The 56465-nt window shown below is 73.8% G+C and carries 57 protein-coding genes (1 of these 57 running past the window's edge); 44 read left to right on the top strand and 13 right to left on the bottom strand.

The window, feature by feature from the left end:
- The first annotated feature begins 102 nt into the window (after positions 1 to 102).
- From M8316_RS02355 to M8316_RS02450, 20 genes are all read left to right on the top strand, one after another.
- Positions 103 to 1110 carry an ABC transporter permease gene (locus M8316_RS02355; protein WP_250051669.1) on the top strand — a complete coding sequence of 336 codons (1008 nt, stop codon included), beginning with the start codon at positions 103 to 105 and terminating at the stop codon, positions 1108 to 1110.
- Entirely contained in the window at positions 1107 to 2210 is a 1104-nt protein-coding gene (locus tag M8316_RS02360) for an ABC transporter ATP-binding protein (protein WP_372490541.1), read from the top strand. The genes M8316_RS02355 and M8316_RS02360 overlap by 4 nt, the downstream gene beginning before the upstream one ends.
- Positions 2211 to 2338: 128 nt before the next feature.
- On the top strand, positions 2339 to 3448 hold the full coding sequence (locus M8316_RS02365) for an ABC transporter ATP-binding protein (RefSeq protein WP_250052342.1): 1110 nt from the start codon (positions 2339 to 2341) through the stop codon (positions 3446 to 3448).
- Positions 3449 to 3459: 11 nt separating this feature from the next.
- On the top strand, positions 3460 to 4830 hold the full coding sequence (locus tag M8316_RS02370) for a replication-associated recombination protein A (protein ID WP_250051673.1): 1371 nt from the start codon (positions 3460 to 3462) through the stop codon (positions 4828 to 4830).
- An 873-nt stretch (positions 4831 to 5703) separates the two neighbouring features.
- Positions 5704 to 6183 carry a hypothetical protein gene (locus M8316_RS02375; RefSeq protein ID WP_250051675.1) on the top strand — a complete coding sequence of 160 codons (480 nt, stop codon included), beginning with the start codon at positions 5704 to 5706 and terminating at the stop codon, positions 6181 to 6183.
- The gene (locus M8316_RS02380) at positions 6180 to 6506 is read left to right on the top strand and encodes a DUF6167 family protein (protein ID WP_250051677.1); all 327 of its coding nucleotides are present in this window, start codon (positions 6180 to 6182) and stop codon (positions 6504 to 6506) included. Before M8316_RS02375 ends, M8316_RS02380 begins: the two co-directional genes overlap by 4 nt.
- Positions 6506 to 9181 carry an alanine--tRNA ligase gene (alaS, locus tag M8316_RS02385; RefSeq protein WP_250051679.1) on the top strand — a complete coding sequence of 892 codons (2676 nt, stop codon included), beginning with the start codon at positions 6506 to 6508 and terminating at the stop codon, positions 9179 to 9181. The genes M8316_RS02380 and alaS overlap by 1 nt, the downstream gene beginning before the upstream one ends.
- Before the next feature lie 14 nt (positions 9182 to 9195).
- Positions 9196 to 9669, top strand: a complete 474-nt coding sequence (ruvX, locus tag M8316_RS02390; protein ID WP_250051681.1) for a Holliday junction resolvase RuvX — start codon at positions 9196 to 9198, stop codon at positions 9667 to 9669.
- Entirely contained in the window at positions 9666 to 10922 is a 1257-nt protein-coding gene (gene mltG, locus M8316_RS02395; RefSeq protein WP_250051683.1) for an endolytic transglycosylase MltG, read from the top strand. The genes ruvX and mltG overlap by 4 nt, the downstream gene beginning before the upstream one ends.
- Positions 10916 to 11776, top strand: coding sequence for a shikimate dehydrogenase (locus M8316_RS02400; protein WP_250051685.1), 861 nt, complete (start codon positions 10916 to 10918; stop codon positions 11774 to 11776). Before mltG ends, M8316_RS02400 begins: the two co-directional genes overlap by 7 nt.
- 19 nt (positions 11777 to 11795) lie before the next feature.
- Entirely contained in the window at positions 11796 to 12500 is a 705-nt protein-coding gene (locus tag M8316_RS20940) for a prepilin peptidase (RefSeq protein WP_250051687.1), read from the top strand.
- 66 nt (positions 12501 to 12566) lie between these two features.
- On the top strand, positions 12567 to 13754 hold the full coding sequence (gene aroC / locus M8316_RS02410; protein ID WP_250051689.1) for a chorismate synthase: 1188 nt from the start codon (positions 12567 to 12569) through the stop codon (positions 13752 to 13754).
- A 14-nt stretch (positions 13755 to 13768) separates the two neighbouring features.
- Positions 13769 to 14296, top strand: a complete 528-nt coding sequence (locus tag M8316_RS02415; RefSeq protein ID WP_250051691.1) for a shikimate kinase — start codon at positions 13769 to 13771, stop codon at positions 14294 to 14296.
- Complete coding sequence (gene aroB / locus M8316_RS02420; RefSeq protein ID WP_250051692.1) at positions 14293 to 15414, top strand: 3-dehydroquinate synthase; 1122 nt, start codon at positions 14293 to 14295, stop codon at positions 15412 to 15414. The genes M8316_RS02415 and aroB overlap by 4 nt, the downstream gene beginning before the upstream one ends.
- A complete protein-coding gene (locus M8316_RS02425; protein ID WP_250051693.1) occupies positions 15411 to 15875 on the top strand; it encodes a type II 3-dehydroquinate dehydratase in 465 nt (154 codons plus the stop codon). The genes aroB and M8316_RS02425 overlap by 4 nt, the downstream gene beginning before the upstream one ends.
- A gap of 106 nt (positions 15876 to 15981) precedes the next feature.
- Complete coding sequence (gene efp, locus M8316_RS02430; protein WP_250051694.1) at positions 15982 to 16545, top strand: elongation factor P; 564 nt, start codon at positions 15982 to 15984, stop codon at positions 16543 to 16545.
- A gap of 11 nt (positions 16546 to 16556) precedes the next feature.
- The gene (nusB, locus tag M8316_RS02435; protein WP_250051695.1) at positions 16557 to 16961 is read left to right on the top strand and encodes a transcription antitermination factor NusB; all 405 of its coding nucleotides are present in this window, start codon (positions 16557 to 16559) and stop codon (positions 16959 to 16961) included.
- Between the two features lie 95 nt (positions 16962 to 17056).
- Complete coding sequence (locus M8316_RS02440) at positions 17057 to 18469, top strand: dihydrolipoyl dehydrogenase family protein (protein ID WP_250051696.1); 1413 nt, start codon at positions 17057 to 17059, stop codon at positions 18467 to 18469.
- Positions 18470 to 18519: 50 nt separating this feature from the next.
- Positions 18520 to 19371 (top strand): DUF1206 domain-containing protein, encoded by an 852-nt coding sequence (locus M8316_RS02445; RefSeq protein WP_250051697.1) that lies wholly within the window; start codon positions 18520 to 18522, stop codon positions 19369 to 19371.
- Between the two features lie 19 nt (positions 19372 to 19390).
- Positions 19391 to 20893: a dihydrolipoyl dehydrogenase family protein gene (locus tag M8316_RS02450; RefSeq protein WP_250051698.1), complete on the top strand. Its 1503-nt coding sequence runs from the start codon at positions 19391 to 19393 to the stop codon at positions 20891 to 20893.
- Positions 20894 to 20906: 13 nt separating this feature from the next.
- Here M8316_RS02450 and M8316_RS02455 read toward each other — a convergent pair whose 3' ends face one another.
- Complete coding sequence (locus M8316_RS02455) at positions 20907 to 21110, bottom strand: hypothetical protein (protein WP_250051700.1); 204 nt, start codon at positions 21108 to 21110, stop codon at positions 20907 to 20909.
- Positions 21111 to 21297: 187 nt separating this feature from the next.
- Here M8316_RS02455 and M8316_RS02460 point away from each other — a divergent pair, with 187 nt between their 5' ends.
- The 3 genes from M8316_RS02460 (at position 21298) to M8316_RS02470 (ending at position 23971) form a co-directional block, all read left to right on the top strand.
- Positions 21298 to 22308 (top strand): MinD/ParA family ATP-binding protein, encoded by a 1011-nt coding sequence (locus M8316_RS02460; RefSeq protein ID WP_250051702.1) that lies wholly within the window; start codon positions 21298 to 21300, stop codon positions 22306 to 22308.
- Positions 22309 to 22404: 96 nt separating this feature from the next.
- Positions 22405 to 22872: a hypothetical protein gene (locus M8316_RS02465; protein ID WP_250051704.1), complete on the top strand. Its 468-nt coding sequence runs from the start codon at positions 22405 to 22407 to the stop codon at positions 22870 to 22872.
- Between the two features lie 79 nt (positions 22873 to 22951).
- A complete protein-coding gene (locus M8316_RS02470; RefSeq protein ID WP_250051706.1) occupies positions 22952 to 23971 on the top strand; it encodes an NADPH:quinone reductase in 1020 nt (339 codons plus the stop codon).
- Positions 23972 to 23993: 22 nt separating this feature from the next.
- Here the strand turns inward: M8316_RS02470 and M8316_RS02475 are convergent, their stop codons facing one another.
- Positions 23994 to 24419: a TIGR03618 family F420-dependent PPOX class oxidoreductase gene (locus tag M8316_RS02475; RefSeq protein ID WP_250051708.1), complete on the bottom strand. Its 426-nt coding sequence runs from the start codon at positions 24417 to 24419 to the stop codon at positions 23994 to 23996.
- Between the two features lie 66 nt (positions 24420 to 24485).
- Between M8316_RS02475 and M8316_RS02480 the strand changes: the two genes are divergently transcribed.
- The 6 genes from M8316_RS02480 to M8316_RS02505 all read left to right on the top strand — a co-directional run bounded on the left by M8316_RS02480 (position 24486) and on the right by M8316_RS02505 (position 30902).
- Positions 24486 to 24923: a hypothetical protein gene (locus M8316_RS02480; protein ID WP_250051710.1), complete on the top strand. Its 438-nt coding sequence runs from the start codon at positions 24486 to 24488 to the stop codon at positions 24921 to 24923.
- A gap of 81 nt (positions 24924 to 25004) precedes the next feature.
- A complete protein-coding gene (pyrR, locus tag M8316_RS02485) occupies positions 25005 to 25640 on the top strand; it encodes a bifunctional pyr operon transcriptional regulator/uracil phosphoribosyltransferase PyrR (protein WP_443689934.1) in 636 nt (211 codons plus the stop codon).
- Positions 25637 to 26587, top strand: coding sequence for an aspartate carbamoyltransferase catalytic subunit (locus M8316_RS02490; protein WP_250051712.1), 951 nt, complete (start codon positions 25637 to 25639; stop codon positions 26585 to 26587). The genes pyrR and M8316_RS02490 overlap by 4 nt, the downstream gene beginning before the upstream one ends.
- Positions 26584 to 27873, top strand: a complete 1290-nt coding sequence (locus tag M8316_RS02495) for a dihydroorotase (protein WP_250051715.1) — start codon at positions 26584 to 26586, stop codon at positions 27871 to 27873. Before M8316_RS02490 ends, M8316_RS02495 begins: the two co-directional genes overlap by 4 nt.
- Before the next feature lie 11 nt (positions 27874 to 27884).
- Positions 27885 to 30353 (top strand): ATP-dependent helicase HrpB, encoded by a 2469-nt coding sequence (gene hrpB, locus M8316_RS02500; protein WP_250051717.1) that lies wholly within the window; start codon positions 27885 to 27887, stop codon positions 30351 to 30353.
- 63 nt (positions 30354 to 30416) lie between these two features.
- Positions 30417 to 30902, top strand: coding sequence for a hypothetical protein (locus M8316_RS02505; protein ID WP_250051719.1), 486 nt, complete (start codon positions 30417 to 30419; stop codon positions 30900 to 30902).
- A 10-nt stretch (positions 30903 to 30912) separates the two neighbouring features.
- Here M8316_RS02505 and M8316_RS02510 read toward each other — a convergent pair whose 3' ends face one another.
- From M8316_RS02510 to M8316_RS02545, 8 genes are all read right to left on the bottom strand, one after another.
- Positions 30913 to 31092, bottom strand: a complete 180-nt coding sequence (locus M8316_RS02510; RefSeq protein ID WP_250051721.1) for a hypothetical protein — start codon at positions 31090 to 31092, stop codon at positions 30913 to 30915.
- A 45-nt stretch (positions 31093 to 31137) separates the two neighbouring features.
- Positions 31138 to 31557, bottom strand: coding sequence for an aromatic ring-opening dioxygenase LigA (locus M8316_RS02515; RefSeq protein WP_250051723.1), 420 nt, complete (start codon positions 31555 to 31557; stop codon positions 31138 to 31140).
- Positions 31558 to 31704: 147 nt separating this feature from the next.
- Positions 31705 to 32622, bottom strand: a complete 918-nt coding sequence (locus tag M8316_RS02520) for a sugar phosphate isomerase/epimerase family protein (protein WP_250051725.1) — start codon at positions 32620 to 32622, stop codon at positions 31705 to 31707.
- Positions 32619 to 33821, bottom strand: a complete 1203-nt coding sequence (locus M8316_RS02525) for a phytanoyl-CoA dioxygenase family protein (RefSeq protein ID WP_250051727.1) — start codon at positions 33819 to 33821, stop codon at positions 32619 to 32621. Before M8316_RS02525 ends, M8316_RS02520 begins: the two co-directional genes overlap by 4 nt.
- 100 nt (positions 33822 to 33921) lie before the next feature.
- Complete coding sequence (locus tag M8316_RS02530; RefSeq protein WP_250051729.1) at positions 33922 to 35010, bottom strand: Gfo/Idh/MocA family protein; 1089 nt, start codon at positions 35008 to 35010, stop codon at positions 33922 to 33924.
- Positions 35011 to 35020: 10 nt separating this feature from the next.
- Entirely contained in the window at positions 35021 to 35899 is an 879-nt protein-coding gene (locus tag M8316_RS02535; RefSeq protein ID WP_250051731.1) for a sugar phosphate isomerase/epimerase family protein, read from the bottom strand.
- Positions 35899 to 36900: a Gfo/Idh/MocA family protein gene (locus tag M8316_RS02540; RefSeq protein ID WP_250051733.1), complete on the bottom strand. Its 1002-nt coding sequence runs from the start codon at positions 36898 to 36900 to the stop codon at positions 35899 to 35901. The genes M8316_RS02535 and M8316_RS02540 overlap by 1 nt, the downstream gene beginning before the upstream one ends.
- Positions 36901 to 36986: 86 nt before the next feature.
- Positions 36987 to 37799 (bottom strand): SDR family oxidoreductase, encoded by an 813-nt coding sequence (locus M8316_RS02545; RefSeq protein WP_250051735.1) that lies wholly within the window; start codon positions 37797 to 37799, stop codon positions 36987 to 36989.
- 104 nt (positions 37800 to 37903) lie between these two features.
- Here M8316_RS02545 and M8316_RS02550 point away from each other — a divergent pair, with 104 nt between their 5' ends.
- Positions 37904 to 38932, top strand: a complete 1029-nt coding sequence (locus M8316_RS02550; protein WP_250051736.1) for a LacI family DNA-binding transcriptional regulator — start codon at positions 37904 to 37906, stop codon at positions 38930 to 38932.
- A 28-nt stretch (positions 38933 to 38960) separates the two neighbouring features.
- Here M8316_RS02550 and M8316_RS02555 read toward each other — a convergent pair whose 3' ends face one another.
- Both M8316_RS02555 and M8316_RS02560 read right to left on the bottom strand, forming a co-directional pair.
- A complete protein-coding gene (locus M8316_RS02555; protein ID WP_250051738.1) occupies positions 38961 to 39485 on the bottom strand; it encodes a hypothetical protein in 525 nt (174 codons plus the stop codon).
- 32 nt (positions 39486 to 39517) lie between these two features.
- Positions 39518 to 40012, bottom strand: a complete 495-nt coding sequence (locus tag M8316_RS02560) for a hypothetical protein (RefSeq protein WP_250051740.1) — start codon at positions 40010 to 40012, stop codon at positions 39518 to 39520.
- Between the two features lie 228 nt (positions 40013 to 40240).
- Between M8316_RS02560 and carA the strand changes: the two genes are divergently transcribed.
- From carA to M8316_RS02625, 13 genes are all read left to right on the top strand, one after another.
- The gene (gene carA / locus M8316_RS02565) at positions 40241 to 41461 is read left to right on the top strand and encodes a glutamine-hydrolyzing carbamoyl-phosphate synthase small subunit (RefSeq protein WP_250051742.1); all 1221 of its coding nucleotides are present in this window, start codon (positions 40241 to 40243) and stop codon (positions 41459 to 41461) included.
- 3 nt (positions 41462 to 41464) lie between these two features.
- On the top strand, positions 41465 to 44860 hold the full coding sequence (gene carB, locus M8316_RS02570) for a carbamoyl-phosphate synthase large subunit (RefSeq protein ID WP_250051743.1): 3396 nt from the start codon (positions 41465 to 41467) through the stop codon (positions 44858 to 44860).
- Between the two features lie 25 nt (positions 44861 to 44885).
- Entirely contained in the window at positions 44886 to 45998 is a 1113-nt protein-coding gene (locus tag M8316_RS02575) for a quinone-dependent dihydroorotate dehydrogenase (protein WP_250051745.1), read from the top strand.
- A gap of 18 nt (positions 45999 to 46016) precedes the next feature.
- Positions 46017 to 46931, top strand: a complete 915-nt coding sequence (locus M8316_RS20945; protein ID WP_308195944.1) for an iron-sulfur cluster-binding protein — start codon at positions 46017 to 46019, stop codon at positions 46929 to 46931.
- Complete coding sequence (locus M8316_RS02585) at positions 46928 to 47800, top strand: beta/alpha barrel domain-containing protein (RefSeq protein ID WP_250051747.1); 873 nt, start codon at positions 46928 to 46930, stop codon at positions 47798 to 47800. The genes M8316_RS20945 and M8316_RS02585 overlap by 4 nt, the downstream gene beginning before the upstream one ends.
- Positions 47801 to 47879: 79 nt before the next feature.
- Positions 47880 to 48761 (top strand): orotidine-5'-phosphate decarboxylase, encoded by an 882-nt coding sequence (pyrF, locus tag M8316_RS02590; RefSeq protein WP_250051749.1) that lies wholly within the window; start codon positions 47880 to 47882, stop codon positions 48759 to 48761.
- Positions 48758 to 49246, top strand: a complete 489-nt coding sequence (locus M8316_RS02595) for a hypothetical protein (RefSeq protein ID WP_250051752.1) — start codon at positions 48758 to 48760, stop codon at positions 49244 to 49246. Before pyrF ends, M8316_RS02595 begins: the two co-directional genes overlap by 4 nt.
- Positions 49247 to 49465: 219 nt before the next feature.
- Positions 49466 to 49792, top strand: a complete 327-nt coding sequence (mihF, locus tag M8316_RS02600; protein ID WP_250051754.1) for an integration host factor, actinobacterial type — start codon at positions 49466 to 49468, stop codon at positions 49790 to 49792.
- Complete coding sequence (gene gmk / locus M8316_RS02605) at positions 49789 to 50397, top strand: guanylate kinase (RefSeq protein ID WP_250051756.1); 609 nt, start codon at positions 49789 to 49791, stop codon at positions 50395 to 50397. Before mihF ends, gmk begins: the two co-directional genes overlap by 4 nt.
- Before the next feature lie 55 nt (positions 50398 to 50452).
- Positions 50453 to 50773: a DNA-directed RNA polymerase subunit omega gene (rpoZ, locus tag M8316_RS02610; protein ID WP_250051758.1), complete on the top strand. Its 321-nt coding sequence runs from the start codon at positions 50453 to 50455 to the stop codon at positions 50771 to 50773.
- A 10-nt stretch (positions 50774 to 50783) separates the two neighbouring features.
- Entirely contained in the window at positions 50784 to 52037 is a 1254-nt protein-coding gene (coaBC, locus tag M8316_RS02615; protein WP_250051760.1) for a bifunctional phosphopantothenoylcysteine decarboxylase/phosphopantothenate--cysteine ligase CoaBC, read from the top strand.
- 110 nt (positions 52038 to 52147) lie between these two features.
- Positions 52148 to 53344 (top strand): methionine adenosyltransferase, encoded by a 1197-nt coding sequence (gene metK, locus M8316_RS02620; protein ID WP_250051763.1) that lies wholly within the window; start codon positions 52148 to 52150, stop codon positions 53342 to 53344.
- A gap of 61 nt (positions 53345 to 53405) precedes the next feature.
- Positions 53406 to 55478 carry a primosomal protein N' gene (locus tag M8316_RS02625; RefSeq protein WP_250051764.1) on the top strand — a complete coding sequence of 691 codons (2073 nt, stop codon included), beginning with the start codon at positions 53406 to 53408 and terminating at the stop codon, positions 55476 to 55478.
- Here M8316_RS02625 and M8316_RS02630 read toward each other — a convergent pair.
- Positions 55466 to 56098 carry a DEAD/DEAH box helicase family protein gene (locus M8316_RS02630; RefSeq protein WP_250051766.1) on the bottom strand — a complete coding sequence of 211 codons (633 nt, stop codon included), beginning with the start codon at positions 56096 to 56098 and terminating at the stop codon, positions 55466 to 55468. The two genes, M8316_RS02625 and M8316_RS02630, sit on opposite strands and share 13 nt — an antisense overlap.
- A 78-nt stretch (positions 56099 to 56176) precedes the next feature.
- On the opposite strand from M8316_RS02630, the gene def reads away from it, so the two are divergent.
- A protein-coding gene (gene def, locus M8316_RS02635) for a peptide deformylase (RefSeq protein WP_250051768.1) crosses the window boundary here: on the top strand, positions 56177 to 56465 show its 5' portion. It continues 257 nt past the right edge of the window; only the first 289 of its 546 coding nucleotides appear in the window; it begins with the start codon at positions 56177 to 56179; its stop codon lies off the right edge, out of view.

Below are 56465 nucleotides of genomic sequence, written 5' to 3' on the forward strand. Positions count from 1 at the left end.
CGGGGGCCCCCCCCCACCACGGTCGGGCCCGTAACATCGGGACGCACCGGCCGGACCGTTCCGCACCCGTCGGCCCCACCGGGCCGGCACTGGAGGAGACTCGTGTACGCCTACATCGTCAAGCGACTGCTCTCGGGAGTGGTGGTGCTCTTCCTCGTCTCGTTCTCGGTGTTCGCGTTGTTCTGGTTCGGCCCGAGCGCGCCGGCCCGACCGATGTGCGAGTCCAAGACCTCGAACCACTGCACCGACGACCGGCTCGAGCGCTTCACCGAGGAGCTCGGCTACAACAACAACATGTTCGCCGAGTACGGGCGCTACATGGGCGGCATCGTCACCGGCCGTGACGTCACCATCTCCGGCCAGACCACCGAGTGCCCCGCCCCCTGCTTCGGCCTCTCGTACACCACCGGCAAGCCCGTGTGGGACGACATGAAGGACCGGCTGCCCGCCACCATCTCCGTGGCCGTCGGCGGCGCGTTCCTCTACCTGATCATCGGCGTGCCCATGGGCGTGGCCGCCGCCAGACGCCGAGGGACCCTGGCCGACAAGGCGCTGGTCTCCTCGTTCCTGGTGCTCAGCTCCGTGCCCTACTACCTCTTCGCCCTCCTCACCTACCTGTACGTGGCGGTGTGGTGGGGCGTGCCCGGCATCGGGTCACCCGGCTACACGCCGATCACCGAGAACCCCGCGGCCTGGGTCTCCGGCCTGGCGCTCGCCTGGATCTGCCTCGGCGTCTTCGGCTGCACGCAGTACACCCGATATGCGCGCGGCGCGATGGTGGAGGCCCTCAGCGAGGACTACATCCGCACCGCGAAGGCCAAGGGCCTGCCGACGCGCACCGTGGTCTACAAGCACGGCCTGCGCGCCGCCCTGGTGCCGATCGTGACCATCTTCGGCATCGACTTCGGCACCCTGCTCGCCGGCACCATCTTCACCGAGAAGATCTTCGACATCAGCGGTATCGGCCTGTGGGCCCTCAACGCCATCGGCGACCGCGACCTGCCCATCGTGTCTGCGACCGCGCTCTTCAGCGCCGTGGTGCTGATCGTCAGCAACCTGCTCGTCGACATCGTCTACAGCGCCCTCGACCCGAGAGTGAGGCTTTCGTGACCGTGACCGCCCCCAGCAGCACCCGGCCGGGCGCGTCCAGCGGCGAGCCGTTCCTCGTCGTCGAGGACCTGACGGTGAAGTTCCCGACCGAGGACGGCCAGATCACCGCCGTCCAGGGCCTGAGCTACTCCGTCGAGAAGGGCAGGACCCTCGGCATCGTCGGCGAGTCCGGCTCCGGCAAGTCCGTCTCGTCCATGGCCGTGCTCGGCCTGCACGACACCAAGTCGGCCAAGATCACCGGCAGCATCCGCATCGACGGCCAGGAGGTCGTCGGGCTGAGCGAGTCCAAGATGCGCAAGATCCGCGGCCGCCAGGTCTCGATGATCTTCCAGGACGCCCTCGCGGCACTGCACCCCTTCTACAAGGTCGGCGGCCAGCTGGCCGAGGCCTACCAGGTGCACCACCCCAGCGCCTCCAAGCGGGAGGCCCGCCGCAAGGCGATCGAGATGCTCGACCGCGTCGGCATCCCGCAGCCGGACCGGCGCGCGGACGACTTCCCGCACCAGTTCTCCGGCGGCATGCGCCAGCGCGCCATGATCGCGATGGGCCTGATCAACGACCCGTCGCTCATCGTCGCGGACGAGCCGACGACCGCGCTGGACGTCACCGTGCAGGCGCAGATCCTGGACCTCCTCCAGGACCTCCAGCGCGAGTTCGACTCCGCCATCATCATGATCACCCACGACCTCGGCGTCATCGCCGAGATGGCCGACGACATCCTCGTGATGTACGGCGGCCGCGGCGTGGAGTACGGCACCGCGAAGGACGTCCTCACGCGTCCGCAGATGCCCTACACCTGGGGCCTGCTCTCGAGCGTGCCCGACGTCGCTGGTGACACCGACGCCCCCCTGATCCCGATCCCGGGCAACCCGCCGTCGCTGCTGAAGCCGCCGCCGGGCTGTGCCTTCAACCCCCGCTGCCTCCACAAGGACAAGGTCGCCGGCGGGCTGTGCACCTCGCAGATGCCGGAGCTCCTCGAGAGCCCGACCGTGCCGGGGCACCTGAAGCGCTGCCACCTGGCAGACCCCGACGCCGTGTACCAGGCCGAGGTCCTGCCCGTGATCGCGCCCGAGACGCTCGAGGAGAACGACCCCCGATGACCGAGACCAACGAGCCGACCACGGACGCCACCGGCGGCGCCAGCTTCGCCGACCTGGCCGGCCAGGAGCACCAGCCGCCGCGGCTCGACCCCGACGCCCCGCCCGTGCTGACCGTGGACAACCTGCGCATGTGGTTCCCGGTGAAGTCCTCCGGCGTCGTCTCCCGCACCGTCGGGCACGTGCAGGCCGTGGACGGCGTGTCCTTCGAGGTCCCCAAGGGCGGCGCCCTGGGCCTGGTGGGGGAGTCCGGCTGCGGCAAGTCGACCACCGGCCGGCTGATCACCCGCCTGTACAAGCCCACCTCGGGCTCCATGTACTTCGGTGAGAACCGGCAGGACATCGCCGCCATGTCGAACCGGCAGCTCAAGCCGCTGCGTCGCGACGTGCAGATGATCTTCCAGGACCCCTACACCTCGCTGAACCCCCGCCACACCGTGGGCGCGATCGTGGGTGCCCCGCTCGAGGTCCACAACGTGGTGCCGAAGAAGCAGGTGCTCAAGCGGGTCCAGGAGCTCCTCGAGGTGGTGGGCCTGAACCCGGAGCACTACAACCGGTACCCCAACGAGTTCTCCGGCGGTCAGCGCCAGCGCATCGGCATCGCCCGTGCCCTCACGCTGAACCCGAAGCTCCTCGTCGCCGACGAGCCGGTCTCGGCGCTCGACGTCTCCATCCAGGCCCAGGTGATCAACCTCCTGCAGGACCTGCAGAAGGAGTTCGACATCGCCTTCCTGTTCATCGCCCACGACCTCGCGGTCGTGCGCCACTTCTGCCCCGAGGTGGCCGTGATGTACCTGGGCAAGATCGTCGAGATCGCCGACCGGGACACGCTCTACAAGAGCAGCCACCACCCGTACACGCAGGCCCTGCTCTCCGCCGTGCCGGACATCAAGCAGGCCGCGGTGGGCGGTCGTCGTGAGCGCATCCGCCTCGAGGGCGACGTGCCGAGCCCGATCAACCCGCCGTCCGGCTGCCGGTTCCGCACCCGCTGCCCGATCGCGAAGGAGATCTGCACCAAGGTCGAGCCGCCGCTGATGCAGATCGGCCCGCGGCACAAGGTGGCCTGCCACTTCCCGGCCGAGCTGGGCAAGGCGCCGCAGCACCCCGTCACCGCCGGCCTGCTGGGCGTCGACTCCCAGGGCAGCCCCGACGCCGGCGTGACGCCGACCGCGATCGCCGAGGGCCCCGGCTACGAGAAGCAGTGGTTCGACCTCCAGCGCCGGGAGATGGTGTCCGCCTGACCCCGCCACCCATGGCCGACAGCGGGGACGGCGGTCTCTTCGACGTCCCAGGAGCCGCCCCCGTCACCGGGGGCGGCTCGCTGTCCGTCAACACCAGTGCCTCCGCACCGCTCGCCGTGCGGATGCGTCCGCGCACCCTGGACGAGCTGGTGGGGCAGCCGCAGCTGCGCGAGCCGGGCTCCCCGCTGCGCCAGCTGATCGAGGACCAGCGCTCGCTCTCGCTCCTGCTGTGGGGCCCGCCCGGCACGGGCAAGACGACGATCGCCTCGATCGTCTCCCAGCAGACGTCACGCACCTTCGTCGAGGTCTCGGCCGTGACGGCCGGGGTCAAGGAGGTGCGGGCCGCGATCGACGGGGCGCGGGCCGCGCTGGTGCGCGGGGGCACGGAGACGGTGCTCTTCGTCGACGAGGTGCACCGGTTCTCCAAGGCCCAGCAGGACGCGCTGCTGCCCGGCGTCGAGAACCGCTGGGTCACGCTGGTGGCCGCCACCACCGAGAACCCGTTCTTCTCGGTGATCTCCCCGCTGCTCTCCCGCAGCCTCCTGCTCAAGCTCCAGTCGCTCTCCGACGACGACGTGCGCCGCGTCGTGGACCAGGCGCTGGTCGACGAGCGCGGCCTGGCGGGGGAGTTCACCCTCGCCGAGGACGCGGCGGACCACCTCGTCCGCCTGGCCGGCGGGGACGCCCGCCGCTCGCTGACCTACCTGGAGGCGGCGGCCGGTGCCGCGGCCGGCCGGGGCGTCACCGCGATCGACCTCGAGGCCGCCGAGTCGGCCGTCGACACCGCCGCGGTGCGCTACGACCGGCAGGGCGACCAGCACTACGACGTCATCTCCGCGTTCATCAAGTCGATCCGCGGCTCCGACCCCGACGCCGCCCTGCACTACCTGGCCCGGATGATCGAGGCGGGGGAGGACCCCCGCTTCATCGCTCGACGGCTGGTGGTGCACGCCAGCGAGGACATCGGCCTCGCCGACCCGACGGCCCTCCAGGCGGCCGTGGCCGCGGCCCAGGCCGTGCAGCTGATCGGCATGCCCGAGGCGCGCATCAACCTGGCCCAGGCGACCGTCCACCTCGCGATGGCGCCGAAGTCCAACGCCGTCATCGTCGGGATCGACTCCGCGCTCGCCGACGTGCGTGCGGGCAAGATCGGCCAGGTGCCGCCCCACCTGCGCGACGCCCACTACGGCGGCGCGAAGGACCTGGGCCACGGCAAGGGCTACGCCTACCCGCACGACGAGCCCTACGGGATCGCCGCCCAGCAGTACCTCCCGGACGTGCTCGCGGACACCCGCTACTACCAGCCCAAAGAGATTGGGGCCGAGGCGAGCATCAGAGAGCGCTGGGATCGGTTGCGGAACATTGTTCGCGGTCATCAGTGAAACACGTGACAGTAAAATCGGAAATGATGTAATGTTTCCCTGACGGTCGGGATTCGCCTGACCTCACAGTTGCTTGGGAGACTGATGATGCCGTTTGCAAAGTTTCAGTTGAGGGGTCTAGCGACCCTTGTCGTGGCTGCACTGTTCTTATCTGTTCCGACCACAGCGTCCGCGCAGGCGCAAAAGGCAACCGGGGAGCGGTTAACTACGACTTGTTCCGCGGATAAAGCTGGGAAGCTGCGCTACCGTGTCCGTGAAGACTCGATCAAGCGTAGTTACAGGATTATCGGCGCTGTCGGCCGACAGGACAACTACACTGGGTCACCTATCACAGAGACTGTAACGTACGGCACTGAAGCCAGTCGGACCAACTCGATCTCGGCCTCTGCGAACTATTCGGTAGAGGCTGGAAATGCGGCCTTTGGCAAGGTCTCCGCTCAAGTGGGTGTGGAACTTGGTGAGGTTGGGACCAAGACGAAGTATGCGTCAACGACCCAAACTCGTACCTTTGCGTCGGGAGACACGTATCGAGTCGCGACCGGCGTCGGGCGTTGGGCTGCGACCGTCGGTGTGAAGATTTGTAAGCGTGTGAATCGGGATGACCCCAATTTCTACTGGGAGCCCTGGACGACTCTGAAGCTTGTGGCGTTCCACAAGGAAAACGCGGCCCTTGGCTGCAAGCAGACTCCCGATAACGGTACCTTTAGCAAGTTCGTAAAGAGGCAGACTTGTAGCTGACTTGACTCTGTCGAAGGGGCGGTTGCCGGTGGCAGCCGCCCCTTCGGTCGTCCAACGTCTGCTCAGGGTAGGCTTATACATGTGAGCGTCGATGCTGGTTGGCCCGTTTGGGCGGTCGTCGTGACTCTTGCGCTCATGGCCATCCTCACCATGTCCGTCGTCGTCCTGGACATCGGCCTCCGCCGCGTCCGGCGCGAGGCCGCCTCCGAGGCAGCGGTGCTGCGGGAGCGGCTCACCGCCCTGGAGCGCACGGCCCGGCCCACGGCCACCCCCAGCCGGCCGGCCGAGGAGTTCGTGATCACCGAGCTCGGGTCGGATCCCGGTCACACCCGGCCTGCCGGCTCCGTCCGGCCTGCCGCCACCGACGAGGCCCCGACGGTGCCCGGCCCGCTCTTCGCCGACCTCGTGCTGCGCGAGACCACCGTCCAGGCGGGCGCGCTGCTCGCCGGCGTGCGCCGCGCGCTCGACCCCGAGACCCGGGCACGGGTGCGGGTGGCGATGCGGCAGGAGCTGCGCCGCTCCCGCAAGCAGCGCCGCGTCGAGACCCGGCTCGCCCGACGGGCCTGGGCCGCCCGGCAGCGGCAGCAGCCGGACGCGGCGGAGCGCGTCGCATGAGCCGCGGCCTCTGGTTCGTCGCCGGGGCCGGAGCGGGGATGTGGGCGATGGCGCGCGCACGCCGCGCGGCCGAGGCCCTCACGGCCGACGGGCTCCGCGACCGGCTCTCCGCCCTGTCCGTCGGCGCCCGCATGGTCCGCGACGAGGTCGCCCAGGGCCGCGCCGACGCCGAAACCGATTTGCGCGAGCGCCTCGGCATGTCGCCAGATGGACCGCGAGCCCTGCCCGGAGCAGGGGACCAGCCCACGAGCAGCAGCACCCAGACCAGCCAGGTCGAGCAGGCCGCCCCGCGGCCGATCGAGAACGAGAGAGGCACCGACTGATGGAGACCGCCGAGATCCGGCGCAGGTTCACTGCCCACTTCGAGAAGAACGGGCACACCGTCGTCCCCTCCGCCTCGCTGCTGCTGGACGACCCGAACCTCCTGTTCGTCAACGCCGGCATGGTGCCTTTCAAGCCCTACTTCCTGGGCCAGGAGACGCCGCAGTGGAACCGCGCCACCAGCGTGCAGAAGTGCGTGCGGACCCTCGACATCGAGGAGGTCGGCAAGACCACCCGCCACGGCACGTTCTTCCAGATGTGCGGCAACTTCTCCTTCGGCGACTACTTCAAGGAAGGCGCCATCCGCTTCGCCTGGACCCTCATCACGGGGTCCGTCGAGGAGGGTGGTCTCGGCTTCGACCCGGAGAAGATCTGGGTCACGGTGCTGCCCAGCGACACCGAGGCCAAGGAGCTGTGGCACGAGGTCGCCGGGATGCCGTACGAGCGCATCCAGGAGCGTGGCCTCGAGGACAACTACTGGAACATGGGCGTGCCCGGCCCGGGCGGCCCCTGCTCGGAGATCTACATCGACCGCGGGCCCGAGTACGGCCCCGACGGCGGCCCGAACGCCGACGAGGACCGGTTCCTGGAGATCTGGAACCTCGTCTTCATGCAGGAGTCGCTCTCCCAGGTCCGCTCCAAGGCGGACTTCGACGTCGAGGGCCCGCTGCCGGCCAAGAACATCGACACCGGCATGGGCCTCGAGCGGGTCGCGTACCTGCTCCAGGGCAAGCAGAACATGTACGAGATCGACGAGGTCTTTCCCGTCATCGAGAAGGCCGCCGAGCTCTCCGGCAAGACCTACGGCGAGAACCACGTGGACGACGTCCGCTTCCGCGTCGTCGCCGACCACGTGCGCTCCGCCCTGATGCTGATCAGCGACGGCGTGACCCCGGGCAACGAGGGCCGCGGCTACGTGCTGCGCCGCCTCCTGCGCCGCGCGGTCCGCTCCATGCGCCTGCTGGGCTTCGAGGGCCACGCCCTGGCCGAGCTCATGCCGGTCAGCCGCGACCGGATGAAGGCCTCCTACCCCGAGGTCGAGTCCGGCTGGGAGCGGATCTCCCGCGTCGCCTTCGCCGAGGAGGACGCGTTCCGCAAGACGCTCGCGGCCGGCACCCAGATCTTCGACAACGCCGCGGACCAGGTGAAGGCAGGCGGCGGCACCACCCTGGCCGGCGCCCAGGCGTTCGCGCTGCACGACACCTACGGCTTCCCGATCGACCTGACGCTGGAGATGGCCTCCGAGGCCGGCCTGAGCGTCGACGAGGAGGGCTTCCGCTCCCTCATGGCCGAGCAGCGCGCCCGCGCGAAGGCGGACGCGAAGGCCAAGAAGGGTCAGCACGCCGACACCCACCTGTACCGCGCGGTGCTCGACGAGCACGGTGCCACCGACTGGCTGGCCTACTCGACCCTGGAGACGGAGTCGAGGGCGCTCGCGCTGCTCGCCGGAGGCGAGCCCGTGCAGGTGCTGACCGCCGGCCAGGTCGGCGAGGTCGTCCTCGACCGCACCCCGTTCTACGCCGAGTCCGGCGGCCAGGTCGCGGACGCCGGCACCCTGACGTTCGACGGCGGCAGCCTGGAGGTCCTCGACGTCCAGCGCCCCGTGCGCGGCCTGGTCGTGCACCAGGTCCGCGTCCTCGAGGGCGAGCTGACCCAGGACGCGGCCGTGCACGCCGCGGTCGACCCCGCGTGGCGCACCGGCGCCCGCCAGGCGCACTCGGGCACCCACGTGGTGCACGCGGCGCTGCGCGAGGTGCTCGGCCCCACCGCCCTGCAGGCCGGCTCCTACAACCGCCCCGGCTACCTGCGCCTCGACTTCGGCTGGACGCAGGCGCTGACGCCTGCCCAGGTCAAGGACATCGAGACCGTCTCCAACGAGGCGCTGCGCGCCGACCTGCCCGTCTCCTGGCAGTACATGAGCCTGCCCGAGGCCAAGGTCTGGGGCGCCATCGCCCTGTTCGGCGAGACCTACGACGAGTCGCAGGTGCGCGTCGTCGAGATCGGCGGCCCCTGGTCGCGCGAGCTGTGCGGTGGCACGCACGTCGACCACTCCAGCCAGGTCGGCACCGTCGTCCTCACCAGTGAGTCCTCCGTCGGCTCCGGCAACCGCCGCGTCGAGGCGCTCACCGGTGTCGAGGGCTTCCGGTACCTGGCCAAGGAGCGCGACGTCGTCGCCGAGCTCACCGGCATCCTCAAGACCCAGCCCGACGACCTCGTCGGCCGGGTCGGTGACCTCGTCGAGCGCCTGCGCGGCGCCGAGAAGGAGCTCGAGCGCGTCCGCGTCGCCCAGCTGCTCGCCTCGGCCGGCGACATCGCCCGCGGCGCGGCCAAGGTCGGCACCGTCAACGTCGTGGCCCACCGGGCCGACGGCGCGAGCGGTGGCGACGTCCGCACGCTGGCCACCGACGTCCGCAACCGGCTGCCCCAGGGCGAGGCCGGGGTCGTCGTGGTCGTCGGCGTCGCCGACGGCAAGGTCGCGCTGGTGGCGGCCACCAACGACGAGGCCCGCAGCCGCGGGGTCAAGGCCGGTGACCTGGTGAAGGTGCTCGCGCCCGTGCTCGGCGGCAAGGGCGGCGGCAAGCCCGACATGGCCCAGGGCGGCGGCACCGAGGTCGGCAAGGTGGACGAGGCGCTCGCGCTGGTCGCCACCGAGGTCGGCAAGGCCGTCGGCGTCTGAGGCGGGCGGTCAGCGTGCGGCACGGGGTCCGGTTGGGCGTCGACCCGGGGGACGCCCGGATCGGCGTCGCCCGCAGCGACCCGTCCGGGTTCCTGGCCACGCCGGTCGAGACGGTGAAGCGGGGCAAGGGCGACCTGTCCCGCCTCCGCCGCATCGGCGGGGACATCCAGGCCGAGTCCGAGCTCGTCGAGGTCGTGGTCGGGCTGCCCCGCTCGCTGGCCGGCGGTGAGGGCCCCGCGGCCACCAAGGTGCGCGAGTTCGCCGCACAGCTGGCGGCCAGGTTCGCGCCCGTTCCGGTCCGTCTGGTCGACGAACGGCTCAGCACCGTGGCCGCGGAGGCTATCCTTCGCGGCCAGGGGCGCAAGGGCAGCAAGCGCCGCGAGGTCGTCGACCAGGCGGCCGCAGTCGTCATCCTTCAGCACGCGCTCGACACCGAGCGCGCCACCGGCACGCCGCCGGGCGAGATCGTCGAGGAGCCCGCACGATGAGTGACCACGACCGCGACCCCGCCGTCGGCCCCGAGCCGACGGGCGGTGCGATCGGCGGCCTGTTCTCCGAGCCCGCCGAGGCGCCCACCGAGGAGCGCACGGGGCAGCCCCAGGCAGCCCCCGCCGCCCCGGCCTACGACCCCGGCGGTCGCCGGCGTCGGCGCAAGAGCCGGCTGCCCGGCTACCTCGCCGTCATCGTCGTCCTCGCCCTCGTGGGCGTCGGCGGCTACTACGGCGTGCAGAAGGGCACCGAGTTCCTCCGCTCCCTGACCTACACCCCCGAGGACTACGACGGCCCCGGCCGTGGCCGGGTCCTGGTCGAGGTCGGCGAGGGCGAGACGGCCACCGACATCTGCCGCGTCCTCGCGGACGAGGACGTCGTCGCCTCCGTCGACGCCTGCATCTCCGCCGCCAACGTCGACCCGGACGCGGCGGGCATCCAGGTCGGCTACTACCAGCTCCAGCGGCAGATGTCCGCGGCGGACGCCATCGACGTGCTGGTGGACCCGGCGAACCTGCTGACCACCACGGTGACCGTGCCCGAGGGCCTCACCGTGCGCCAGATCGTCGACACCCTCGCGAAGAACACCGACTTCTCTAAGAAGCAGTTCAACCAGGTCCTCTCGCGCCCCGGCAAGATCGGCCTGCCCGACTACGCCGACGGCAACGCGGAGGGCTACCTGTTCCCGGCGACCTACGCGTTCGCCCCCACGGACAAGCCCGTGGACATGGTCTCCCAGATGGTCGAGCGCTGGCGCCAGGCCGCCGACGAGGCGAACCTCGAGGCCCGGGCCGAGGCCCTGGGCTACACGCCGGGCGAGCTGATGGTCGTGGCCAGCCTCGTGCAGGCGGAGGGGCGCGGCGACGACATGGTCAAGGTCGCCCGGGTCATCTACAACCGCGTGGAGAACCCGCAGAACGGGATCACCAACGGCCTGCTCCAGATCGACGCGGCCGTGAACTACGCGCTCGACCAGTCCCCGATCGCGCGCCTGACGACCGACCAGATCGACTCGGTCGCCGACAGCCCGTACAACACCTACACCCAGACCGGCCTGCCGCCGACGCCCATCGAGGCGCCCGGCGACGACGCGATCGAGGCTGCGGCCAACCCCGCCAAGGGCGACTGGCTGTTCTACGTGACGGTGAACCTCGCCACCGGCAAGACCAAGTTCACCGACTCCTACTCCGAGTTCCTCTCCTTCCGTCAGGAGCTCGACGACTACTGCGCCACCCAGTCGGACCGGTGCTGACGCGCGAGCGCGGCCGGGCCCTCGTCATCGGGGACCCGGTCGCGCACTCGCTCTCACCCGTGCTGCACCGCGCCGGCTACGCCGCCGCGGGCCTGGCCTCGCGCAGCTACGACCACCAGCGGGTGCCCGAGGGCAGCCTCGCGACGTTCCTCGACGGCCTGGCCGACGACGTCGACGGCCTGTCGGTCACCATGCCGCTCAAGCGGGAGCTGCTGGCGCTGGCCGAGGAACGCGGCTGGCCCATCAGCGCGCACGCCGCAGCGGCGTCCGGTGCCAACACCTGGGTGCGCGACCCCGCGGCCCCGGGAGGGGCGCGCGTGGACAACACCGACCTGCCCGGCGCCGCCGCGGCCGTGCGCGAGCGGTGGAGCGGTTCCGTCGAGCGGGTCGCGGTGCTCGGCGGCGGTGCGACGGCGGCGTCGGTGGCGCTGGCGCTGACGGACCTCGGCGCCCGCTCGGTCCGCTTCCTGGTGCGCTCCCCGGAGCGCGCCCGGGCCACGATCGAGGCGGTGACCGCGTACGCGCCCGGGGTAGGTGTCGACGCGGTGGACCTGACGGCGGAGGTGCCGGCCGACGTCCTGGTCTCGACGGTGCCGGCCGACGCGCAGGACGCCCGCCAGTGCGCGCGTGCCGAGGCCCCGGTGGTCTTCGAGGTCGTCTACGACCCGTGGCCCACGCCCCTGGCCGCGGCCGCCCTCGCGCAGGGCAGCGTGCTGGTGACCGGGCTGGACCTGCTGGTGCACCAGGCGGTGCTCCAGTTCGAGCAGTTCACGGGCGTGCCGGGCCCGCTCGCCGCGATGCGCGCGGCGGGCGAGGCCGCCGTGGCGGCGCGTCGGGACGACGGCGCGCGCTGAGCAGGGAAGACTGGACGTCGTGGATGCCGCCCCGCTGATCACCGCCCTCGTGGCGGCGCTGGTGGTCGGCGTGCTGGGCGCGTGCGCGCCGGCCGTGGTGCGGCGCCTGCCGGCGCCGGCGGGGGAGCCGCACCCCGACGACCCGCCGCGTCCCTCCTGGGACGAGCTGGCCTCGGGCCGGTGGCTGGCCCTCGGCTGCGGGCTCGCCGCCGCGGCCGCCGCCGCGCTGCTCACCCTGGCGCTGGGCGCCGGGTGGTGGCTCGCGTGGCTGCTGCCCGTCGTCCCCGTGGCCGCCTGGCTGGCCGTGATCGACGCGCGGACCCGGCTGCTGCCCCGGGTGCTGGTGCTCCCCGCCACCGCCGTCGTGCTCGTCGTGGCGCTGCTGGAGTGGCTGGTCGCCGGCCACGGGCGCACGGTGCTGGTGGCCGTCCTGCTCGCGCTCGCGGCCCGCAGCGTCTTCTGGGTGCTGTGGCGGGTCAACGCCTCCGGCCTCGGCTTCGGCGACGTCCGGCTCGCGCTGCTCCTCGGCCTGCCGCTGGCCCGGCTGGGCCCCGGCGAGCTGGTGCTGGGGCTGTGGCTGGGCTTCCTGCTCGTCGGCGCCGCCGGCCTGGGGCGGGTGGTGGCACGCCGCGACCGCTCGCTGCTGCGCAGCCACGTGCCCCTCGGGCCGGGCCTGATCGTCGGTGCCCTGCTCGGGGCGCTGCTCGGCGGTGCGCTGCTCTGAGGCCCGTCGGTCTCGCGCCGTGACGGTGCTGCGGGCGCCGTGTGACGAGCGTGAAACACTGACCCCATGCTGCGTTGGCTCACTGCGGGGGAGTCCCACGGACCCGCCCTGGTCGCGATCCTCGAAGGTCTGCCCGCCCACGTCCAGGTGACGTCGGGCGACATCGCCGACTCCCTGGCCCGGCGTCGGCTGGGCCACGGCCGCGGTGCCCGGATGAAGTTCGAGCAGGACCAGGTGACCTTGACCGGCGGCGTCCGCCACGGCGAGACGCTCGGCGGCCCCGTCGCCATCGAGGTCGGCAACACCGAGTGGCCCAAGTGGGAGCAGGTCATGTCGGCCGACCCGGTCGACGCCGAGGTCCTCGACGGCCTCGCGCGCAACGCCAAGCTCACCCGGCCCCGCCCCGGTCACGCCGACCTGGTGGGCATGCAGAAGTACGGCTTCGACGAGGCCCGGCCGATCCTGGAGCGTGCCTCGGCCCGCGAGACCGCCGCCCGCGTGGCCCTCGGCCGGGTGGCCTCCAACTTCCTCGAGCAGGCCTGCGGCATCCGCCTGCTCTCCCACGTCGTCGAGATCGCCGGGATCAAGGTCCCCGCGGGCACGGTGCCCCCGGACGCCTCCGAGGCCACCGTGGCGGCGCTCGACGCGGACCCGGTCCGTTGCTGGGACGCCGACACCGCCAAGCTGATGACCGAGCGGATCGACCAGGGCCACTCGGACGGCGACACGCTCGGCGGCGTCGTCGAGGTCGTCGTCCACGACCTCCCGCCGGGGCTGGGCAGCCACGTCCACTGGGACCGTCGCCTCGACGCGAAGCTCGCCGGCGCCCTCATGGGCATCCAGGCGATCAAGGGCGTGGAGGTCGGTGACGGCTTCGAGCTCGCCTCGACGCCGGGCTCGCAGGCCCACGACGAGATCGTGCCCACCGACGACGGGATCCGCCGCACCTCGGGCCGCTCCGGCGGCACCGAGGGCGGCATGAGCACCGGCGAGGTGCTGCGCGTGCGTGCCGCGATGAAGCCCATCGCCACCGTGCCCCGGGCGCTGCGCACCGTCGACGTCGCCACCGGCGAGGAGGCCGTCGCGCACCACCAGCGCTCCGACGTCTGCGCCGTGCCGGCCGCCGGCATCGTCGCCGAGGCCATGGTCGCGCTGGTCATCGCCGACGCCGTCCTGGAGAAGTTCGGTGGCGACTCGGTGGCCGAGGTCGCGCGCAACGTCCGCTCGTACATGGAGACGCTGAACTACCGATGAGCCAGGACCCGGCGATGAGCCAGCCGAGCGGCGGCCCGCGCGTGGTGCTCGTGGGCACCATGGGCGCCGGCAAGACCACGGTGGCCGGTCTGCTCGGTGAGCTCCTGGGCCTCGAGGTGCGCGACACCGACCTCGACATCGTCGCCGCGGAGGGTCGCGAGATCAGCGACATCTTCGTCGACGACGGCGAGGCGCACTTCCGCGCGCTGGAACGAGCAGCGGTCGCCTCGGCGCTGGCCGACCACCCCGGCGTCCTGGCCCTGGGCGGGGGAGCGGTGCTCGACCCCACCACCCGCGCCCTGCTCGCCGAGCACCCCGTCGTCTTCCTCCGGGTCGGGCTCACCGACGCCGTGCGCCGCGTCGGCCTGGGCTCCTCGCGGCCGATGCTGCTCGGCAACGTCCGCGCCCGCGTCAAGCAGCTCATCGACGAGCGCACCCCCGTCTACGAGTCCGTCGCGCGGCACAGCGTCGACACCGACGGCCGCACCCCCGCCGAGGTGGCCGCCGAGGTCGCCGCGCTGCTGCAGGAGGCCCCGCGATGAGCACCACCGACCAGCCCACCGTCCTGCACGTGGGTGGCTCCGCCCCCTACGACGTGGTGGTCGGCCACGGTGTCGCCCAGCGGCTCGTCGACCTCCTCGGCGAGCGGCCGACCCGGGTCGCGCTCGTCGTCGCGGAGGCCCTCGTCGAGCTCGCGGGCCCCGTGCGCGAGGCGCTCGCGGGCGCCTACCGGCTCACCGAGGTCGTCGTGCCCGACGGCGAGGCCGCCAAGACCCCGGCGGTCGCCGCACGGTGCTGGGACGCGCTCGGCGAGGCCGGCTTCACCCGCTCCGACGCCGTGGTCACCTTCGGTGGCGGCGCCACCACCGACCTCGGCGGCTTCGTGGCCGCCTCCTGGTTGCGCGGCGTGCCGGTCGTGCACGTGCCGACCACGCTGCTGGCCATGGTCGACGCCGCCGTCGGCGGCAAGACCGGCGTGAACACGGACGCGGGCAAGAACCTGGTCGGCGCCTTCCACGAGCCCGCGGGCGTGCTGTGCGACCTGTCGCTGCTGGCCGGCCTGCCCCGCCGCGACCTCGTCGCCGGCATGGGTGAGGTCGTCAAGTGCGGCTTCATCGCCGACGAGCGCATCCTGGAGCTGGTGGAGACCCAGGACGTGGAGGCGGTGCTCGACACCGACGGACCCGTGCTGCGCGAGCTGGTGGAGCGGGCCGTCGCGGTGAAGATCGACGTCGTCGTGGGCGACCTCAAGGAGGCCGGGGGCTCCGAGCTGACCGGCGCCCACCCCGGTCGCGAGGCGCTCAACTACGGCCACACGATGGGCCACGCCATCGAGCGCGCCGAGCACTACCGCATGCGGCACGGGGACGGCGTGGCCATCGGCTGCTGCTACGTCGCCGAGGTCGCCCGGCTGGCGGGCGTCCTGGACGAGGCCACCGCCGCCCGGCACCGCGCCGCCTTCGCGCGCGTCGGGCTGCCCACCGGCTACGACGGCGCCGGCTTCGAGGAGCTGCTGGCCGGCATGAAGCTGGACAAGAAGACCCGCGGCGACCAGCTGCGGCTCGTCGTCCTGGACGCCGTGGGCCGCCCGCGCATCCTCGCGGGGCCCGCCGAGGAGCACCTGCGCGCCGCCGACGCACTGATGCGGGCGCACGCATGAGCGAGGCGCCGCGGCCCGTGCTCGTGCTCAACGGCCCGAACCTGGGTCGACTGGGGCGACGGCAGCCGGAGATCTACGGGACCACCACCCACGCCGAGCTCGTCGCCCTGTGCGAGCAGTGGGGCGCCGAGCGCGGCCTGGCGGTCGAGGTGCGCCAGACCAACCACGAGGGGGTGCTCGTGGACTGGCTCAACGTCGCCGCGGACGAGCGCACCCCCGTCGTCCTCAACGCCGCTGCCCTCACGCACTACTCCTACGCCGTCCACGACGCCTGCGCGCAGCTCGAGGCGCCGCTGGTCGAGGTGCACCTCTCCGACCCGGAGGCCCGGCCCGAGGAGTGGCGCCACCACTCCGTCGTCCGCCCCCACGCCGTCGAGGTGGTCAAGGGCCACGGCGTCGACGGGTACCGGCTGGCGCTGGGAGTCCTCGCCGACGTGCTCACCGGCACCGATCGGACGTAGACTTCCGCCGGTGCGCCCTGCCCCTCGCAGGTGCCGCGCCCACCGCACCTGCGCGGCCCCCGCGGTCCGCGCGTCACCTGAACACGGATAGGGAACCAGCGAGCGCATGGCCACCACGAACGACCTCAAGAACGGCATGGTCCTCAACATCGACGGCCAGCTCTGGTCCGTCGTCGAGTTCCAGCACGTGAAGCCGGGCAAGGGCCCCGCGTTCGTGCGTACCAAGCTGAAGAACGTCGAGTCGAACAAGACCGTCGACAAGACCTTCAACGCCGGCACCAAGGTCGAGACCGCCACGGTCGACCGCCGCAGCTACCAGTACCTCTACAACGACGGCACGAACTTCGTGTTCATGGACACCTCCACCTACGAGCAGCTCGAGGTGACCCCGGAGATCGTCGGCGACGCCGCGAACTTCCTGCTCGAGAACAACGAGGCGATCATCGCCACGAACGAGGGCCGCGTGCTCTTCGTCGAGCTCCCCGCCTCCGTCGAGATGGTCATCACCTTCACCGAGCCCGGCCTGGCCGGCGACTCCGCGACCGGCCGCACCAAGCCGGCCACCCTGGAGACCGGTCACGAGATCCAGGTTCCGCTGTTCATCAACCAGGGCGAGAAGGTCAAGGTCGACACCCGCGACTCCTCCTACCTCTCCCGCGTGAAGGGCTGACGCCTCCCTCCATGGCTGCACGCACCAAGGCACGCAAGCGCGCGCTCGACCTGCTCTTCGCCTCCGAGCTCCGGAGCGAGTCGGCCGTCGACGCCCTCGACCGGGCCGTCGCCGAGGGCGACGCCCCGACCAACCCCTACACGGGCGTCCTCGTCCGTGGGGTGGTCGAGCACGCCGAGGAGATCGACGCGCTGATCTCCGCCCACGCGACCGGCTGGACGCTCCAGCGGATGCCGGCCGTCGACCGCAACGTCCTGCGCGTCGCGGTCTGGGAGATGCTGCACGCCGACGACGTCCCGGCCGCGGTCGCGATCTCCGAGGCCGTGGGCCTGGTCCGCGACCTCTCCACCGACGAGAGCCCGCAGTTCGTCAACGGCGTCCTCGGTGGCGTCCAGCGGGGCCTCGCCAAGGCCTGAGCGCCCGTCCGTCGCAGCGCTCCTCGCACCGTCCTGCGCCCCGTCCGCCCTCCCGGGTGGGCGGGGCGCGGTGCTTCCCGAGGCAGGCTGGGCCCATGAGCGCGTCTCCCGCCCCCGAGCCCCTGTCCGTCGACCTCTGCGTGATCGGCCTCGGCCCGGGCGGGGAGGCGGCCGCCTCGGGCGCCGCCACCGCCGGCTTGGACGTGCTCGCCGTCGACGCCCACCTCGTCGGCGGCGAGTGCCCCTACTACGGGTGCATCCCGTCGAAGATGATGGTCCGCGCCGCCGACGCGCTGGGTGAGGCCCACCGCGTCGGCACCCTGGCCGGTGACGTCGAGGTCGTCCCCTCCTGGACGCCGGTGGCGACGCGCATCCGGGACGAGGCCACCACCGGCTGGGACGACACCATCGCCGTGCGACGACTCCAGGACGCCGGCGCCACCGTGCTGCACGGCACCGCCCGCCTCGTCGGGGAGCGGGCCGTGGAGGTGACGCTGCCCGACGGGTCGGTGCGCGCGGTGACGGCCCGTCGCGGCGTCCTGCTGAACCCGGGCACCCGCCCCGCGACGCCGCCCGTCGACGGCCTGGCGGGCACCCCGTTCTGGACCAACCGCGACTCCGTGCGGGCCACCGCGGTGCCGCCGCGCCTCGTCGTGCTCGGCGGTGGTCCCGTCGGGGTCGAGCAGGCGCAGGTCTTCGCCCGGTTCGGCGCACGGGTGACGATCGTGCAGCACGGCGAGCGGCTGCTGCCCGGGGACGAGCCCGAGGCCTCCCGCCTGCTCGAGGACGTCCTGGTCGGCGAGGGGCTGCGCGTGCTGACCGGGCGCTCGCTGGAGCACGTCGCGCACGCCGACGGGCTGTTCTCGCTGACGCTCGACGACGGTGAGCACCTCGAGGCCGAGCAGCTGCTCGTGGCCGCCGGGCGCACGCCCAACCTCGACCGGGTGGGCCTCGAGAGGGTCGGGCTGGACCCGTCCTCGCGCACGCTCGAGGTCGACGACCGCTGCCGGGTGACGGCGCTCGGCGACGCGGACCCGTGGCTGTGGGCCATCGGGGACGTCACCGGCCACGGAGCCTTCACCCATGTCTCGATGTACCAGTCCGCGGTCGCCCTCGCCGACGTCCTGAGCGCCGACCACGAGCCCGCCCGCTACCACGCGGTGCCGCACGTGACCTTCACCGATCCCGAGGTCGGCGGGGTGGGACTCACCGAGGCCGCCGCGCGCGAGGGCGGGCTCACCGTGCGCACCGGCACGACCGCCCTGGAGTCCTCCAGCCGCGGCTTCACCCACGGGCCCGGCGCCCGCGGCGTCCTGAAGCTGGTCGAGGACGCCGAGCGGGGGGTGCTGGTCGGGGCGACCGCCGTCGGCCCCGGCGGTGGCGAGATCCTCGGCCTGCTCGCGCTGGCCGTGCACGCGGAGGTGCCCGTGGCCACGCTGCGCACGATGATCTACGCCTACCCGACGTTCCACCGAGCCGTGGAGACGGCCCTTGCGGACCTCTCCTGACCACCCGGCCGGGTGAGAGGGTCCGTCACCCACCCGGGTACCGGTCCGGCATGACCTCACTCGCCGACCGTGCGCCCTCGCCCAGCCACCTGAAGCCCTCGGACAGCAAGCTCCACACGGCCGGCCGCATCGGCATGGCGGCCTACGGGGTCGTCTACATCCTGGTGGGCTGGCTGGCGCTGCAGCTCGCCATCGGCTCCGGCGGGGACAACGCCAACGCCTCCAGCTCCGGGGCCATCCACCAGCTCGCGCAGCAGCCGCTCGGCGCCGTCCTCGTCTGGGCCGTGGCGATCGGGCTCATCGCGCTCGTGGTGTGGCAGCTGAGCCAGGCGATCTGGGGCCACACCGACGAGGACGGCGCCAAGATGTGGGCCAAGCGCGGCAAGTCCCTGGCCAAGGCCGTCACCTACGGCTTCATCGCGGCCTCCGCCATCCAGGTGGCCGTCGCCGACTCCACCGGCGGCGGTGGCGGTGGGGGCGGCGGTTCCTCCACCGACTCGTGGACGGCTCGCCTGATGAGCGCCCCGGCCGGGCAGCTCCTGGTCGGCGCGGTCGGTCTGTTCATCATCGGCCTGGGCGTCTACTACGTCGTGAAGGCCTACACGGAACGCTTCCGCAAGGAGCTCGACGGCGAGGGCAAGAGCGGTCAGAGCGGTCGCGCGCTCCTGATCCTCGGCAAGGTCGGGTACACCGCCCGCGGCATCGCGTTCGGCGTCGTCGGTGGCCTGTTCGTGTACGCGGCCGCCACCCACTCCGCCAAGCAGTCGGGCGGCCTCGACCAGGCGCTGCTCACCATCCGCGACGCCCCGGCGGGTCCGTGGCTGCTCGGAGCCGTGGCCGTCGGCATCGCCTGCTACGGCGTCTTCTGCCTCGCACGGGCCAAGCACCTGACCGAGAGCTGAGCCCGGCAGACTGCTCCGCATGAGCACCAGCCCCACCGCCGACGACCCCACCCGCCCGCAGCCCCTCCACCGCACCGTCGACGTGGTCGTGCTCGGCATGGGCAGCGGCGGGGAGCACGTCGCCCACAAGCTGCTCGACGCCGGGCTCGAGGTCGCGGGCGTCGAGGCGGGCCTGGTGGGCGGCGAGTGCCCGTTCTGGGGCTGCACCCCGTCCAAGCTGCTGATCCGGTCCGCCGACGCCCTGGCCGAGGCGCGGCGTGCCGGGCACCTCGCCGGCGACGTCGACGTCCGCCGCCCCGACCTGGGGCCCGCCGCGGCGCGCGTGCGGGAGGCCAACCACGACTGGGACGACGAGGCCCACGCCGGCCCGCTGCTGGGCAAGGGCCTCGACCTGGTGCGCGGGCACGGCCGGCTCGAGGGGAGGGACGCGGACGGGGCGGTCCGGGTGCGCGCCACGACCAGTACCGGCTCCGTGCTGCTCACGGCCCGCCGCGGCGTCGTCCTCAACACCGGCACCGAGCCGGCCGTGCCGCCGGTCGAGGGCCTGGCCGGCACGCCCTACTGGACCAACCGCGACGCCGTCGCGCTCACCGCCGCGCCCGCCTCGGTGGTCGTGCTCGGCGGCGGCCCCATCGGCGCCGAGCTCACGCAGGTGCTCGCCCGGTTCGGCTCGCGCACCACGCTGGTGGAGACCGAGCCCCGGCTGCTGGGGCCCGAGGAGCCCGAGGCCGGCGACCTGCTCGCCGACGTCCTGCGCACCGAGGGCGTGGACGTGCGCACCGGCACCACCCTCACCCGCGTGGCCCACGGCGACGACGGGTTCACCTGCACCCTCACCGCGGCCGAGGACGGTGCCGAGGACGGTGCCGAGGACGGGCGCGAGGCCACCGTGACCGCGGACCACCTGCTCGTCGCGACCGGGCGACGCCCCCTGCTCGACGACCTCGGCCTGGAGACGGTCGGCCTCGACCCCGCGGCCGCCTCCGTGCCCGTCGACGCCCGCTGTCGCTCCGCCGCCGACGGGGTCTGGGCCGTCGGCGACATCACCGGCGAGGGCGCGTTCACGTCGGTCGCGCTCTACCAGGGTGCGCTGGTCGTGCAGGACCTGCTCGGCACCGCCACCGGTGGACCCGACACCCACCCCGAGGAGTGGGGCGACTACCGCGCGGTCGCCCGCGCGACGTTCACCGACCCGGAGGTCGGCGCGGTGGGCCTGACCGAGGCACAGGCCCGCGAGGCAGGCATCGACGTGGTCACCGCGATCGCGGACGTCGGCCGGGACTCGCGCGGCTGGATCCACGGCGCCCACGGACTGATCAAGGTCGTGGCCGACCGCGAGGCCGGCGTCCTGGTCGGGGCCACGGCGGTCTCACCGGCCGGGGGAGAGGTGATCGGCCTGTTCACGACCGCCGTGCACGCGCGCGTGCCGGTCGCGACGCTGCGTCGGATGCACCTGGCCTACCCGACCTTCCACCGGACCGCCCGCGTCGTGCTCGCGAAGCTGGGCGAGGCCGGCGTGTGAGCACCGTGCCGACCTAGACGAACCACTGCCGGCGCTCGCGCGCGGCCTCCTCCTGCGCCGCCTCCGCACGCTGCTCGCGGCGGTGACGGCCGAGCAGGGAGAGGAAGATGAGGGACGCGGACCCGGCCAGGCCGATGGTCGTGCAGCCCGGCGCCAGGCCCGCGAGCAGCACCAGGCAGACCGTCAGCGCGGCCATGGCGGCGTGCGGGCTCCTCATGCGCGTCCCATCGGCGGGCGTCCGCCGGACCTGACCCGGACCTGAACCGGACGTGAACCGGGTCCCTGATCGGGTCCGTGATCCGGGTACCTGACCCGGCCGCCTGGGGAGACATGTGTGAGGGCGGACCTGGCGGGGAATCACTCCGTGCGATCCCCTCATCCGCTCGACATCTCGGGAGATGCCGATGACCCAGACCGACGACCGCACCGAGCAGCGGCAGGGCGCCCCGCGCGGAGGCGCGCACGCCGAGCCGCGTCGGTTCGCCACCGCCACCGACTTCCTCGACCGGCGCGCCGCCGAGGCGACGACCGGTCCGGCCACCTGGGGCTGGCGGGGCGCCGTGCGGCGCATGAGCGGCGGCCTGGTGTCTCCGGCGATGGGTCCGGCCGAGGCCGAGCACCACGACCTGCGCCGTCGCGTGCAGCGCGACCTCGACGGGCCGCGCACCATCGCCTTCGTGAACCCCAAGGGCGGGGCCGCCAAGACCACCGGCGTGCTGGCGGCCGGCTGCACGTTCGGCACGGTGCGCGGCGGCGGGGTCGTGGCCTGGGACAACAACGAGACCCGCGGCACCCTCGGCATCCGGGGTGCCCGCGCCGGGCACCACAACACCACCCGCGAGCTGCTGGAGGACCTGGAGCGCTTCGACCAGGTCGGTTCGTCGCGCATCGGGGACCTCGGTGCCTACGTCCGCTCGCAGGGCGACGCCCACTTCGACGTCCTCGCCTCCGACGAGCGTCCGGACGTCACGGGGACCATCCACGCCGACGACTTCGGCGCGGTGCACGGCCTGCTCGAGCGCTTCTACCGAGTGATCCTCGTCGACACCGGCAACAACATGCGTGCCGAGAACTGGCTGGCGGCCGCCGGTGCCGCCGACCTGCTCGTCGTGACCTCCACCGTCCGCGAGGACACCGGCTACTCGGGCCTGTGGATGCTCGACGCCCTGGCCGACGCCGGCGTCCCGGACCTCAAGCACCGCACGCTCACGGTGCTCTCCGACCCCTCGCCCACGGTGGACAAGGGCCTCGCCGCCGACCTCGAGGACGTCTACGAGCAGCGCACCCGCAGCGTCCACCGCGTGCCCTACGACCCTGCGCTCGTCTCGGGCTCGGTGGTGCCCTACACCGAGCTCTCGCGTGCGACCCAGCGGTCGTGGCTGGCGGCCTGCGCCGCGATGGCGGACGCGCTCTGACCCACCAGCCGGGACCTTGGTCCCGATCCTCGGCGCGACGGCGTGGACTGCCCGGACGTTCCTGACAGGACGGTCCGGCGGCCCTACGCTGCGGGCATGGCCCGACCCGTCCTGCTCACGCACCCCGAGGGCGCCGACGTCGCCACCGCCACGCAGAAGCCCGTGCTCGGCGACTACCACTACGACGGGCGCCGGTGGCTGCGGTTCAGCGGCCGCCGGTGGCAGCGGGCTCTGTACTCCTGCGACCCGGCGGTGCTCGAGGCGAAGGCGGGGCCCGAGGCCTGGCACGAGGTCGACGACGCGGAGCGCACCCGTCTGCTGGACGTGGCGGTGCGGGACCGCGTGCTGACCACCAACGGGCAGGTCCTGTACCGCGACGACCACTCCGCGGTGCTGCGGCACCGTCGTCGGCCCGCGCACGTCGCACACTTCCTGGCCACGGTGCTCACGCTCGGCGCGTGGCTCGTCGTGTGGATCGCGGCCACCGTGCTGGCCGGCGAGGACCGCGTGATGCTGGTGGTCGACCGGTGGGGCCACGTCTGGCCGCAGACCAGCACCCGCTGACTCTCGCCGACCCGACGAGACGCCGGTTCTCACCCCCTCGTCGGGAACACCGCCCGGGGGTCGGGACGCTGCACACGACATGCGAGCAGTCGTGTACTCCGAGACCGGTCCGTCCTCCGTCCTGACCCTCGTCGACCGGCCCGTGCCCGAGCCGGGCCCGGGCGAGGTCCGGGTCCGGGTGGTGCGCGCGGGCGTGAACCCCACCGACTGGAAGTTCCGGGCCGGCGGCATGAACGGCGACTTCACCGAGGTCAGCCCCGGGCAGGACGCCGCCGGTGTCGTCGACGCCGTGGGCGAGGGCGTCACGGGGCTGGAGGTCGGCGAGCGGGTCTGGACCTACCTCGCCCAGGCCGCGGGCCGCGCCTACGGCACGGCGATCGAGCACACCGTGCAGCCGGCCGCCCACGTCGTCCCCCTGCCGGTCGGGGCCTCGTTCGACCTGGGCGCCGCGCTCGGCGTCCCGGCGATGACCGCGCACCGCGCGCTCACCAGCGGTGAGGACGCCGACCGGATCGCCCCCGGTAGCCTGAGCGGCACCACCGTGCTGGTGCAGGGCGGTGCCGGTGCCGTCGGCAACGCCGCGATCCAGCTCGCCCGGTGGGCGGGCGCGCAGGTCGTCGCCACGGTCTCCAGCGAGGAGAAGGCCGCGCTCGCGATCGCGGCCGGTGCGCACCAGACGGTGAACTACCGGGCCGGCTCCGTGCCCGACGCGCTGGCCGAGATCTGCCCCGAGGGCGTCGACCTGGTGGTCGACGTCGCGCTCGGGCCGAACCTGGCCGACGACGTCGCCGTGCTGCGCAACCGCGGCACGATCGCCTTCTACGGCGCGAACCCCGGCGACGAGGCCCACGCCCCGGTGCGCGACCTGATGATCAAGAACGTCCGGCTCCAGGGCGCGATGCTCTACTTCGTCGGCGCGGACCTCCTCGAGGCGGCCGCCGCCGACGTCAACGCCGCCGTGGACGCCGGTGCCCTCCGGGTCGGGCCGGACGCCGGCGTCCCGCTGCACCACTTCGCGCTGGAGGACGCGGCGGCCGCCCACGACGCCGTCGAGAACGGCGCCGTGGGCAAGGTGCTGCTCGACGTGAGCGAGGCCTGAGCCGGCCGCAGCCGGGGCGGCCTCAGCCCCGCTTGCTGAGGTCGTCCTTGTGCGCGCCCCAGCCGTGCCAGTCGGAGATCCGCACCCAGACGTTGGTCCGCGGGCTGACCTGGTCGGGGTAGTCGTGGCCGGTGTAGTGCTGCGAGACCTTGTTCGCGCCGGCCAGCCCGGTGTCGGAGGCGATCTCCACGACCTCGCCCTGGAACGAGACGTGGGTGTACCAGTTCTCCGGGTCGGTCACGGTCAGGGCGATCCGGGGGTCCCGCTTCAGGTGCTGGAGACGGGTGCGGGTGTCGTCGAGGGTGAGGAGCACGCGGTCGTCGTCCTCGAGCAGGTACCAGGTGGCGACCGTGATCGGCGCACCGCTCTTGCGCAGCGTCGCCATGACGGCCGGGTTGGGGCGGGAGAGGAAGGCGCGGACGTCGTCCGGGAAGGGGAGCTTCGACATGGTCCGAGCCTCCTCCGTGCCGCCGGCGCAGCCCACCCCCTGGGGGGATCTGGCACCATGGTCGGCATGAGCGAGGACACGACCGACGCCGAGCGGCCCGTCGACCTGTTCACCCCGGTGGCGGGCCTCGACCTCGGCGTGCGGCCCTCGTCCTCCTGGCGGGGCCTGGTCACCCCGCGCCGACTGCTGGCCACGGTCGTGCTGAGCGTCGTCCTGGTGCTCGTCTACACCTCCGGCGTGCAGGGCACCGTGACGTCCGGCTACCAGGCCATGATCGCCGTGGCGGCGCTGCTCGGTGGCCTCGCGCTGGCCACCTACGTGCCCGACCCGCGGGCCTCGGTCGCGTCCTCGCCCTGCGCCACGATGGCGGCGGCGTGGGTCGTCCTGCCCGCGTTCGTCCTCGCCTCGCCGGCCGAGCCGGTCACGGCGCTCATGGCCATCGGCGCCGCCGGCTTCGGCCTGCTCCAGCGCGTCCGGGGCGGGGCCTGCGGGATGGCCGGGTGAGCCGTCCTCGCTGCTAGGCTGCGCAGCAGTTCGACATCCTTTAACGAGCCGTCCCGTGAGGCGGAGAAGGAGGTCCGCAGCGTGGTGCCGTCCGGCATTGAGCAGCAGCCCGACCAGCAAGGCCCCCCGTCCGGCACGAGCGGCGAGGAGCGGCCCGGCCGGGTCGTCTTCGACGCCGACGAGATCGCCCGGTCGCTGACCCGCATCGGTCACGAGATCCTGGAGCGCAACCGCGGCGCGGAGGACCTCGTCCTCCTGGGCGTGCCCAGCCGCGGCGTCCCGCTCGCCCAGCGCATCGCCGCGCGGATCGCCGCCGTCGAGGGCGTCGAGGTGCCGGTGGGCTCCCTCGACATCACCTTCTACCGCGACGACCTGCGCAAGAACCCCGCGCGCGGTCCGCAGCACACCGAGATCCCGCCGGTCGGCATCGACGGCAAGACCGTCGTGCTCGTGGACGACGTCCTCTACTCCGGCCGCACGGTGCGCGCCGCGCTGGACGCGATGAACGACCTCGGCCGCCCCGACGTCGTCCGCCTCGCCGTGCTCGTCGACCGGGGCCACCGCGAGCTGCCGATCCGCGCCGACCACGTCGGCAAGAACCTCCCCAGCGCCCGCAGCGAGCGCGTGATGGTCCGGCTGGCCGAGACCGACGGCTACGAGGAGGTCCGCATCGCGGAGGGCCCGAGCAACGTCGGGCGGAAGGGGGAGCAGGCGTGAAGAAGCACCTCCTGAGCGTCCACGACCTCTCGATCGACGACGTCGAGACACTCTTCGCCACCGCCGCCGAGATGCACGACGTGCAGCACCGGCAGGTCAAGAAGCTGCCCGCCCTGCGCGGCCGCACGGTCATCAACCTCTTCTTCGAGGACTCCACGCGCACCCGCTCGAGCTTCGAGATCGCGGGCAAGTGGCTCTCGGCCGACACCATCAACATCACCGGCAAGGGGTCCTCGGCGTCCAAGGGCGAGTCCCTGCGCGACACCGTGCTCACGATCTGCGCGATGGGCGTCGACGCCCTCGTCATGCGCCACTCCGCCTCGGGCGCGGCCCTGCAGGTCAGCCAGTGGGTCGACGCCGCCGTCATCAACGCCGGCGACGGCACGCACGAGCACCCCAGCCAGGCGCTGCTCGACGCGTACACCCTGCAGCGGTACTTCGAGGGCAAGAACCTCGGTCCGCTCGAGGGCAAGCACGTGGTGATCGTCGGCGACCTGACCCACAGCCGGGTCTTCCGCTCCAACGTCGGCATGCTGACGAAGCTGGGCGCCCGCGTCACCGTGGTCGCCCCGCCGACGCTGATGCCCTCCGGCGTCGGCCCGTGGAGCCAGGACGCCGGGTACGCCACGTCCTACGACCTCGACGAGGTGCTCCCGACGGCGGACGCGGTGATGATGCTGCGCGTGCAGAAGGAGCGGATGAGCGGCGGCTTCTTCCCGACGGGTCGCGAGTACACGGTCGGCTACGGCCTCACCCGCCAGCGGCTCTCGCTGCTGCGTCAGGACGTGCCGATCCTGCACCCCGGCCCGATGAACCGCGGCCTGGAGATCGCCGCCGACGCAGCCGACGCCGCGTCCTCGGTCGTGCTCGACCAGGTCTCCGCCGGCGTGGCCGTGCGCATGTCGATCCTGTACCACCTCCTCGCCGGCGAAGGGAACGAGAAGTGAGCCGCCTGCTGATCACCGGGGCCTCCATCGAGGGCGGGGCAGCCGCCGACGTCCTCGTCGTGGACGGGGCCGTCGCCGAGGTCGGCCACGGGCTAGACCGCAGCGGGGCCGAGGTCGTGGACGCCGACGGCCTGGTCGCCCTCCCGGGCCTGGTCGACCTGCACACCCACCTGCGCGAGCCCGGCCGCGAGGACGCCGAGACGATCCTCACCGGCTCCCAGGCCGCCGCCGTCGGCGGGTACACCGCCGTGCTGGCGATGGCCAACACCAACCCGGTCACCGACACCGCCGAGGCCGCCGAGCGCGTGCACGCCCTCGGGCTGGCCGCGGGCGTCGTCGACGTCCACCCGGTCGGCTCGGTCACCAAGGGCCTGGCCGGCGAGGAGCTCTCCGAGATCGGCCTCATGGCCCGCAGCAAGGCCCGGGTCCGGGTCTTCTCCGACGACGGCAGGTGCGTCGGCAACGCCCGCGTCATGCGCCGGGCCCTGGAGTACGTCAAGGCGTTCGGCGGCGTGATCAGCCAGCACAGCCAGGACACCGACCTCGCCGGGTCGGCCTCCTGCTGCCACGAGGGCGAGCTGTCGGGTCGCCTCGGGCTGCCCGGCTGGCCCGGCGTCGCCGAGGACGTCATCGTCGCCCGCGACGTGATGCTGGCCCGGCACACCGGCTCCCGGGTCCACGTCGCGCACGTCTCCACCGCCGGGTCGGTCGAGGTGCTGCGCTGGGCGAAGTCGCAGGGGATCGACGTCACCGCCGAGGTGACGCCGCACCACCTGCTGCTCACCACCGACCTGCTCGCGGGCTACGACCCGACGTTCAAGGTCAACCCGCCGCTGCGCCCGGCCGAGGACGTCGAGGCGCTGCGCGCCGCGCTGGCCGACGGCACGATCGACGCCGTCGCCACCGACCACGCCCCGCACGCCCGGCACGACAAGGAGCACGCCTTCGTCGACGCCGCCTTCGGCATGCTGGGTCTGGAGACGGCCGTGCAGGTCGTCGCGCAGGTGATGGTCGAGTCGGGGCGGATGACCTGGGCGGACCTGGCCCGGGTGATGTCCACGACCCCCGCCCGGATCGCCGGGCTCGAGGGTCAGGGCCAGGGCCTCGTGGTCGGCGCGCCGGCGAACCTCACGCTGGTCGACCCCTCGGCCGACGTGACGGTCGACCGGGCCGACTCGGTCTCCCTCTCGCGCAACAACCCGTACCACGGGCGCTCCTTCGGGGCGTCGGTGCGCGCGACGTTCCTACGCGGTCGGGCCACCGTGCTCGACGGCACGCTGGTCTGACCGCCTCGCGCGTGGACGCGCTCGCGCGCCTGCTGGCCGACCCGCCCGACCTCCCGGTCGCCGGCGGGCTCGGCCGGCTCCGCGCGGCGCTGACAGGGTCGGGCTCGGCGGTGGTCACCGCGCCGCCGGGCTCGGGCAAGACCACGCTGGTGCCGCCCGCCGTGGCGCTCGACGTGCCGGGTCGGGTCGTGGTGACACAGCCCCGTCGGATCGCCGCGCGGGCGGCGGCCCGGCGCCTCGCCTCGCTGCTGGGCGAGCGGGTGGGAGAGACCGTCGGCTTCTCCGTGCGCGGCGAGCGGGCCGTCTCGCCGGCCACCCGGATCGAGGTCGTCACCACCGGCCTCCTCCTGCGGCGGCTCCAGGCCGACCCGACGCTGGACGGCGTCGACGCCGTCGTCCTGGACGAGGTGCACGAGCGTGCCCTCGACGCCGACCTCGCCCTCGCGCTGCTGCTGGACGCGCGGGCGGCGCTGCGCGAGGACCTGCGCCTCGTCGCCATGTCGGCGACCCTGGCCGCCGACCGGTTCGCCGCCCTGCTCGACGCCCCCGTGGTCGACGTGCCCGGCTCCCTGCACCCCGTCGAGGTCCGCTGGGCGCCGCCCGCCCCGGGCGTCCTGCCCGTCGACGAGCGGGGCGTGCCGCCGACGTTCCTGACCCACGTCGCCGCGACCGTCCGCACCGCGCTGGCCGAGCACGAGGGCGACGTCCTGGTCTTCGTACCCGGCGCCCGCGAGGTCGACCGGGTCTGCTCCGCGCTGGCCGGGTGCGGCGCCGACGTCCTGCCCCTGCACGGGCGGCTGCCGGCCTCCGCGCAGGACGACGCGCTCAGCCCCCGCCCGGGCCGCCGGGTCGTCGTCTCCACCGCCGTGGCCGAGTCCTCGCTCACCGTGCCCGGCGTCCGCGTGGTCGTGGACGCCGGCCTGGCCCGCGAGCCCCGCCACGACCCCGCCCGCGGGCTCGGCGGTCTCGTGACGGTGCGGGTCTCGCGCTCCGGGGCCGAGCAGCGCGGCGGCCGCGCCGGACGCGAGGCCCCGGGCACCGTGCTGCGCTGCTGGTCCCAGGCCGATCACGCCCACCTGGCCGCGCACCCGCTGCCGGAGATCGCGGTGGCCGACCTCGTCGGTTTCGCGCTCGAGACCGCCGCCTGGGGCACCCCCGGCGGGGTCGGCCTGTCCCTGCCGGACGCGCCGCCCGCCGCCGCCCTCGCCTCGGCCACCTCCACCCTCACCGACCTCGGGGCGCTGGAGGAGACCGGCGGGCTGACCGCGCGAGGCCGCTCGCTCGTCGGCCTCCCGGTCGACCCGCGCCTGGGGCGGGCCCTGCTCGACGGAGCACCGCTCGTGGGTGCCCGCCGCGCCGCCGAGGTGGTCGCCCTGCTCGCCGAGGACCGGACCCCCGACGGCGACCTCGTGGCCGCCCTGCGGTCCGTGCGGCGGGACAGGCCGCGCAGCTGGACGGAGACCGTGCGTCGCCTGCTGCCGAGCGTCGGCGACGCCCCCGAGCCCCGCGAGACGCTCACCGACGACCTCGCGGTGGGCGCCGTCGTGGCGCTGGCCCAGCCCGACCGGGTCGCGCGTCGCCGCACCGGCTCTGCCGGTCACCTGCTCGTCGGCGGCACCGGCTGCGACGTGCCCGGTGCTTTGGCCGAGCTGGAGTGGCTGGCCGTGGCCGAGGTCGACCGCCGCCCCGGGCAGGCCCGGGCTCGCGTGCGCTCCGCGGCGCCGCTGACCGAGGAGCTGGCCCTGGTGGCGGCGTCCGCGCGCCGCACGACCGAGGACGAGGTGACCTGGCGCGAGGGACGGCTGCGCGCTCGCCGCGTCACGCGGCTGGGCGCGATCGAGCTGTCCGCGACCGCGCTGGCGGAGCCCTCGTCCACGGCGGTGGCGGCGGCCGTGCGCGAGGCCCTGGCCCGCGACGGCCTCGACGTGCTGCCCTGGTCGGACGCCGCCAGAGCCCTGCGGCACCGGCTGGCGTTCCTGCACCGCGAGCTGGGGGCGCCGTGGCCCGACGTCTCCGACACGGCGCTCGCGGAGGGCCTCGACGACTGGCTCGACGTCTCCCGGGTCCGCTCGGGCAAGGACCTCGCGCGGCTCGACGTGCTGAGCGGGCTCCGGGGCCTGCTTCCGTGGCCCGAGGCCACCCGGCTCGACGAGCTGGCGCCCGAGCGGCTGCCCGTGCCCTCCGGTGCCACGCACCGGGTCGACTACGCGGACGCCTCGGGCCAGCCGGTGGTGGCCTGCAAGCTGCAGGAGTGCTTCGGTCTGGCCGAGACCCCGCGGCTGGCCGACGGCCGGGCGCCCGTGCTGCTGCACCTGCTCTCCCCGGCCGGGCGCCCGCTGGCGGTCACCGCTGACCTGGCCTCCTTCTGGGACGGGCCTTACGCGGGCGTGCGTGCCGAGATGCGCGGGCGCTACCCCAAGCACCCCTGGCCGGAGGACCCCTGGTCCGCGCGGGCGACGGCGAGGACGAGCCGGCGCTGAGCACGGGATCGTCAGGACGGGGCTGTCGTGCGTCGTGGGGTCCCCGGGCGATACCGTGGGGGCATGTTCGAGGGTGACGGGGGCTTCTGGCTGGTGGCGGTCGTCGCCGTCGTCGTGCTCCTGGCCGGCACGGGCTCGGCCGTGCGTCGGCTCGTGCGCGGCCGCTCGGACCTGACCCCGTCGCCCGAGGTCGTGCGGGCCTCGGTCCTGCGCCAGGAGGGTCGCGAGCACGAGGCGGACGAGGTGGAGGCCCGCGCGGCTGCCACGCGCGCCGCCACCGACGCGCCCGACATGCCTGATGTGTCCGGCGCGGCCGACGTGCCCGACCTCGCGGGGGACACCCTGGCCGACCACCCCTGGCCGGCCGGTGCCGGCGGCGCCGCGCGCGGCTCGGCGGTGGGGCCGGAGGCCTCCACCGGACGCACGCAGGACGACGTCAGCCGCTCGCCCGTCGACCGGCTGCGCGTCATCGACGAGCTGTTGGCGAAGGGCTACATCACCGACCAGGAGCACGCGGCCGCCCAGCGGCGGATCGCCCAGGACCTCTGAGCCCGGCGCCTCAGCCCTTGTAGGTCCAGCCGATGCGGTGCCCCACGTGCGGCGCCTCGCCGAGGCCGATGCCGACCCCGGGCTGCACCGGGCGCACCTGGCTGTGGGCACGGCGTCGCTGCGCCCGCTCCAGCCGCACCACGAAGGCCAGCGTGCCCGCGACGCCGAGCGTCCACCAGAGCCAGGTCATCCACCGACGGTAAGGGTGCCCTGACGGCTGGTCAAGGGCGCACGGTCACGGGACGGGCACCGGCTCGGCCCTGCGGCTGACGTCGCGCATCCCGAGCCCCAGGAGCACGAAGATCAGCCCCATCGCGACGGCCACCGCGCTCATCCCGAAGGCCAGCACCGAGGTGAACAGCGAGGACTGGAGGAACGCGGAGGTCATCGCGGTCTGGCGCAGCGGGTCGTCCTGGTCCAGCTCCGCGTAGGTCTTGCCGCCGGTGATCCCGAGGGTGTGCTTGTCGATCACCTTGGCCTGGCAGTAGGCGGCGAACGGGTTGTCGACGTCCGCCCCGGCGAAGCAGTCGGCGTCCGCCGAGACGGTGATCCGCTGCGCGGACAAGGTGGAGGCGACCACCGACCAGGTCACCACCCCACCCACCACGAGGACGATCCCGAGGACGATCGAGGAGATCCAGGCTGCTGCGCGCATGGAGGGTGCCCTTCCGTTGGTCCGAGTGCCGCCGGCCGGGACGGGTGCCCCGCCACGGCCAGCGAACTCGTGGACACCGAGCGGTGCAAGGCTTTGCACACGACCTCGGCCGTCGCGGTACGCGATACCGCAGGGGGTGTGCGTGTGCTAGGCGCCCGCACCAGCCCCGACCACGGACGAGACGACGGCACGCGCGGCGCGCAGGTTCTCCGCCAGCACCTCGGCCAGGGGGCCGCGGCGCTGCTCGTGCGAGATGATCTCCACGCCCCACGGGCCGGAGAACCCGACGTCGTGCAGGGCGCCGACCATCCCGTGCACGTCGAACGTGCCTCGACCCAGGTCGAGCCTCCGATCGCGGGTCTCGGGGAACGGCGCCTCGCCGGTGGGAGCCGGCCCGTCGTTGAGCTCCACCACGAAGACCTTCTCGCCCGGCAGTGCCCGCAGGTCGTCGACCGTCGAGGGCCCGCGGTCGACGTGCCACAGGTCCACGACGAGCCCGACGCCGGCGTGGTCGGCCGCCAGCACCAGGTCGGCGGCCCGGCGGAAGTCCCGGATGTTCGCGAACGGCAGGGGCTCGATGGCCACGCGCGCCCCGACCGGGGCGAAGTCGTCACCGAGCCGGTGCAGCTCCTCGGCCCAGTGGGCCACCTCGTCCGGGTCCAGGAGCTCAGGGATCGACCCGCTGAGGTCCCCGACCGCGGGACCGGCCTTCACCGAGACGGCCCCGAGCGCGCCCGCGGCCTCCACGAGCGCGGCCCGCTTGGCGTCCGAGGCGCGGCGCAGCTCACCCGTGGTCCACCAGTCCTCGACCAGCTCCACCTCGCGGTGCACCAGGCCCAGGTCGTCCAGCATCGCACCTACCTCCCTCAGCGCGAGGGGCGAGGCCTGGAGGTCCTCGATGGTGAAGCCGATGCCGGTGAAGCCGGCGCCCGCTGCTGCCTCGGCGCGCGTGCGCAGGTCGAGGGGCGAAAGGTGTCGACCGCCGGGGCCGGGCTGGGCGTCACCGGTGTGCGACCAGCAAGTGGCGAGGAACGCGGGGGAGGCGGCCACGGGGCTCGTGCTCACGCGAGCCCGGGGCGGGTGCGCTCGGCCTGGGCGTCCAGGGCCTGCTCCAGCTCCTCGACCGACCACTTCTCGGCCAGGGCCTGGCGCATGAGGCCGGCCTGGGTCTGGGGTGCGATGAGGCCGACGGGCTGGTCGCGGTCGAGGTTGGTCGGGAACGAGTAGCCCTCGGCCGACGCCGCGATCACGTTGTCGAGGTCGGCCTGGTCGGCGCCGTCGGCCTGCCGCTGGAGCAGGACGGGGTAGAGCGCCTTGCACATCGCGACGCGGTCGACGGACTCCATCGCCCGCCCGAACGGGGAGGAGACCTGGAGGAGGTTCGCCATCCGGCGCACGTCGGTGGAGACGTTGGTGCCGGCCCCGTGGAAGAGCGCGGGGTTGAAGAACGCGGCGTCGCCCTTCGCCAGCGGCAGCTGCACGTAGTTCGCCAGGAAGTAGTCGGTGAACTCCTGGAGGTGGAAGGCGAGGTAGCCGGGCTCGTACTGGTGGGAGTAGGGCAGGTACAGCGTCGGGCCGGTCTCCACGGGCATGTCGCAGTGGGCGACGGCGCCCTGCAGCGTGAGGGCGGGGGAGAGCAGGTGGGCGTGCGCCGGGAACTGCACCGAGGTCGCCGCGTCCATGAAGCCGAGGTGGTAGTCGCGGTGCGCGCGCTGGGCCTGACCCCCGGGGTTGACCACGTTGACCTGCGAGGTCACCTGGTAGCCGGGGCCGAGCCAGGCCTCGCTGATCAGCGCGAGGGCGTCGTTGGCGTAGTAGTCGGCGAAGACCTCGGGCTCGGCGACGGCCAGCTTGTCGAGGGCGCCCCAGACGCGGTCGTTGGCGCCGGGCTTGGCGAAGTGGTCGCCGGCGGCGGTGCCCGCGGCCTTCTCGAGCTCGATGCGGGCCAGGAAGGCGTCGGTGGCGCGGTCGACGACCGCGTGGTCGCCGTAGGCGCCCTGGAGGACGACGATGCCGGGGCCGTCGGTCAGTGCCCGCACGAGCTCGGCCTGCACCTCGCGGCGCTGCGGCCCGGCCATGGCGGCGCGGAGCTTCTCGCCGTACAGCAGGACGTTGTCGGCGACCGCGTCTGCGAACGGGTAGTCGGCGAGCTCCGTGGTCTGCTCGACGACGGCCTTGAAGTCCTCCAGCGAGCAGTCGTCGGCCGACAGCCAGCCGGTGGTGGTGCGGGCCGATGCGGCGGTGGAGCTGGTGAGTGAGGGCATGTCCCTGACTCCTTCCCGATGGGGTCGAGGTGGGCTGGTGTGAGGCACGTTACGCCCGGCGTCAGGGCCGGGGAACCTCATCCGATCCGTCAAAAAAACCTCAGCGGACGGGAGCGCTTCGCGGGGCGCTGGGGCGGGGAGCGAGGCCGAGCGCGCGGTAGGCGTCGTCGACCAGGGCCATGGTGGCCACGGCGTCGTCGGCGTCCGTGGCCACCGCTGCCCCGTGGCGCACCGCGGCCGTGAAGGCTCGCAGCTGGTGGGTGTAGGTCGAGTCGGTGCCGCCGTGCTCCACGCGCTCGGCCCCGCCGGCCTCCGGGGAGGCGCGGACGACCACCCGGTCGTCGTCCTCGCGGTAGAGCAGGTCGGGCACGGAGACGGAGCCGCGGGTGCCGTGCACGTGCACGGCCATCTCCCAGTGGCCCGAGGTCATCGAGCAGCGGGCCAGGCCGGTCGCGCCGCCCGGGAAGGCGACCTCCACGTCCGCCCACGCGTCGACACCGGGGGAGTGCTGCTCGCCGCGTGCGCCGGTGACGACGGGCGCGCCGCCGGCGTGGGCGCCCAGCACCCGTTGGGCGTGCAGGGCATAGCAGCCGAGGTCCATGATCGCGCCCCCGGCCAGCGCCAGGTCCCACCGCGGGTCGGAGTCGTCGGGCGCCGGCATGAGCAGCGTGCTCTCCACGTGCCGCACCTCGCCGACCTCGCCGGAGGCGACGATCTCGAGCAGGCGGACGAACATCGGGTGGTAGACGTAGTGGAAGCCCTCCATGAACACCTGGCCGGCGAAGCGGGCGGACGTCGCCGCGAACCGCTCCCGGACCCAGGACGCCTCGGCGTGGTTGCTCGCCGACGGCTTCTCGGTGAGCACGTGCTTGCCGGCCTCGAGGGCCGCCACGTTCCAGGCGGCGTGCAGGCTGTTGGCCAGCGGGTTGTAGACCGCCTCGACGTCGGAGTCGGCGATCACGTCGGCGTAGGAGTCGAGCACCCGCTCGACACCGTGCCGGGCCGCGAACGCCTCGGCCCGCTCGCGGCTGCGGGCGGCGACCGCCACGAGGCGGACCCCGGTGGCCAGCGCCGGCTTCACGAGGGAGGTCTCGCTGATGCGGGCCGCCCCGAGGAGCCCGATCCGCAGTGGCTCGATCCGCTGGGGCTCGTCACCGGCGACGGACGCCTCGGGGTGGCCGCCGCTCACAGCCGGTCCCTCACAGCGAGCCGAGGACGGAACGGACGTGGTCCGCGCTGGTGCGGACGTCGGCCAGCGGACCCTCGCCCACCGGCGCCTCGGTCAGGATCGTGTCCTGCTCGAGCACGTACCAGCCGTCGTAGTGGTGCGTGCCGAGCGTGCTCACGATCGAGGCGACGTCCACGTCACCCAGGCCGAGCGGACGGTACATGCCGTTCGCGACGCCCTCGGTGTAGGAGATGCGTCCCGACTGCACCTTCGCCGCCACCGACGCGTCGACGTCCTTGAGGTGCGTGTGCGCGATCCGCTCGGGCGCCTGCCGGGTCAGCTCGGCGGGGTCGGTGCCGCCGATGAGCAGGTGCCCGGTGTCCAGGCACAGCGAGACCGTGGAGCCGGCCAGCACGCGCTGCACCTCCTCGCCGTTCTCCACCATGGTGCCCACGTGCGGGTGCAGCACCGCGCGGACGCCGTGCTCGGCCGCCCGGGCGGTGATCCGGTCCAGGTTGCCCAGGAGCAGCTTCCAGCCGTCGCCGTCCAGCACCGGCCGGGAGTCGTACCCGTCCTGGCCGGAGTCGGCCGAGAGGACGAGGACGTCGGCCCCGGTCGCGGCGAACTGCGCCAGCACCCTGTCCACCTCGGGCATCGGGTCGTGGCCCTTGACGTGCATGATCACCGGCGTGAAGCCGCCGACCGCGGTGAGCTCGTGCTCCTTGAGCACGGCCGCCATCTCGGCGGGGTCGCGCGGCAGGAAGCCGTCGGGCCCGATCTCGGTGGCCACGAGGCCGGCGTCACGCATCTCCCCGAGGACGCGGGTCGGATCCATCTGGTGGCCCCACCCGGGGACCTCGCACACGCCCCAGGAGATGGGGGCGCCGGCGATCTTCGCGCTGGCGGCCATCACTTCACCTCGTCGATCGTGACGGGGCGGTGCTCCTTGAGGGAGAGGTCGGCGGCCTCGGCCATCCAGGCCACGGCCAGCGCGTCCTGCACGGTGCAGGGGGACTCCGTGCGGGCACCGGAGACGAGCTCGGTGAACGCGGTGAGCTCGGCGCGGAAGGCGTCGGTGAGCCGGTCCATGAAGAAGCCCCACGGCTGGGCCGAGGGCCAGGTGCTGCCGGGCTCGAGGTTGCGCAGCGGGGCCTGGTCGCTCCAGCCGGCCGCGACGGAGTCGCCGGTGCCGTGGACCTCGAGGCGCACGTCGTAGCCGCGCGGGTTGTAGCGGGTGTTGGAGACGACGCCGGTGGAGCCGTCGGCGAAGGTGATCAGCGTCTGGGCGGTGGCGACGTCGCCGAGCTCGGCGAACATCGGGTCGCCGTGGGCGTGGCCGGTGGCGTAGACCTCGACCGGCTCCTGGCCGGTGATCCAGCGGACGGTGTCGAAGTCGTGCACCGAGCAGTCGCGGAAGATGCCGCCGGAGGTCTCGATGTAGCCGCGGGGAGCCGGGGCCGGGTCGAGGGTCGTCGAGCGGACGGTGTGCACCCAGCCCAGGTCGCCGGCGACGCGGGCGTCGTGGGCCGCCAGGTAGGCGGGGTCGAAGCGGCGCGGGTAGCCGACCTGGACGGCGACGCCGCTGTCCTCGACGTGCTGGGCCACCGACACGGCGTCGGCCAGCACGGCCGACAGCGGCTTCTCGCAGAACGCGGGGATGCCGGCGTCCACGGCGGCGCGCAGCAGCGGGGCGTGCGCCGCGGTCGCGGCGGCGATCACGACGCCGTCGACGCCCGAGGCGATCAGGGCCTCGGGGCTGTCCGCGGGCTCGGCGCCGAACTTCTCCGCCACGGAGGCGGTCGCGGCGGGCACGGCGTCGGCGACGACGAGGGTCTCGACGGCGTCGAGGTTGCTCAGGGTCTCGGCGTGGAAGGCGCCGATCCGGCCGAGGCCGATGAGTCCGAGTCGCATGGTGGTTCCTTCTCTTGGTGAGGCTGACCTGGTCGGGGCCAGCGGTCAGGGTGGTGCTGGTCAGGTGTGGTGCTGGTCAGGCTGGGTCAGGTGCTGCGGGGGACGTCGCCGGGCGCGAGGCCGAGGCCCCCGACGACCGTCTGGTCCCAGTCGATGACGGAGCCGGTCACGACCCCGCTGCGGTCGGAGAGCAGGAGGACGACGAGGTCGGCGATCTCGTCGACGTCGCCGAGGCGCCCCATCGGCACGGACGAGGCGGCGCGCTCGAGCCACACGGAGCCGTCCGGGTCGTCCGCGGTGCCGGCTCCCTGGGTGCGGTGCTCGCCGTCGGTGGCCGTCCAGCCGATGTTGAGGCCGTTGACGCGGACCCTGTCCCAGCGGTGGGCGTGGGCGGCGTTCTTCGTCAGCCCCACGAGGCCGGCCTTGGCCGCCACGTAGGGGGAGAGGAAGGACTGACCGCCGTGGGAGTCGATCGAGATGATGTTGACGATCGAGCCGGGGGCACCACGACTCACCATGTCGGCCACCGCGGCCTGCATGGTGAAGAACGGGCCGCGCAGGTTGACCGCCACGTGGGCGTCGAAGAGCTCCGGGGTCGTGTCCAGCAGGGTGCCCCGGGCCGTCGAGCCGGCGGCGTTGACCAGCCCGTCGATGCGGCCGTGACGCGCGACGGTCTGCGCCACCGCGTCCCGCGCCTGCGCGGGGTCGGCCACGTCGGCCCGCACGAAGTGGGCCGAGGCCCCGTCCGCGCGCAAGCCTGCGGCCACGGCCTCGCCACGCTCGGCGTCGCGCCCGGACACCACGACCAGGGCGCCCTCGCGGGCGGCCGCGCGCGCGATGCCCGCGCCGAGGCCCTGGGTGGCGCCGGTGACGAGCACGACGCGGTCTTGGAGAAGCACGTGGACGATGTTGTGGCTCGTGACACATCAGCGTCAACAGCGACACTCCCATCAAAAAGCCATCACCCGTTGACGGAGTGCGCGGCTGCCCCGAGGATGCCTGCGTGGGACACCCGTACCCGATCCGGGAGATCGCCCGTCAGGCAGGCCTCAGCGAGGCGACCGTCGACCGCGTGCTCAACGAGCGTCCGGGCGTCCGGGCCAGCACCGTCGCCCTCGTGAAGCAGGCCGTCACGGACCTCGACCGCCAGCGCAGCCAGCTGCGGCTGACCGGTCGTACCTTCCTGGTCGACGTCGTCATGCACGCGCCCGACCGCTTCTCCTCGGCCGTCAAGGCGGCCCTCGAGGCGGAGCTGCCGATGCTGTACCCGGCCGTCATCCGTTCCCGCTTCGACTTCCGCGAGTCCGGGGATGCCGGCGAGATCGTGCGGGTCCTGGAGAAGATCGGGCGCCGTGGGTCGGCCGGGGTGATCCTCAAGGCCCCGGACGTGCCGGAGGTGGTCGCCGCCGTCGACTCGCTGGTCGAGCAGGGCATCCCCGTCATCACCCTGGTCACCGACCTGCCCCTGAGCAGGCGGGCCGCCTACGTGGGCACCGACAACCGCTCCGCCGGCGCGACCGCCGCCTACCTGGTGGACCAGATGCTGGGCCCGGACGAGGGGGAGGTGCTCGTGGCCCTGAGCAGCAGCGTCTTCCGCAACGAGGAGGAGCGGGAGATGGGCTTTCGCTCCACGATGCGCAGCCGCAACCCCGGACGGGTGCTGGTCGAGCAGACCGACACCGACGGGCTGGACGCCGCCGTGGAGGCCGCGACGCTGCGCACGCTGGAGGCGCATCCCCGGATCACGTCGGTCTACTCGGTCGGCGGGGGCAACCGGGCGATCCTCTCGGCGTTCAGCCAGGCCGGCCGCGACGTCCGCGTCTTCGTCGGGCACGACCTCGACCGCGACAACCTCGACCTGCTGCGCGGTGACGAGCTCACCGCGGTGCTGCACCACGACCTGCGCCACGACATGCGCACGGCCTGCCAGAACATCATGCGCGCGCACGGTGCCATCGAGGGGGAGCCGGAGACGCTGAGCGCGCCCATCCACGTCGTCACCCCGCACAACGTGCCGGAGCTGCTGGTCTGACCGGGGTCCGTCCCGCGACGGCCTGTCCTCAGGGCCGGGAGCCGCGTGCCTCGTGCCAGGTGGCGGCGTCGCTGCTGGTGACGCGGAGGATCGCGTCCGTCGCCCGCGAGGCCGGCCACAGGTCGACCGCGTACCGGTCGACGACCTCGTCCGCGAACTCCCCGTCGCGGCCGGCGTCGCGCCCCGTGGCGCTGACGCGGAGGCGGTACTCGCCCGGGGGGACGGGCAGGGGGCCGCTGTCCTCGCCCGCCCAGCCGACCCAGCGCGGTGCTGCGTCCTCGGTCACGACGGTGGACACCTCCACCACGTCCTCCCAGGCGTCGTCGGGGGGTGCGGGCTCGACGTCGTGCAGGGTCACGGTGACGTGCGACCCACCCGACCGGCGCGCGAGGGTGAGGTGCACCCCGTCCGCGGAGGCTGCGCCCACCAGCCCGTTCGCCTGGCCCTCGAACAGGGAGTCGACGTCGCCGTCCTGGTCGAACCCGTCCGTCCAGGCGAGGTCGAGCCGGCCGTAGTCGGTGTCGATGACGTCATCGAGGATCGTGCGTGCCACGCCCTCCATCCTGGCACTGACGACGGCTGCGCTCAGGCGCCCACGACCTCGACCGTGGAGGTGCCCGAGAGATCGGTGACCTGCAGCTGGGTCGGCGGGGTCTCCAGCCCGGTGACGACGACGACCCACGAGACCGCGTCCATCGTGCACATCGTGTCCTTGTCGCCGCCCGGAGCGAGCGCGAGTGACCAGTCCGCCCGCAACGTCGCCCTCGGTGCGCACGAGCCCGAGTAGCCGACCTCCCCGACGTAGACGAGCGCACCCTCGTCCGCCAACCAGGCGGCCCCGCCGACCGGCGCGGCCTCGGCGTAGGCCGTCCCCGCCTCGTCGTCGGCCCGGACGAGGTCGACGGACGCGTCCTCGGGCCACGAGGCCGGCTCCTCGTCGACGGTGCCGGGGGAGGAGGACGAGGCGGCGCCGGGGTCGGAGGCGACCGTGTCCTCCGAGCCGCACGCCCCCAGGACCAGACCGAGCGCGAGGCAGGCGGTCACGGCGAGCGGGGCACGGGTGCGGGAACGGCGCGTCATGGTGGTCATGCTCCGTGGGACGGCGCCCGGCCGTCCAGGGTTCCCCGCCCTCCTGCGTCAGGTCCCGGGCGGGTGGGGCACCGCCGCGGAGGGGTCCGTCACACGCGCCGTGTCGAGTGGTGGACGAGCGTGGCGCGGAAGGGGCGAAAGGCCTGGGCGCTGCTATTCTCGGGCGCAGTCCGACATCCTTTAACGACCCGTCCTGTGAGGCGGAGAAGGAGGTACGGCGTGCCCTCGCATGCCCCCACGCCCGCGACGTCCTCGACCCGGGAGCCCAAGCCGGCCCTGCTGGTCCTGGAGGACGGTCGCACCTTCCACGGTGAGTCCTACGGAGCCGAGGGCGAGACCTTCGGCGAGGCGGTCTTCTCCACCGGCATGACCGGGTACCAGGAGACGCTGACCGACCCGAGCTACCACCGCCAGGTCGTCGTCATGACGGCCCCGCACATCGGCAACACGGGCGTGAACGACGAGGACCCGGAGTCCTCCCGCATCTGGGTCGCCGGCTACGTCGTCCGGGACCCCAGCCGCGTCTCCTCCTCCTGGCGCGCGCAGCGCAGCCTCGACGACGAGCTGAAGGCGCAGGGCGTCGTCGGCATCTCCGGCGTCGACACCCGCGCGCTGACCCGCCACCTGCGCGAGCGCGGCGCCATGCGCGTCGGCATCTCCACCGAGACGACCGACCCGGCGCTGCTGCTGGCGAAGGTGCAGGAGTCCGCCGAGATGGCCGGCTCCGAGCTGTCCACCGCGGTCTCCACCCAGGAGGCCTACGTGGTGCCGGCCCAGCCCGGTCCGTGGGGCGAGAAGCAGTACACCGTCGCCGCCCTCGACCTCGGCATCAAGGCCATGACGCCGTACCGGATGGCCGAGCGCGGCATCGAGGTGCACGTCCTGCCGGCCACCGCCTCCATCGAGGAGATCAACGCGGTGAACCCGGACGGCCTCTTCTACTCCAACGGCCCCGGCGACCCCTCCGCCACGACCGCCCAGGTCGAGACGCTGCAGGCGGCGCTGGCCCAGGGCCTGCCGTACTTCGGCATCTGCTTCGGCAACCAGCTCTTCGGTCGCGCGCTCGGCTTCGGCACCTACAAGCTGAAGTACGGCCACCGCGGCATCAACCAGCCGGTCATCGACCGCACGACCAACAAGGTCGAGGTCACCGCGCACAACCACGGCTTCGCCGTCGACGCGCCGCTGGACGCCGCCACCACCACGCCCTACGGCGAGGCCACCGTCAGCCACGTCAACCTCAACGACGACTGCGTCGAGGGCCTGGAGCTGCGGGGCGAGGACGGCGTCCTCAAGGGCTTCTCCGTGCAGTACCACCCGGAGGCCGCGGCCGGCCCGCACGACGCCGGCTACCTCTTCGACCGGTTCAAGGACCTCATGGCCGGGGGCCTGACCTCCACGGCCGCCACCACCCCCGTGATCAGCAGCAAGGAGGCCTGAGCCATGCCGAAGCGCACCGACATCTCTTCCATCATGGTGATCGGCTCCGGCCCGATCGTCATCGGCCAGGCCTGCGAGTTCGACTACTCCGGCACCCAGGCCTGCCGCGTCCTGCGGGCCGAGGGCCTGCGGGTCATCCTGGTGAACTCCAACCCGGCCACGATCATGACCGACCCGGAGTTCGCCGACGCCACCTACGTCGAGCCGATCACGCCCGAGTTCGTCGAGCGGGTCATCGCCAAGGAGCGTCCCGACGCGCTGCTCGCCACTCTCGGCGGCCAGACCGCGCTGAACGCGGCCATGAGCCTGCACGAGAACGGCGTGCTCGAGAAGTACGGCGTCGAGCTCGTCGGCGCCTCGGTCGAGGCCATCAACAAGGGCGAGAACCGCGAGCAGTTCAAGCGGATCGTCGAGGACCTCCCGGCCGAGTGGGGCGCCGAGGTGGCCCGCTCGATCATCTGCAACGGCGAGGACCTCGCCCCCGGCGCGACCAAGGAGGAGAAGGTCGCCGCCGCGCTGCAGAAGGCGCTCGACGGCGCCGAGGACCTCGGCTACCCCGTCGTCGTCCGCCCCTCGTTCACCATGGGTGGCGCGGGCTCCGGCCTGGCCTACTCCGAGGACGACCTGCGCCGCATCGGCGGCGCCGGCCTCACCGCCAGCCCGACCACCGAGGTGCTCCTGGAGGAGTCCATCCTCGGCTGGAAGGAGTACGAGCTGGAGGTCATGCGCGACAAGGCCGACAACGTCGTCATCGTCTGCTCCATCGAGAACCTCGACCCGCTGGGCGTGCACACCGGTGACTCGATCACCGTGGCCCCGGCCATGACGCTGACCGACCGCGAGTACCAGCGGCTGCGCAACATCTCCATCGGCGTCATCCGCGAGGTCGGCGTCGACACCGGCGGCTGCAACATCCAGTTCGCGGTGAACCCCGAGGACGGCCGCATCGTCGTCATCGAGATGAACCCCCGCGTCTCCCGCTCCTCCGCGCTCGCCTCGAAGGCCACCGGCTACCCGATCGCCAAGATCGCCGCCAAGGTCGCGATCGGCTACACGCTCGACGAGATCCCCAACGACATCACCTCGGTGATCGGCGAGGACGGCGAGAAGCGCGGCACCCCCGCCGCGTTCGAGCCCACGCTGGACTACGTCGTGGTCAAGGTGCCCCGGTTCGCCTTCGAGAAGTTCCCCGGCGCCGACCCGGTGCTCACCACGCACATGAAGTCCGTCGGCGAGGCGATGGCGATCGGCCGCAGCTTCACCGAAGCCCTGCAGAAGGCGCTGCGCTCCCTGGAGTCCAAGGGCGCCACCTTCGACTGGGACAAGGCGTTCGTCGACCTGGACAAGGCCGACCTGCTCGCCCGCGCCTCCGTGCCGCACGACGGCCGCCTCAAGCTGGTCATGGACGCGCTGCGTGCCGGGGCCACCGCCGAGGAGGTCTTCGACGCCACCAAGATCGACCCCTGGTTCGTCGACCAGCTCTCCCTCATCAACGAGGTCGCGCTGTCGGTGATCGAGGCCGAGGAGCTCACCCCCGCGCTGCTGCGCCGGGCCAAGCGCCACGGGTTCTCCGACGCCCAGCTCGGCAAGATGCGGGGCATGACCGCGGACGTCGTCCGCGGGGTGCGCCACGCGCTCGGCATCCGCCCGGTCTACAAGACCGTGGACACCTGCGCCGCCGAGTTCGCCGCCGCGACGCCGTACCACTACTCCTCCTACGACGAGGAGACCGAGGTGACCGGCCGCACCAAGGAGGCCGTGATCATCCTCGGCTCCGGTCCGAACCGCATCGGCCAGGGCATCGAGTTCGACTACTCCTGCGTGCACGCGTCGCTGGCCCTCTCCGAGGCCGGCTACGAGACCGTCATGGTCAACTGCAACCCGGAGACGGTCTCGACCGACTACGACACCTCCGACCGCCTCTACTTCGAGCCGCTCACGCTCGAGGACGTGCTCGAGGTCGTGCACGCCGAGCAGCAGGCCGGCCCCGTGGCCGGCGTCATCTGCCAGCTCGGCGGCCAGACCCCGCTCGGCCTCGCCCAGGGCCTCGCGGCCGCGGGCGTGCCGATCGTCGGCACCAGCCCCGACGCCATCGACCTCGCCGAGGAGCGCGGCGCCTTCGGCCGCGTGCTGGCGCAGGCCGGGCTCGTGGCGCCCAAGCACGGCACCGCCACCTCGTGGCCCGAGGCTCGCGCGATCGCCCAGGAGATCGGCTACCCCGTCCTCGTCCGCCCCTCCTACGTGCTGGGCGGACGCGGCATGGAGATCGTCTACGGCGACGAGTCGCTCGAGGCCTACCTGACCAAGTACGTGGAGGCCGGGCTCATCAGCAGCGCCGCCCCGGTGCTGGTCGACCGGTTCCTCGACGACGCCGTCGAGATCGACGTCGACGCGCTCTACGACGGCACGGAGCTCTACCTCGGCGGCGTGATGGAGCACATCGAGGAGGCCGGCATCCACTCCGGCGACTCCGCGTGCGCCCTGCCGCCGATCACCCTGGGTGCCCGCGAGATCGACAAGATCCGCGAGGCCACCGAGGGCATCGCCCGGGGCGTGGGCGTGCTGGGCCTGATCAACATCCAGTTCGCGCTCGCCGGCGACATCCTCTACGTCCTCGAGGCCAACCCCCGCGCCTCGCGCACGGTGCCGTTCGTCTCCAAGGCCACCGCCACCTCGCTGGCCAAGGCCGCCTCCCGCGTGATGCTGGGCGAGTCCATCGCCCACCTGCGCGAGGTCGGCGTCCTGCCCGCCACCGGCGACGGCGGCACCCTGCCGGCCGAGCAGCCGATCGCCGTGAAGGAGGCCGTGATGCCGTTCAACCGGTTCCGCGCCCCCGACGGCAGCCAGGTCGACACCATCCTCGGCCCGGAGATGAAGTCCACCGGCGAGGTCATGGGCTTCGACGCCGACTTCGGCACCGCGTTCGCGAAGTCGCAGGCCGCCGCCTTCGGGCTGCTGCCGACCGGCGGTGCGGTGTTCGTGTCGATGGCCAACCGCGACAAGCGGTCGATGATCTTCCCGGTGAAGGTCCTGGCCGAGCACGGCTTCGAGATCATGGCCACCCAGGGCACCGCCGAGGTGCTGCGCCGCTCGGGCGTGCCCTGCACCGTGGTGCGCAAGCACTTCGAGGGGGAGGGGCCGAACGGGGAGAAGACCACCGTCCAGCTCATCGCCGAGGGCAAGATCCAGCTCATCGTGAACACGCCGTACGGCGCGGGCGGCTCCGGCCACGCGCGCCTGGACGGCTACGAGATCCGCACCGCGGCGATCCGCGCCAACGTCCCCTGCATCACCACGGTCCAGGGCCTCGCGGCCGCCGTGCAGGGGATCGAGGCGATGCGTCGGGGCGACGTGGGCGTCCGGTCCCTGCAGGACTGGGCCGCGCTCGTCGGTCGCTGACCGGGGATCTGGTAGGAGTCAGCACATGGGTGCCTACGACCTGCTCTTCGACCAGGTGGCCACACGGATCGACCCCGAGCTGGCCCACCGGCTCGGCTTCGTCGGCGTCCGTGCCGGCGGGCCCGCCCTCGCGGCGGCCCGCCGGGGCGTGGCCCGCCTGCGGGGGACGACGGCGACGCCGGTGCACACCCTCGGCCTGACGTTCCCGCACGCGCTGGGCCTGGCCGCCGGGTTCGACAAGAACGCCACCGGCATCGACGCGCTGGCCGCGCTCGGCTTCGGACACGTCGAGGTCGGCACCGTGACGGGGCGGCCGCAGCCGGGCAACCCGCAGCCGCGGCTGTTCCGGCTGCCCGCCGACAAAGCGATCGTCAACCGGATGGGCTTCAACAACGACGGGGCAGCCGTCGTGGCCCGCCGCCTGGAGCAGCGCGCCGAGCGGCTGCGCGGGCGCGACCCGCGCGGGCGGCCGGTGCTGGGCGTCAACATCGGCAAGTCGAAGGTCGTGCCCGACGACGACCAGACGGCCGTCGAGGCCGACTACGCGATCAGCGCGCGACTGCTGGCGCCGTTCGCGGACTACCTGGTCGTCAACGTCTCCTCGCCGAACACCCCCGGCCTGCGCAACCTCCAGGCCGTGGAGAAGCTGGGGCCGCTCCTCGAGCACGTCCGCCAGGTCGCCGACGCGGCGACCCACGACGGTCGTGGTCACTCCGGCCGCCGCGTGCCGCTGCTGGTCAAGATCGCGCCCGACCTGGCCGACGAGGACGTCGACGCCGTGGCCGACATGGCCGTCGCCGGTGCGCGCGACGGGGTGCTCGACGGCGTCATCGCCACCAACACGACCATCGGCCGCGGCGGGCTCGTGACGCCCGAGGCCGACGTCGAGGCGCTGGGGGCCGGCGGGCTCTCGGGCGCGCCGCTGCGCGAGCGCTCGCTGGAAGTGCTGCGCCGGCTGCGCCAGCGGGTCGGCCCGGACCTCACCCTGGTCGGCGTCGGCGGCATCTCCACGGTGGCCGACGCCCGGGAGCGGATCGCGGCGGGAGCCGACCTCGTCCAGGCCTACACCGGCTTCATCTACGGCGGGCCCGCGTGGCCGTCGCGGATCGCCGCGGGAGCGGGTGCCCGCACCCAGTGAGCACCCGGTGATGACCCAGTGAGCGCGCCCGTGCACGGCCCGGTCCACCTGACGGCCGAGGTCCTGTCCGGATCGCGCTCGGGGGCGTTCACCCAGCTCACGCTGGCCGCACCCGGCGTCGGGGAGCGCTTCCGCCCAGGGTCCTTCCTGGCCGTCTCGATCGGTGAGCCGGGGGAGCGCGCCCGCCTGGCGCGCCGGGCGCTGTGGATCCACCAGGTGCGTCCGCTGGGCGGCCACGCCACCTCCGTGTCCGTGCTGGTCGACCCCGTGGGGCCGGGCACCCGGTGGCTCGCCTCCCGCGCCCGCGGGGACCGGCTCGAGATCACCGGCCCCCTGGGCGGGCGCGTCTTCGCCCTGCCCAAGGAACCCGTCAGCACGCTGCTGGTCGGCGAGGGCGTGCACGCGGCGCCACTGTTCGCGCTGGCCGAGCGGCTGCGCGAGCGGGACTGCCCCGTCCACCTCCTCCTCGCGGCGCCGGACGAGGCCCACCTGCTCTCCGCGCTCGAGGCCCGGCGCACGGCCCGCAGCGTCACCGTGGCCACCCTCGACGGCTCCGTCGGCACCCGGGCCCCCGCCGCCGACCTCCTGCCCGACCTGCTGCGCCGCACCGGGGCGGCCGTCGTCTACGCCGCCGGCTCGACGCCGCTCCTGCACGCCGTGGCCCGTGCCGCCGAGGACCACGGCGCCTGGAGCCAGACCGCGCTCACGCTGCCCACCCCGTGCGGGACCGGCCTGTGCCTCGGCTGCCCCGTGCCCGTCGTCGGTGAGGACGGCGTGGCCCGCACGGCCCGCGTCTGCGCCGAGGGGCCGGTGCTGCGCGGCGACCGGGTGCGCTGGGACGACCTGGTGCGCTGGGACGACCTGGTGCGCTGGGACGACCTGGTGGGCCCGGAGAGTGCCCCGCGGACCGGGACGGGGGAGGAGCGCGGATGAGCCCGACCACCCCCGGCACCCGCGTGGCCGGGCTGCACCTGGCCGAGCCGGTCATGCTCGCCGCCGGCTGCGCGGGCACGGGCCGGGAGGCGGCCGCCTACGCACCGCTGAGCACCTACGGCGCGGTGGTGAGCCGCACGATCACCCTGGACGCCCGAGCCGGCTCGCGCGCGCCCCGGGTGCTGGAGAGCCCGGCCGGGCTGCTGCACGCCACGGGGCTGCCGAACCCCGGGCTCACCGCCTTCTGCGCCACCGAGCTGCCCGCGCTGGTGCAGGCCGGGGCCCGCGTCGTCGTCTCCGTCGCCGGCGCCACGCCGGAGGAGATCACGCAGGTCGTCCGCGGCCTGGCCCGCACCTCCGGCGTCTCCGCCGTCGAGCTGCACCTGTGCGCGCCCGACGCCGCCGAGGCCGGGGTGCTGGCCCCCCTCGACGGTGCGGGCGTCTCCGAGGCCGTGTCCGCCGCGGCCGGCGTCCTGCCGCCGGGCGTGCCGCTGCTGGCCAAGCTCGCCCCGGTGCTCGCCGGCGTCGCCGAGCACGCCCGGGCGGCCGCCGGGGCCGGGGCCGCCGCCGTCGTGGTCGGCGGGGCCCAGCCCGCCCAGCTGCCCGACGGCCGCCCCGCCGGTCTGTCCGGCCCGGCCGTGCGCCCGCAGGCGCTGCGCGCCGTCCACGCCGCCGCGACGGCCCTGGCGGGCACCGGCGTCGACGTGGTGGGCTGCGGGGGCGTCACGGTCGCCACGGACGCCCGGGCGCTCCTGGACGCCGGCGCCGCCGCCGTCCAGGTGGGCTCGGCGCTCCTCTCCGACCCCACGGCCGCCGCCCGGCTCGTCGCCGACCTGCGAGCCGGGCGAGCCCCGGACGACCCCACCTGACGCCCCTGACCCGCCCGGCCAGCACGCCCGCACCCGCACCCACAGCCGCACCCGCACCCGCACCCAGGAAGGCCCCTGCATGACCATCGCGCCCCAGACGACGACCGCGCCGTTCGGTGCCCGCCTCGAGTCCGCCCTCGCCACGCGCGGGCGCTTCTGCGCCGGCATCGACCCGCACGCCGGCCTCCTGGCCGCCTGGGGGCTGGAGGACACCGTGGCGGGGCTGGAGCGGTTCGCGCTCACGGCCACCGAGGCCCTCGCGCCGGTGTGCTCGGTGATCAAGCCGCAGTCCGCCTTCTACGAGCGCTTCGGGAGCCGCGGCGTGGCCGTGCTGGAGCGGGTGCTGGCGACCGCCCGCGAGGCCGGCGCCCTGGTGGCGCTGGACGTCAAGCGCGGCGACATCGGCTCCACCTCGCAGGCCTACGCCGACGCCTACCTGGACCCGGCCTCCCCGCTGTGCGCGGACGCCGTGACGGTCAGCCCCTACCTCGGCTTCGGCTCGCTGAGCCCGTTCGTGGAGACGGCGCGCGCCCACGGGGGCGGCCTGTTCGTCCTCGCCCTCACCTCCAACCCCGAGGGCCCCGAGGTGCAGCACGCCCGCACCGCCGACGGCTCCGCCACGCCGGGGGAGCGGGTCGCCGACCGGGTGCTCTCCCACCTGGCCGCGCTGAACGCGGCCGAGGTGGAGGCCGGCTCGCTCGGCTCCTTCGGCGCCGTCGTCGGCGCGACGCTGGCCGACGGCGTCGTGACGCACGCCGACCTGGACTTCGGCGGCCCCGTGCTGGCGCCCGGCTTCGGCGCCCAGGGCGGCACCGTGGCCGACATCGACCGGATCTTCGGCCCCGTGGCGCCCCACGTGCTGGCCAGCTCCTCGCGCGAGGTCCTGGGCAAGGGCCCGGACGCCGGGATGCTCGCCGCGGCCGCCCGGGACGCCAACGACGCGCTGGCCGGGCTGGGGTGACGCGTCACCGGGGCGTCGCCGGAGCCGTCGGAGTCGCCGGAGCCGCCGTCACCCTGGCGCTCCTGCTCTCCGGCTGCGCGGGCGACCCCACGCAGGAGTACTGCGACACCGTCACCGACGGTCAGGAGCAGCTGGCCGCGGCGGTCGACGCCGGCAGCCCCACCGCCCTCGTGGACGCGCTGCCCGCCCTGGAGCGGCTGCGCGACGCCAGCCCTGACGACGTGGCCGACGACTGGCAGTACCTCACCGGTCGCGTCGTCGCCCTCGACGACGCACTCGAGGACGCCCTCGACGGGACGGACCTGACCGCGCAGGACCTGGTCGGCCTCGACGAGGACGAGGTGCCGGCGGGCGTCGAGGAGGCCGACCTCGTGGCCGTGCGGGCGGCGGCCGGTGAGCTGGCCTCGACGCAGACGCAGCAGGCGCTGGCGACCGTCACGGCGGAGGTCCGCGCGGTCTGCGGCACGTCCCTGACCGGTGGCTGAGACGGGGGCCCGACCCACCCCCGGACGTCACCCTGAGCGACCTCCTCACCCCCGCGCTGACCGGCGCGAACGGCCGCGAGCCGGCGCTCCGGGGCCCCCGCCGGGCGCCTGTCGGACGCCCGGCGCGCACCTGTGTGGTGGCCCGCGTTGCCGCTCACCCGGACGTGTGACTAGATTGGCCCCGCCCTGCACCACCCACCGCGTAGAAGGATTGAGCCCGTGGCCCTTCCCCCGCTGACCCCCGAACAGCGCCAGGCGGCGCTCGAGAAGGCTGCTGCGTCCCGCCGGGAGCGTGCGGAGGTGAAGAACCGGCTCAAGAACTCCGGTGCCTCGATCTCTGAGGTGCTCAAGGAGGGCCAGACCAACGAGGTCATCGGCAAGATGCGCGTGGTCGACCTGCTGCAGTCCATGCCGGGCCTGGGCAAGGTCCGCGCCCGTCAGATGATGGAGCGCCTCGGCATCGCCGAGAGCCGCCGCGTCCGTGGTCTGGGCTCGAAGCAGGTCGCTGCGCTCGAGAAGGAGTTCGGCGCGGACGCGGGTCTGTGACCCCTCCCGCTCCCTCCCGCACCCCCGACGGGCCGGCCCGCAGCCGGCTCGTCGTCCTCGCCGGTCCCACCGCCGTCGGCAAGGGCACCGTGGCCGCCGCCGTCCGCGACCAGCACCCCGACGTCTGGATCTCGGTCTCCGCGACGACCCGCAAGCCCCGCCCCGGCGAGGTCGACGGCGTGCACTACCACTTCGTCACCGAGGCGGAGTTCGACCGCCTGGTCGACGCGGGCGACATGCTCGAGTGGGCGGTCGTGCACAAGGTGGCCCGCTACGGCACCCCGCGCGGTCCGGTGGACGAGGCGCTCTCCGCCGGACGCCCGGCGCTGCTGGAGATCGACCTCCAGGGGGCGCGGCAGGTCCGCGACTCCATGCCCGAGGCGCTCCAGGTGTTCCTCAAGCCCCCGTCGTGGGAGGAGCTGGTCCGCCGGCTCGTCGGCCGGGGCACCGAGACCGAGGAGGAGCGGGAGCGCCGACTGGCCACCGCGCGTGACGAGCTGGCGGCCGAGCCGGAGTTCGACGTCACGATCGTCAACCACGAAGTTCATGAGGCTGCCGACGAGTTGGTAACCTTGATGACGGCCGACCCGCAGGTCCGGCCCTAGCGCCCTCCGGCGCACCGACCTGCACCCCCGAGAAGACTTTGTGAGGCTCATCAGCGTGGCTGCCCCCAACATCGAGGCCGTGGGCGTGACGAACCCGTCCATCGACGACCTGCTCAGCAAGACGGACAGCAAGTACCAGCTGGTCCTCTACGGCTCGCAGCGTGCCCGCCAGATCAACGCCTACTACTCCCAGCTGGGCGAGGGTCTGCTGGAGTACGTGGGCCCCCTCGTGGAGACCCACGTCCAGGAGAAGCCCCTCTCCATCGCCCTGCGCGAGGTCAACGAGGACCTGCTGACCCTCGAGCACGTCGACCCGGCCGAGCTCGCCGCCGAGCAGGCCGCTGCCGACGCCGCCGCGGCCGACTTCTCCGAGTGAAGCCTCGCGGGTGAACGAGACCCGCGCCAGCGATCCCGTCGCCGACGCCCCGACCCGCGTGGTCCTGGGCGTCAGCGGCGGGATCGCTGCGTACAAGGCCGCCGAGCTGCTGCGCCGGTTCACCGAGTCCGGCCACGACGTCACCGTCGTGCCGACCGCGGCCGCCCTGGAGTTCGTCGGCGCGCCCACCTGGGCCGCGCTCTCCGGCAAGCCCGTGCACACCCGGGTCTTCGAGGACGTCCACGAGGTGCCGCACGTGCGGCTGGGCCGCGAGGCCGACCTCGTGGTGGTCGCGCCGGCCACGGCGGACTTCCTGGCCCGCGCCACGCACGGGCGCGCCGACGACCTGCTGACCTCCACGCTGCTCACCGCCCGCTGCCCCGTGGTGCTCGCCCCGGCGATGCACACCGAGATGTGGGAGCACCCGGCCACCGTCGCCAACGTCGCGACGCTGCGTGAGCGGGGCGTCGTCGTCCTCGAGCCCGCCAGCGGACGCCTGACCGGCGCCGACACCGGCAAGGGCCGGCTGCCGGACCCGGTGGAGATCTTCGAGGCGTGCGTCGACGTGCTCGCCCGCCCCGGCGCCGCCGACCTCGCGGGCCGGCACGTGGTCGTCTCCGCGGGCGGCACCCGCGAGCACCTCGACCCGGTCCGGTTCCTCGGCAACGCCTCCTCGGGCAAGCAGGGCTACGCGCTGGCCCGCGCCGCGGCCGCCCGCGGCGCACGCGTCACCCTCGTCGCCGCGAACACCTCGCTGCCCGACCCGGCCGGCGTCGACGTCGTGCCCGTGGTCAGCACCGAGCAGCTGCGCGACGCGGTGCTGACGGCCGCCAAGGACGCCGACGCCGTCGTCATGGCCGCCGCGCCCGCCGACTTCCGGCCCACCAGCCACTCCGGGGTCAAGATCAAGAAGCGGGCCGACGGCACCGTCGACCCGGTCGCGCTGGAGCAGAACCCGGACATCCTGGCGACGCTGGCCCACGACCGGCCGCGCGCCGGCCAGGTCGTGGTCGGCTTCGCGGCCGAGACCGGGGACGAGACCGGCAGCGTCCTGGAGCTGGGGCGGGCCAAGCTGGCCCGCAAGGGCTGCGACCTGCTGGTCGTCAACGACGTCGCCGGGGGAGCGGTGTTCGGCGCGGACGAGAACGAGGCCGTCATCCTGGGGGCCGACGGTGCCGAAACGGCCGTGCCCCGCGCCGCGAAACGAGTGCTCGCGCACGCCATCTGGGACCAGGTGCTGCTCCGAACCACCCCCGCACGCTGAACGACGGCCCCCGACCGGGGCGCCGCTGAGACACGCCACCCGGGTGACGCCTGCGGTGGTTACCGTGGGCGGGCCACCCCCGCCGGTACGAAGGATCGAGGACGACACACATGACCGGACGCCTGTTCACCTCCGAGTCGGTGACCGAGGGGCACCCCGACAAGATCGCCGACCAGATCAGCGACGCCGTCCTCGACGAGATGCTCCGCCAGGACCCGCACTCCCGCGTGGCCGTCGAGACGCTGCTGACCACCGGCCTCGTCGTCGTGGCCGGCGAGGTGACCACCAAGGGCTACGTGGACATCAAGAACATCGTCCGCCAGAAGATCCTCGACATCGGCTACGACCACTCCGACAAGGGCTTCGACGGCAAGACCTGCGGCGTCATGGTCGCCATCGGCGGCCAGTCCGGCGACATCGCCCAGGGCGTCGACAAGGCGCACGAGCACCGCACCGCCGCGTCCGTGGACGAGAAGGACCTGCAGGGTGCGGGCGACCAGGGCCTGATGTTCGGCTACGCCTGCGACGACACGCCCGAGCTGATGCCGCTGCCGATCAAGATCGCGCAGACGCTCGCCGAGCGGCTCACCGCCGTCCGCAAGGACGGGACGCTGCCCTACCTGCGCCCGGACGGGAAGACGCAGGTCACCGTCGAGTACGACGACGCCGGCGTCGCCCGCCGCATCGACACGGTGGTGCTCTCCACCCAGCACGCCGAGGGCATCGACCTCGACACCCAGCTCCAGCCCGACATCGCCAAGCACGTCATCGCGCCGGTGCTCGAGCAGTTCGACATCGACTCCGACGGCTACCGGCTGCTGGTCAACCCGACCGGCACGTTCGTGGTCGGCGGGCCCATGGGCGACGCGGGCCTGACCGGCCGCAAGATCATCGTCGACACCTACGGCGGCATGGCCCGCCACGGCGGCGGTGCCTTCTCCGGCAAGGACCCGTCGAAGGTCGACCGCTCGGCCGCCTACGCCATGCGCTGGGTCGCCAAGAACGTCGTGGCCGCCGGCCTGGCCAAGCGCTGCGAGGTGCAGGTCGCCTACGCGATCGGCAAGGCGCAGCCGGTCGGCGTGTTCGTGGAGACCTTCGGCACCGGCACCGTGCCGGACGAGAAGATCCAGGAGGCGGTGCTCGCGGTCTTCGACCTGCGCCCGGCCGCGATCATCGCCGACCTCGACCTCAAGCGGCCGATCTACGCCAAGACCGCCGCCTACGGCCACTTCGGCCGAGAGCTCGAGGACTTCACCTGGGAGCGCACGGACCGCGCCGAGGCGCTCGCGGCAGCCGTCGGCCGCTGAGCCCTCCACCGACCCCGACCGGTCGCCGGCGGGGTCGGTGGGCCCTGGTAGGAATCCTCGCGTGAGCCCGCCACCACGCCCCGCCGACGAGCAGCCCGACCTGCTGCCGGGGCTGGCGGGCGTCCGGGAGGCCAAGGCCCGGGCCACCCGGGCCCGCAACGCCGTCCAGGTGACCCCGGCCGAGACCGAGCCGGTCGCCCGGGTCCTCCTCGACCTGCCGCCCGCCCACCTGGACCGGGTCTTCGACTTCGCCGTGCCCGCGAAGCTGGACGCCACCGCGCGTCCCGGGGTGCGGGTGAAGGTGCGCTTCGCCGGGCAGGAGGCGGACGGCTGGCTGCTCGAGCGGTGCGAGACCTCCGAGCACGCCGGCGTGCTCGCCCCGATCAAGCGGGTCGTGGGCGCCGAGCGGGTGCTGACCCCGGCGGTCGCCGCCCTGGCCGAGGAGGTCGCACGGCGCTACGCCGGCACCCGCGCCGACGTGCTCCGCCTCGCCGTGCCTCCCCGGCACGCCACCGCCGAGGCCGAGGAGGCCCAGGCCCGCCCCGACCCCGTGCCGCCGCTGCGCCCGGTGCCCGCCGGGGCGGCGGAGCAGGCGTGGGGCGCGCACGAGCACGCCGCCGCCTGGCTCGGCCACCTGCGGGCAGGAGGCGCCCCCCGCGCGGTCTGGAGCCCTCCGCCGGGCACCGACTGGGCGATGCTGGTGGCCGAGGCCGCGCTGGCCGCTCCCGGCGGCGTCGTCGTCTGTGCTCCCGACGGCAAGGACGTGGCCCGGCTCGACGCCGCGCTGACCGCGGCCGCCGAGAGCGCCGGCAGCGCCCCCCAGCACGCGCTGCTCACCGCCGACCTCGGCCCCGCGGTGCGCTACCGGCACTTCCTGCGGCTCCTGCACGGGCAGGCCCGCATCGCGGTCGGCACCCGCGCCGCGGCGTTCGCCCCCGTCGCCGACCTCTCCCTCGTGGTCGTCTGGGACGACGGCGACGACCTGCTCTCCGAGCCGCGGGCGCCCTACCCCCACGCGCGTGAGGTGCTGCTCCTGCGCGCCGAGAGCGAGGGCGCCGCGGCGCTGGTGGGCGGCTTCGCCCGCACGGTCGAGGCCGACCACCTGGTGCGCTCCGGCTGGGCCCACGAGCTGGGGGCGCGGCGCGACGTCGTCCGGGCCGCTGCCCGGATCGAGGTGGCCGGCGCCAGCGAGCACGACCTCCTGCGCGACCCGCACGCCCGCACCGCGCGGATGCCGCAGCAGGTGCACCACCTGCTCCGCGACGCGCTCGAGCACGGCCCCGTGCTGGTGCAGAACCCCCGGGCCGGCTACGCCGCAGCGCTCGCCTGCGAGCGCTGCCGGACGCCGGCCCGCTGCCCGGCCTGCACCGGACCCCTGCGGCTCACCGGCCCCACCACCCCGCCCGCCTGCGGCTGGTGCGGCACCGAGCAGCCGGCGTGGGCCTGCCCCGAGTGCGGGGACCACGGTCTGCGAGCCCCGGTGCTGGGCCAGGCGCGCACCGCCGAGGAGATCGGGCGTGCCCTGCCGCGCGCCCGGGTGCGGACCTCGGCCGGGGACCACGTGCTGCACACCGTGCCCGACCGGCCCCAGGTCGTCGTCGCCACGCCGGGCGCCGAGCCGGTGGCCGAGCACGGCTACGCCGCCGTCGTCCTGCTGGACGCGTGGCTGCTGCTGGCCCGGCCCGACCTGCGCACCGAGGAGGAGGCACTGCGCCGGTGGGCGAACGCGGCGGGTCTCGTGCGCCCCGGCGGGCGGGTCCTCGTGGTGGGCGACGCCGCCCACCCGGCGGTCCAGGCGCTCGTCCGGTGGGACATGGCGGGCTTCGCGGCACGCGAGGCGGCCAGCCGCGGGGAGGCCCACCTGCCGCCGGTGTCGCGGCTCGCAGTGCTCACCGGGGGAGCCGGGGCGCTGGACGACGCCCTGGTGCTGCTCGACGCGCCCGAGGGCGCCGAGGTGCTCGGGCCCGTGCCGGTGGACCCGCTGGCGGGCGAGGACCCGGGCCACCGCGTCGTGATGCGCGTGCCGCGCAGCCGCGGCGCGGCGCTGTCGGCGGCGCTCGGAGACCTCCAGCGGGTGCGCTCGGCCCGCAAGCTCGAGCCCGTCCGCATCCAGGTGGACCCCTACTCGCTCTGAGGGCTCCCCGCCCCCGGCCGCGAGGGCAGGGAGGGCAGTGGGGGCAGGCCCAGGAGCTCGCACACCCGCCCCGCCGTCTGGTCGGCGTCGCCGTGGTCGTTGGCCACCACGACGTGCCGCGACCCCGGGAGGTCGCGCAGCGGGAACGGCTGCTCCGGTCCGGTGTTCATCACGTGCGTGCGCCCTGCCTCGCGGACGTGGTCGCGGGCCCACGCGACGTCCGCCTTGGAGGGCTTGGCTGCCAGGCGCTCGGGCGTGCCCTCGCGCGCCACCCGGGTCTCCTCGGTGGCGGTGAGCTCGACGAAGTCGACCCGGCCGCCGGCGTCCAGGACGGGGGCGAGGAGGTGCCGCACGTAGGCGGTGTCCTCGGGCAGCTGGAAGGCCCAGACCAGGGTCAGGACGAGGCCGGGCACGCCGCTGGCGACGGCCTCCTCGATCACGCGTCGCCGGAACTCCAGCTTCAGGGTCTCGAAGGGCGGGGTGCCCCAGTCGAAGACCTCCAGCAGCGGCTCGATGGTCGCGTGGTTGTGGAACAGCCGGTAGGGCGTGCGCGCGGCGATGCGCCGCCCGACGGCCATCTTGCCGACGGCGGGCGGCCCGAGGAGCAGGACGAGGTGCACGGGGGCACCCTCTCAGCAGCAGCCGCCGGAGGCGACGGGGTTTCGGGAGGCCGGGCCGCGACACCTAGGATCACAGCCATGGCAGTCCAGCCCATCCGACTCTTCGGCGACCCGATCCTGCGCAAGCCGGCGGTCGAGGTGACGGACTTCGACAAGGAGCTGCGCACGCTCGTCGCGGACCTCACCGACACCATGCTCGCCGCGCCCGGCGCGGGCCTGGCCGCGCCCCAGATCGGCGTGGGCCTGCGCGTGTTCACCTACCACGTCGAGGGCACCGTCGGGCACCTGGTCAACCCCACGCTCGAGCTCTCGCAGGAGACGCAGGACGGCCTGGAGGGCTGCCTGTCGATCCCGGACATGACCTGGG

The sequence above is a fragment of the Nocardioides bruguierae genome (assembly GCF_023554635.1).
Lineage (GTDB): Bacteria > Actinomycetota > Actinomycetes > Propionibacteriales > Nocardioidaceae > Nocardioides > Nocardioides bruguierae.

Coding starts and splice junctions, on each gene's coding strand:
- M8316_RS02415 (WP_250051691.1), top strand. CDS start 13,769: ATGAGCCAGCCGAGCGGCGGCCCGCGCGTGGTGCTCGTGGGCACCATG.
- M8316_RS02575 (WP_250051745.1), top strand. CDS start 44,886: ATGGGTGCCTACGACCTGCTCTTCGACCAGGTGGCCACACGGATCGAC.
- M8316_RS02535 (WP_250051731.1), bottom strand. CDS start 35,899: ATGGCCGCCAGCGCGAAGATCGCCGGCGCCCCCATCTCCTGGGGCGTG.
- M8316_RS02510 (WP_250051721.1), bottom strand. CDS start 31,092: ATGACCTGGCTCTGGTGGACGCTCGGCGTCGCGGGCACGCTGGCCTTC.
- efp (WP_250051694.1), top strand. CDS start 15,982: ATGGCCACCACGAACGACCTCAAGAACGGCATGGTCCTCAACATCGAC.
- M8316_RS02425 (WP_250051693.1), top strand. CDS start 15,411: ATGAGCGAGGCGCCGCGGCCCGTGCTCGTGCTCAACGGCCCGAACCTG.
- M8316_RS02460 (WP_250051702.1), top strand. CDS start 21,298: ATGACCCAGACCGACGACCGCACCGAGCAGCGGCAGGGCGCCCCGCGC.
- M8316_RS02560 (WP_250051740.1), bottom strand. CDS start 40,012: ATGACGCGCCGTTCCCGCACCCGTGCCCCGCTCGCCGTGACCGCCTGC.
- aroC (WP_250051689.1), top strand. CDS start 12,567: ATGCTGCGTTGGCTCACTGCGGGGGAGTCCCACGGACCCGCCCTGGTC.
- M8316_RS02475 (WP_250051708.1), bottom strand. CDS start 24,419: ATGTCGAAGCTCCCCTTCCCGGACGACGTCCGCGCCTTCCTCTCCCGC.
- carB (WP_250051743.1), top strand. CDS start 41,465: ATGCCGAAGCGCACCGACATCTCTTCCATCATGGTGATCGGCTCCGGC.
- M8316_RS02445 (WP_250051697.1), top strand. CDS start 18,520: ATGACCTCACTCGCCGACCGTGCGCCCTCGCCCAGCCACCTGAAGCCC.
- aroB (WP_250051692.1), top strand. CDS start 14,293: ATGAGCACCACCGACCAGCCCACCGTCCTGCACGTGGGTGGCTCCGCC.
- M8316_RS02515 (WP_250051723.1), bottom strand. CDS start 31,557: ATGCGCGCAGCAGCCTGGATCTCCTCGATCGTCCTCGGGATCGTCCTC.
- M8316_RS02365 (WP_250052342.1), top strand. CDS start 2,339: ATGTGGTTCCCGGTGAAGTCCTCCGGCGTCGTCTCCCGCACCGTCGGG.
- M8316_RS02380 (WP_250051677.1), top strand. CDS start 6,180: ATGAGCCGCGGCCTCTGGTTCGTCGCCGGGGCCGGAGCGGGGATGTGG.
- M8316_RS02455 (WP_250051700.1), bottom strand. CDS start 21,110: ATGAGGAGCCCGCACGCCGCCATGGCCGCGCTGACGGTCTGCCTGGTG.
- M8316_RS02450 (WP_250051698.1), top strand. CDS start 19,391: ATGAGCACCAGCCCCACCGCCGACGACCCCACCCGCCCGCAGCCCCTC.
- M8316_RS02540 (WP_250051733.1), bottom strand. CDS start 36,900: ATGCGACTCGGACTCATCGGCCTCGGCCGGATCGGCGCCTTCCACGCC.
- M8316_RS02470 (WP_250051706.1), top strand. CDS start 22,952: ATGCGAGCAGTCGTGTACTCCGAGACCGGTCCGTCCTCCGTCCTGACC.
- M8316_RS02375 (WP_250051675.1), top strand. CDS start 5,704: ATGGCCATCCTCACCATGTCCGTCGTCGTCCTGGACATCGGCCTCCGC.
- pyrF (WP_250051749.1), top strand. CDS start 47,880: ATGACCATCGCGCCCCAGACGACGACCGCGCCGTTCGGTGCCCGCCTC.
- metK (WP_250051763.1), top strand. CDS start 52,148: ATGACCGGACGCCTGTTCACCTCCGAGTCGGTGACCGAGGGGCACCCC.
- nusB (WP_250051695.1), top strand. CDS start 16,557: ATGGCTGCACGCACCAAGGCACGCAAGCGCGCGCTCGACCTGCTCTTC.
- alaS (WP_250051679.1), top strand. CDS start 6,506: ATGGAGACCGCCGAGATCCGGCGCAGGTTCACTGCCCACTTCGAGAAG.
- M8316_RS02525 (WP_250051727.1), bottom strand. CDS start 33,821: ATGCCCTCACTCACCAGCTCCACCGCCGCATCGGCCCGCACCACCACC.
- M8316_RS02505 (WP_250051719.1), top strand. CDS start 30,417: ATGTTCGAGGGTGACGGGGGCTTCTGGCTGGTGGCGGTCGTCGCCGTC.
- mltG (WP_250051683.1), top strand. CDS start 9,666: ATGAGTGACCACGACCGCGACCCCGCCGTCGGCCCCGAGCCGACGGGC.
- M8316_RS02370 (WP_250051673.1), top strand. CDS start 3,460: ATGGCCGACAGCGGGGACGGCGGTCTCTTCGACGTCCCAGGAGCCGCC.
- M8316_RS02465 (WP_250051704.1), top strand. CDS start 22,405: ATGGCCCGACCCGTCCTGCTCACGCACCCCGAGGGCGCCGACGTCGCC.
- M8316_RS02585 (WP_250051747.1), top strand. CDS start 46,928: ATGAGCCCGACCACCCCCGGCACCCGCGTGGCCGGGCTGCACCTGGCC.
- M8316_RS02440 (WP_250051696.1), top strand. CDS start 17,057: ATGAGCGCGTCTCCCGCCCCCGAGCCCCTGTCCGTCGACCTCTGCGTG.
- M8316_RS02480 (WP_250051710.1), top strand. CDS start 24,486: ATGAGCGAGGACACGACCGACGCCGAGCGGCCCGTCGACCTGTTCACC.